Origin of the sequence: Pseudomonas sp. V98_8 (genome assembly GCF_029967975.1) — a bacterium.
GTDB lineage: Bacteria > Pseudomonadota > Gammaproteobacteria > Pseudomonadales > Pseudomonadaceae > Aquipseudomonas > Aquipseudomonas umsongensis.
In genome coordinates this window covers 1-56,532 of sequence record NZ_JASCAE010000046.1, presented here as the reverse complement: position 1 = coordinate 56,532, position 56,532 = coordinate 1, and the positions used below count along the sequence as shown (strand labels likewise).

Genomic DNA, 56,532 nt, shown 5'->3' with positions numbered 1-56,532 from the left:
GTCACCAGGATTACTGATTTGGCGCTCGATGCTGCACTGGCTCGGCGGAATTGGTTTTATCGGCATGGCCGTGGCGATCTTGCCTTTGTTGCGAGTCGGCGGCATGCGTTTGTTCCAGACAGAATCTTCAGACTGGTCAGAGAAAGTCACACCACGCTCTCACGTCGCGGCGAAATATATCCTGGTGCTCTACCTGGGGCTGACCGGGGCGTCCGCACTGGCGCTATGGGTCGCGGGAATGACACCTTTCGAAGCGATCAATCATGCGATGTCATTTATTTCAACGGGCGGCTTCTCAACCTCGGATGCCTCCCTGGCGCACTGGCCTCAACCGGCTATTCATTGGGTATCCGTGGTCGTCATGATCGTAGGCAGCCTGCCTTTCACCTTGTATGTCGCCACGCTACGGGGCAACAAAAGTGCATTATTTAAAGACCATCAGGTGCGAGGGTTCATTGGATTTCTGGTGATTACCTGGCTGCTATTTGGTACGTGGTTGTGCATTAACAGCGACTACAGCTGGTGGGAAGCGTTTCGTATCGTGGCCGTCAATGTAACCTCGGTGGTCACGACCACGGGTTTAGCCCTCGGGGATTACACCTTGTGGGGCAGCTTTTCTGTCTTGCTGTTTTTCTATTTGACCTTCGTCGGCGGATGCTCCGGGTCTACGGCGGGAGGGCTTAAAATATTCCGCTTTCAGGTTGCCTCCTCCTTGCTGATGGGCAGCCTGAAACAACTGATTCATCCTCGTGCGGTGATTCGAAAAAAATACAACGGCCATCCCATTGACGAAGACATCGCACGTTCGCTGTTGACCTTTTCATTCTTTTTCACCATCACCATCGGTGGCATTGCCCTGGGATTGGCGCTGATCGGTCTTGATTGGACGACAGCCTTAAGCGGTGCTGCCACCGCAGTGTGCAACGTGGGTCCCGGCCTGGGGACGATCATCGGTCCAGCAGGCAACTTCTCGACCTTGCCGGATGCGGCAAAATGGCTGCTGACGGTCGGCATGCTCTTGGGAAGGCTGGAAATTCTGACGGTGCTGGTGCTGCTCACACCAGTCTTTTGGAGGTACTGATCAAGTCGATAACGACGGCCTGGCAGCCCGGGTTCAGAATCAAATCAGAGCCAACAACTTGGCGTTACTGGCTCATCAAGTACTTGGCAACGGCATCATGGGCCGGCAAGGAAGCCGCATCGTTAGCCACGTTGGCGGCGGCGGGATGGCTGGCGAACCGCGTTATCACGACCTCGGCCTTCGGCTCAACATACAGTGCCTGGCCATAGACTCCTCGGGCCATGAAGGCACGATGCTCATTATGGGTTTGCCACCACCTGTCGTGGTAGCTCCAGCCAGCCAAAGACCTGTCGTTCGCTCAGATTACGGAAGGTACCGGCCCAACCTATGGCCTGATAAACATTCCACGATATCTGAAATTCAGGAGAACATAACAGATCATGGTGGCTGTCAGGCCGACCAATATGTACTGGACGCGGGGCAGGAATATAACCAACCCACCCAAAGACAATACGATCAAGGTGTTTTGTATTATGTATTTCCTTATTTTGGGCACGGCTACGAAATAGCCATATTGCTTGCCCAGGAAAAACAAGGCCATGCCGATGATTGACATAATCTGGAAATCGCGTATCGCAATGTCATTCAGGATCGCATGCCTGATCAAATTGGCGAGGAGTGCTAGCCCCATAAACAGAAAAAGGTGCGAGTAGATCAGGGAGTGCCCACTCATACTGCTTTCTTTGTTGCTCAGCAGGTAAAAGCTTTCAAAATAGATCCACCAGATACTGCAAACCATGATAAATCCGGTGATTGCCGTCATTACGGTATAACGATCCCATTCAATGTTGGATAACCCTGCAGAAAGGCTAATGACTGACTCGCCCAATAAGATGAGGGTGAGCAAGCCCAGTCGTTCAACCAAGTGTTCTGTATGTGTTGGCAATGGCTTTAGGTTGCTTCCGACAATTACAGGCAAGAGAATGTCAAGAAAAATTCCAAGGTAAGCAACAAGGTAACGCATGGGTGGGTCAAAAAGAATGGATGAAAGACTAATAACTGCGCTGACTAGCAGGGCGAAGCCAAGCCTGGCGGAGAATTTGCCACGGTCATCGTGTTTTCTTCTGGACGATATGTACATAATGCTGATGATGACACGTATACCAAAATAACAGGCCATAACAAGCGGATAGTTTACTTCCGGTATTTTCTCAATCAGTGCAGAGAGCACAATGAGCAGCAACATCATAAACAATGTTGCCAGGCGGTGAGGGTTACTGTCTGTATCAAACCTGTTGGCGTAAATCGTGTGACTAGACCAGATCCACCATAATGGAACAAAAAGCAGTAAAAACGTCCATACTTGCTCAGGCTCAAAGTGCCCGTGATGAACATGACCGAGAATGTGCGTAACCTTGCCAATTGCCACAACAAAAATCAGGTCAAAAAACAACTCTAACCATGTGGCGTGTCGATTTTTGTCATAGTACTTCAAGGACTTCATTCGCTGCTGGCTCCGTGTGCACCTCTTTAATGTAGAAGGAAACTAACGGATAAGCGAACGGGTGGCCGGGAATAGCTAGCGATTGTTACGATAGCGTTCGGTCAAGGACTGCACGAGGGTGACGTAGGATTGCGTCTCGGCGTAGGGAGGCACCCCGTTGTGCTCGACCACGGACGCTTCGCCAGCGTTGTAACCGGCCAACGCCAGCATCTGGTTGCCGTTGAAACGCTTGAGCAGCCAGGCCAGGTAGCGCACGCCGCCACGAATGTTCTGCCGGGCGTCGAATGGATCGTCCACGGCGAAGCGCTCGGCGGTGGCGGGCATCAATTGCATCAGCCCCTGGGCGCCTGCTTCGGAAATGGCGTTGGGGCGAAACGCCGATTCGGCATGTATCACCGCGCGGACCAGCGCTCTGTCGACCCCATATTGACCCGAAGCGGCTTCGATTTCCCGCCGATAGGAACGGGTGTCCAGGCGCAGTGAGGCGACCTTGAAATCCTTCGGCGCCCTGCACAGATAGCAACCCTTGATGTAATAGACTTCAAGGACATCGACCCGCGCGGAAATGCCTACCGGGCGCCGGCTCACATATTGACGAACACCCTTGTGGAGGAAAGTGAAGACCCGAATCCGCATCGCGCCGGAGTCGTTGTCTTGCACAAGCCGTGGCAGGGCCATGGGCTTGGCGCCGGCAGCGCCAGCCATGCCATTCACGCGAGTGCAGCGGGCGCTGGCGATGGCTTGACTGGTGTAGCTGATGGCTCCATCCCCGGCTTGGCACTTGAACATGGCGCTGGCGCACAGTGGCGTGACCAGCAAGGCCAGCTCGATGCCGCCAATAAGGCTCTTGCGAGCCCATCGCCATGCCCTGGAATACATCACATCGCTCCGCGCCGCAGGCGCCGATCAGGGGCGCCTGACCCGAATGTTGCCTTTGGAGGGCCTGGGGTGACCCGCCTGCCGTCCTGACAGTTATACCCCTTGTAGCCGGCGTTGGGACTTGCGTTGACGTACGGGCTGGAACCAGCCCCTCAGCAACCCCACCAATGTAATTCCAAACACACCATCAACTTTATGTTGCTACTAAAAAGTTATTAGCTAATAACAAGAGGCTTATAGCTTTTATCTGGATTTAATAACGGGACAGGTATATCGGGCTTAATCTATCTTTAGAATAATTTGTGATTAGTCATCGCTGTTTTTATGACTTTATGATCTGTCCCACAACAACTCGTGAGACAGGAGGTAGCTCGATGACTATTCAAATCAAACCGGTCGCCGGTCGAATTGGGGCACAACTGGAAGGCGTGAAGTTGGGGGGAGGCATCAGCGCCGAGGCATTCGAATTCATTAATCAGGCACTGTTGAAATATAAAGTGCTGTTCTTTCGCGACCAACATCTGGATGACGCCGAGCACGAGGCTTTTTCCCGCCGCTTCGGCGATCAGGTCCCGCACCCGACCGTGCGTTCCGCTGAGCAAGGCGCTGCGATCCTGCATTTGGACGCCAAGGAAACCCGCGCCAATTCCTGGCACACCGATGTGACCTTCGTGGCCAACTACCCGAAGATTTCCATCTTGCGTGGTGTCGTAATTCCGCCCTTTGGCGGTGATACGGTATGGGCCAATACTGCAGCAGCCTATGCTGATTTACCCGACCCGTTAAAACAATTGGCCGATAATCTTCGCGCATTGCACACCAACGTGTATGACTACGCGGCGCCGCGTAATACCGACGAGTCGGGACTCAAGCGTTATCGTGAACAGTTCACTGCTGAAGTCTACGAAACCGAACATCCGTTAGTGCGAGTCCATCCGGAGTCGGGTGAAAGAAGTTTGTTGTTGGGGCACTTTGTTAAACAAATTCAAGGTGTCAGTAGCAACGACTCCAAACAACTGATTCGCCTGTTCCACGACCGTATCACCCATGTCGACAACACCGTTCGCTGGCGCTGGCAGGAGGGCGATGTGGTGATCTGGGACAACCGCGCCACCCAGCACATCGCGATCAACGATTACGGCGACGCCCCGCGCATCGTGCGCCGCACGACCATCGACGGTGATGTGCCGGTCGGGGTGGATGGTCGCTTGAGCCAGGCGCTCAAGCCGAGCCCCGAGGCGCGTTCGCCGAAAACCGAAGCCGACAAAAAACACCTCGCCGCCTGACGAGCGACTCTCATTGGTACAAGGAAGGCTGACATGAAGCTCAATGGCATTCGCCTGTTTAAAAAAGGCAGCATCGCTGCAGCGCTGGCTGCGGTTCTTGCGGTATCCGGGGCCGAGGCCGATGTCTTGCGCATCGGTGTCGCCACGGCCGGTGGCGGTGACCCGGTGACCTTCAGCGGCTCGCCTCTGGGCATCGTGCGCAATCAGCAATTGCTGGAAAAAGCCTTCGCCGGAACCGGGACCGAAGTGCAGTGGTTCTTCTTCAAGGGGGCAGGGCCGGCGGTCAACGAAGCCTTCTCCAACCAGCAACTGGACTTCGCCTACCAGGGCGATCTGCCTGCAGTCGTCGGGCGCTCCAACGGACTGGACACCAAGTTGCTGGCGGCGTTGGGTGTGCGCGCCAACCTCTACCTGGCGGTGCCCAAGGGCTCCCCCCTCAAGACCATCGAGGACCTCAAAGGCAAGAAGGTCGCGATCTTCCGCGGTACCAACGGTCATCTGGTGATGATCAATCTGCTGGCGGAGCACGGGCTGACCGAGCGCGATATCAAGGCCATCAACCTCGATACCGGCAGCTCTCAGGCCGCATTGATTTCCAATGGCGTGGATGCCGCATTCGGTGGGCGTGAGTTGTTCAAGCTGCGTGACAAGGGCCTGATCGACATCATTTACGACAATCCTCAGCAGGACGTGCGCTACACCCGGCAGACGGCGCTGGTGGTTCGCGGTGAATATGAAAAAGAGCATCCGGACAAGGTGCAAAAGGTCGTCGACACGCTGGTGGACGCGGCGAAGTGGACATCGGACGAGAGCCATCGCGATGACGTCTTCGCTGAATGGGCCAAGAGCAATGATCCCGCCGATTCACTGCGTGCCGACTTCACCGGGGTTCCTCTCAGGGACCGGGCCTCGCCTCTGGTCGACAATTTTCTGATCAGCCGCTATCAGGCCGTGGCGGATCAGGCCAAGGAAGAAAAACTCATCCGTCGCCCGGTCAGTATCGATGGCTGGTTCGAAAGCAGCTATCTGCAGAAAGCCCTCAAGGCCAAGGGACTGGAAAACTACTGGACGCCCTACGGCCCGGATGGCAAGCAACCGGCGGGTAACGCGGTAGCGGCCACCACGACCAGCAAGCAAGGGAGCTAGGGAAATGGCCAGGGCACAGACCGCAAGACTCGAGAAGTATGGGGCGCCGGCATTGCCGAGCGACAACGTCAAACGTCTTCCACCGTCGCCCGCTCGCCCGGTCCGCAAGGTCGAGGTACCGCGCACCTCAGCCTGGTCCGTGAACCTGGGTGACAAGGCCTTGCCCTGGCTGTTGCCGTTGCTGTTGCTGGGTTTGTGGTACCTGGGGGTGGAACGCGGCTGGCTTTCGGAGCAGGTGCTGCCACCGCCAGCCTACGTTTACCAGGCGCTGTCGGACCTGGTTGTCAGCGGGGATCTGTGGCTCAACGCAGCGGCCAGCCTGCAGCGGGTTGTCGTCGGGTTCAGCCTCGGCGCCTTGCTCGGAGTGGCGCTGGGCCTGGCCATGGGACTGTCCCGGACGCTGGAGGATTACCTGCTGCCGACTTTCAACGCACTGGTGCAAATTCCGGTATTGGGCTGGCTGCCGTTCGCCTTGTTGCTGTTCGGCATAGGCGAGACGCTCAAGTATGTGCTGATTGCCAAGGCCGCCCTGGTGCCAATCACCCTGTGTACCTTGCAGGCGTTCCGCCAGGCGCCCAAGGGCTTGTTGGAAGTCGGCCGGACCTACGGCTTCAGCCGTCGGCAAAGCGTCACCTCCATTGTCCTGCCGGCGGCAATCCCGACACTGTTTACCGGGTTCCGCCTGGGCTTCACCAAAGCCTGGCTATCGCTGGTGGTGGTCGAATTGGTGGCCTCGAGTGAAGGGCTGGGCTACCTGATCGTCTATGGGCGCCAGCTGTTTCAACTGGACCTGGTGATGGCGGCCGTCGTGATAGTGGGGGCGCTCGGCCTGCTGATCGATCGCAGTTTCGATTACGCGCAGAAACGCCTCGATCACGGTCGGCCAACGGTTGGAGGGCGCCAGTCATGAGTGCGACGTTGTCATCAGGTAGCGGTAGCCACCGGTATCGCGGTTGGGTCTTGCCAATCTCGGTGATTGCCCTGTGGTGGTTGGTTTCGAACCAGGGCTGGAGTGAATCGGGGCTGTTCGTTTCGCCGGAAAAAGTCGCGGCGACAGCCTGGGATCAAATCACCTCGGACAAATTCTGGCGGGCGATTTCGGCGAGCCTTGCGCGCAACCTCAGTGGCTTTTTCATCGGCACCGCGCTGGGCCTGGTACTGGGTTGCCTGCTGGGTCTTTCGCGGCATGTCGAACGCTTGGTGGGGCCAAGCTTCAACACCTTCAAGCAAATCTCCCTGTTCGCCTGGATCCCGCTGATCTCGGTGTGGTTCGGCCTGGGCGATGTGGCCAAGGTGGTGTTCCTGTCACTGGCCGCACTGGTGCCGGTGGTGGTCAACACGTGCGACGGGCTGCGCAACGTCCCGCCCAACTTGTTGGAAGTGGCGCGGGTGTACGGCTTCACCCGTTGGCAAACCATTATCGGGGTGATGCTGCCTGCTGCCTTGCCGTCGATTTTCACCGGGCTCTACCTGGCGCTGGTCTACAGCTGGCTGGCAACCATCGGCGCCGAATACCTGCTGGTATCGGGGGAGGGGATCGGCAACACGCTGATCGATGGCAGCGAGCATTTCATGATGGACCTGGTGCTGTTTGGAATGGTGGTTATCGGCCTGGTGGGATGGGGCCTCAACGCCCTGGCCCGGACACTTGAGCGGCGGATGCAGCGCCTGTATGGCATCACGACTAACTGATTGCCACATTGAAAAGGATCGCAACATGAGCAACGGCCTGACCCTGGAACACATCAGCAAGCGGTTCATCTCCAAACCTGGCAGTTCGACGCAATTGCAGGTGCTCGACAACATTCACCTCGACATCGCCCCTGGCGAATTCATCAGCATCGTCGGCGCCAGCGGTTGTGGCAAATCCACGCTGCTGCGGCTGATCCTCGGCCTGGACGAGGAATTCGACGGGCGCATCCTGCTCGATGGCACACCCATCAAGGGCACGGGCCTGGAACGCGGCATCGTGTTTCAGGACCACCGATTGTTTCCTTGGCTCAACGTCGAGCAGAACGTCGCCGTGGGCCTCAAGAATTCACCCCTGAGTGCCGGGCAGAAGCGCGACACCGTGCGCGAGCACATCGAACTGGTCGGCCTGCAAGACTTCATCGAGTCCTACCCGCATCAGATTTCCGGCGGCATGGCCCAGCGCGTGGCCATCGCCCGCGGCTTGGTCAATCGTCCGAGCGTGCTGCTGCTGGATGAACCACTGGGTGCCCTCGACGCCTTGACCCGCGCTCGGTTGCAGGGCGAGCTGCAGAACATCTGGGCCAAGGAAAAAATCACCATGATCCTGGTCACCCACGATGTGGACGAGGCGGTATTCCTCGGCGACCGGGTGGTCGTGATGCAGCCCAACCCGGGGCGCATCCGGCGCATCGTCGACGTCGCTCTGCCGCGTCCACGCAATCGCAGTGACAGCCGTTTCATCGCCCTGCGCGATGACGTGTTGAGCGACTTTGCGGAGTTGCATTGAGTCGCGTGTTGTCCTGTTTTTTCAGATTCATCTACTCAGGCTTTTCATAGTAGGAAAAAGGAAATGTCCGAACGTCAGCTCAGCCTCAACCTCTTCATCTACCCCAATGGTCATCACGAAGCCGCCTGGCGTCACCCACAGTCGGTGCCGGAAGCGTCCATGGACATCGCTCACTACCAACAGCTTGCACTGAGGGCGGAACGGGAAAAGCTCGATGCGATCTTCTTTGCCGATTCGCCATCCCTGGCCGAAAGCGATCGCGAAGGTGTGCGCATACGTTTCGAACCAGTGACCTGGCTGGCGGCCATCGCGGCGGTGACCCAACGCATCGGCCTGATCGCCACGGCCAGCACCACCTACAGCGAGCCTTACAACCTGGCGCGTTCGTTCAGTGCGCTGGACCACCTGAGCAAGGGCCGCGCCGGCTGGAACATTGTTACCACGTCCCTGGCGGCCGCCGCCGCCAATTTCGGCCTGGACCAGCATCCGTCGGCCCATGACCGCTATGCCAAGGCCGAAGAATTCGTGCAGGTGGTGGGTGACCTGTGGGACAGCTGGGAGGACGATGCGCTGGTGCTGGACAAGGCCACCGGGGTATTCGCCAACGGTGCGAAAGTGCACTCGATCAACCACGTGGGGACGCACTACCAGGTCAAGGGCCCATTTAACTCACCACGCTCTCCGCAAGGACGGCCGGTGCAAGTGCAGGCCGGCTCGTCCGAGGATGGCCGTGATTTCGCATCAAGGCATGCCGAAGCGATCTTCACCGCGCACCAGACCCTGCAAAGCGCGACCGAATTCGCCAACGATATCCGCGCGCGGGCGAGGGCAGTGGGGCGCGACCCGCGCCAGCTGAAAATTCTCCCGGGTATCAGCCCCTACATCGGCAGCACCGAAGCGGAAGCCCGGCGCAAGTTCGATGAACTCAACGACCTGGTACTGCCGCACGTTGCCCTGGGCCAGCTGCGCCGATTGCTGGGTGTCGACCTGTCCGGTCAGGATCTGGATGCGCCTTTCCCTCGTCATTTGGTCAATTTTGAAGGCAGTGAGAGCCAGGCCAGTCGCTTCAAGCTGGTCATCGATATAGTCGACCGCGAGCAACCGACCTTGCGCCAACTGATCAACCGCCTGGCCGGTGCTCGCGGGCATTGGGTGCCGGTGGGCACGCCGGTGCAAATCGCCGACCTGATCGAACAGTGGTTCCGCAGCGGCGCCGCCGATGGTTTCAACGTGATGCCGCCGGCATTTCCCGAGGGCTTTGAAGTGTTTCTCGATGAAGTGTTGCCGATCCTGCGCAAGCGCAGGCTGTTTCGCGAGGACTATACGGGTACCACGCTACGCGAGCATTACGGTCTGAGTCGCCCGGTTTCGCGGTTTGCGTTGAAGTCTGCCTGAGGGCGCGCAGCGATCGGGGGATTGTCTGGATGTCCGCGTTGTGATCGTTCCCACGCAGAGCATGGGAACGATCACAACGCGGACAGGCCGCCACGCTCTGCTTTTGATCGCGAGACCCCATTAACCACGATTGCCGAACGCAGGCATTGTGCAGTGGTCTGATAAAACCGCACACGCATTTAGCCGAGTTGCTCCGCAAGCCCGACGATGATGCCCTCAGGCCCGCGAACATAGGCGAGCCGGTACGATGTTTCGTACTGCATCTGGCCAATCAATTCGGCGCCATGGGCCTGCATTCGTGCCACGAGCGCATCGATGTCATCGACGGCAAACATGATGCGACGAAGACCCAGGGCGTTCATTGGCGTGTCCACGGGGCCGTACCGCACGGCGTCCGGGGTGTGGAACTTGTCCAGTTCAATGCCCTGTCCGTCGGGGGTGCGCAGCATCGCGAGGGTGGCTCGCACGTTGGCCAGCCCAATGAGGCTGCCGACAGCAGCCCCTTCAACGGTGGTTTGGCCTTCGAGCGTGAGACCCAACGCGATAAAGAATGCCTTCACCGCTTCGAGATCGTCGACAACGATCAGGACGTTGTCCATGCGCTTGATGGTCATGTCCTTCGCTCCCTGTTGTTAAACGAAGTCGCGTAGCCTGGCGCTAGCGACGATAGTAGCGGCGATCGTCGTCGTAGCGGTACCGTGCGTCCCGGTCGCGGTGGCGCTCCCAGTAGCGGTGGCGTTCAGCTTCCCGGCGGGCTTGCTCTCTGCGCCACTGGGCTCTGCGCCATTCGTCTCGACGCCATTCGTCCCGGCGATCGTGCCAACGACCGTCGTGCCAGTATCGATCGTCATGGGCAAGCAACGGCCCTGACTGCTTGGTGGCCGTACTGGCCAAGGTCGGCCAGGGGTTGTCGGCGGCCCGCACGGGCGCCTGGACGGCTATGGCTGGGGGGGCGGAAACAGGGGTTGAAGTCTTCATCTGTGTTGCTGATGCCGAGCTCATTGCCGCGAACGCGAACAGGCCGAGGAGCACCATCCGTGGGACATGGAATTTCATGAGCGAAGACAACCTCTGATTGGCAATTGGACGTGTGGCCATCTGGCTGCGCGAAGCCTGCGGGTTCGCGCCTACCGAGCGGATGAGCCTATCCAAATAGACCGACAATCAAGGAAAAGTTCTAGGCAGGCGTTGCAATTAGTGCAACGCCTGCCAGAGCGCCATGGCGTCGCTCAATCGTCAGAACTGTTCAGCGCGCAGGCCATACAACGAGTCGCTACCGGCAAGAATGGATTGCTCAAGGCTCAAGGTGCGTGGAAGCAAGCGCTGGAAGTAAAAGTCGGCGGTGGCGATTTTCGCGGCGTAGAAATCTTCGTCTTCGCTGCGTTTTTGCCGCGCAACCTGAGCCATGCGCGACCAGAGCCAGGCGTAGGCGACGTAACCGAACAGGTGCAAATACTCCACCGACGCCGCGCCGACTTCGTTGCGGTTGCTTGCCGCTCTGTCGTGGAGCCAGTCGCTGATGTCCTCCAGCCGCTGCACGACATCCAGCAGTTGCGTGGCATAGGGGGCGTCAGGCTGTGCCGCGAAGCGGCGGATCTCGCCGGTGAACTGGCGCAGTGCGTGGCCTTTGTCGGCGAGCACTTTGCGCCCGAGCAGATCCAGTGCCTGGATGCCATTGGTGCCTTCGTAGATTTGCGCAATGCGCACATCACGGACCAATTGTTCCTGGCCCCATTCGCGAACGTAGCCGTGGCCGCCGAAAACCTGCTGGCCATTGATGCAGCTCTCCAGGCCGCTGTCGGTAAAAAATGCCTTGGCCACGGGCGTCAGCAGCGCGACCAGGACCTGCGCACTGTCGCGCTCGCCGGCATCAGCGGAAAACTTCGCCAGGTCCAGTTGTTGCCCGACATAGCTGGCGAACGCGCGGCCGCCTTCGGTCATGGCTTTCATGCCCAGCAGCATGCGCCGCACATCCGGGTGAACGATGATCGGGTCGGCCGGTTTGTCCGCCGCCACGGCGCCCGTGGGGGCTCGACTCTGAAGGCGTTCGCGCGCGTAGGCGACGGCACTCTGGTAGGACGCCTCGGCGCAGCCGATGCCCTGAATGCCGATGGACAGGCGTTCGTAATTCATCATGGTGAACATCGCCGCCAGGCCTTTGTTCTCTTCACCGATCAACCAGCCACTGGCACCGTCGAAGTTCATCACGCAGGTGGCTGAGGCCTTGATGCCCATCTTGTGTTCGATCGAACCGCAACTCACGGCGTTGGCAGCGCCAAGCGAGCCGTCGGCATTGACCAACACTTTAGGCACGACGAACAGTGAAATGCCTTTCGGACCCGCCGGTGCATTCGGCAGTTTGGCCAGTACCAGATGAACGATGTTTTCGGTCAGGTCCTGGTCGCCCCCGGTGATGAAGATCTTGCTGCCGGTGATCTTGTAGCTGCCGTCAGCCTCAGGTTCGGCGCGGGTGCGGATGAGCCCAAGGTCGGTGCCGGCATGGGCTTCGGTCAGGCACATGGAGCCGGCCCAGCGGCCTTCGTACATCGGTGGCAGATAGAGATTTTTCAGGGTGTCGCTGGCGTGGGCATCCAGTGCCAGGCAGGCGCCGGCGCTCAAGGCCGAATACAGCGCAAAACTTGAGTTGGCACCGTAGAGCATCTCTTCGAATTGCACGGCCAGCATTTTTGGCATGCCCATGCCACCGAACTCGGCGTTGCCGGACAGTCCCACCCAGCCGCCTTTGATGTAGGTTGCGTAAGCCTGTTTGAAACCGCTGGGGGTGCTGACTCGACCCTCATGCCACTGTGCGCCTTCTTCGTCGCCGCTACGATTGAGGGGCGCAATCAGGTGCGCGGTGACTTTTGCCGCCTCCTCAAGAATGGCATCCGCGGTGTCCGCGTCGATGCTGTCGGCCAAGGCGGGCAGGCGCGCCCACAGGGCCGGTGCCTCGAACACTTCGTGCAGCACAAAGCGCAGGTCACGCAGGGGGGCTTTGAATTCTGGCATAACGTAAACCTCGTTGGGACGGTTGTATTACGGGCACAGCCGAAGGTGGCCTGAACGACCATCAAGCAGCAGGCGCATGACCTTCTGCTTGATGCAAGCAGGGTAGAAGGGATTAGAGCGCCTTGGCCCGGTCGCGCAGCACGTACTTCTGGATCTTGCCAGTGGACGTCTTGGGCAAGAGCGTGAAGATCACGGTGCGCGGGACCTTGAACCCGGCCAGATGCTCACGGCAGAAAGCGATGATGTCAGCCTCTCGAACGTCCTGGTGATCCGCCTTCAAGGTGATGAAGGCGCAGGGCGTTTCGCCCCATTTCTCATCGGGACGGGCGACCACGGCGGCTTCCATCACAGCCGGATGGCGATAGAGCACGCCTTCGAGCTCGATGGTGGAAATGTTCTCGCCACCGGAAATAATGATGTCCTTGAGTCGGTCCTTGATTTCGACGTACCCGTCGGGATGCCAGACCGCCAGGTCACCGGTGTGGAACCAGCCGCCTTCGAACGCTTCGGCAGTGGCGGTCGGGTTCTTCAGGTAGCCTTTCATCACCGTGTTGCCGCGCAGGAAAATCTCACCGATCGTCTGGCCATCGCGCGGGGTTGGTTCCAGCGTTGTGCAGTCGCCGACCATCACGCCTTCCAGCGTCGGGAAGCGCACACCCTGTCGCGACTTGATTTGCGCCCGCTGCTCCAGGGGTAACTCATCCCATTCGGCGTGCCAGGCGCAGACCGTCACTGGGCCATAGGTTTCGGTCAGGCCGAACACGTGCGTGACCTTGATGCCCATCTCTTCGACGGCACCGATCACCTTGGCCGGTGGCGCAGCGCCCGCGACCAAGGCGTTGACCGGGTGATCGATGGCCGCTTTCGCCGACTCCGGCATGTTGACCAATGCATTGAGCACGATCGGCGCACCGCACAGGTGAGTGACCTGATGCTCGCGGATCAACGTGAGGATTCTCTGCGGGTCGACCCGGCGCAGGAACACGTGCACGCCTGCCAGGGCCGTGATGGTCCACGGGTAGCACCAGCCGTTGCAATGGAACATCGGCAACGTCCAGAGGTACACCGGATGATTGCCGATGGCCCAGGTCATCTGGTTGCCCAGCGCGCTCAGGTAAGCGCCGCGATGGTGGTAGACCACCCCCTTGGGATTACCGGTGGTGCCTGACGTGTAGTTCAGCGAAATGGCCTGCCACTCGTCGAGCGGCCATTTCCAGTCAAACGCCGGGTCGCCTTCGGCCAACAGCGCTTCGTAATCCAGGTCGCTTGCGGCCTGGCCTTCGCCGTATTCCGGGTCATTGACGTCGATCACCAGGGGTGGGTGATCGAGCATGCCAAGCGCCGCCTTGATCACGTCATGGAACTCGCGGTCGGTGATCAGCACTTTGGCTTCGCCATGCTGGAGCATGAATGCGATCGCTTCGGCATCCAGCCGGACGTTGAGCGGGTTGAGCACGGCACCGATCATCGGCACGCCGAAATGCACTTCCAGCATCTCGGGAATATTGGGCAGCATCACCGCCACCGTGTCGTCCTTGCCGATGCCGCGACCGGCCAGCGCCGAGGCCAGGCGGCGGCAACGGGTGTAGGTCTGGGCCCAGGTACGGCGAATCGAACCGTGGATAACGGCGGGGTGGTTCGGGTAGGTACTGGCGGTGCGCTCGATGAAACTGAGCGGCGAGAGGGCAATGTGATTGACAGCCGAAGGGGCCAGGCCCTGGTCATAGATAGACATGTACGGGTACTCGTTGGCTGATTGTTAGCTCTATGGCTGACCGGGCGGCGTAGTCGCCGAGGTCACCTTCTAAGTCCGGATGACGTTATATAATATTTCGCCGGTTATATGGAAGTACAACCTAAGCACTATAGTATATATACTATATGTGGTTCTTCTGATTCTGAGTCGACGCCACTGACCTTCCAAGTTGGTATAGGCTTGGTTTCCCTGACAAAGTGGGCGCGTAATGACCGTGACTCCTGTTCGATTGCACAGTTGGTTGCGCCTGCAGCGCGAGAGTGTGTCCCTGGCCGCCCGGGCTGATGCGTTGTGTCTGGCGCTGCAGGAGTGTCCCGAAGTGCAGCGGGCGGTGTACCTGAGTTGGCAGCCCCCTTCGCGAATCTACCGCCATGAGGGCACGGCCCAGCATTTTCCGCCGGGACTTGGCGACCCTGCGCTGGCCAGCGACCAGGTGCTCTTCGATCTTCTGGCAGACACAGGGCGCCTGGCCCTGGCTGATGTGCGTCGACTCGATTGCTGGTTGTCCGGCCGGTTGCGCCGGGCCGGGATCAGCCATGGCCAGGTGTTCGACCTGGCCTTGACGCCCGGGCAGCCGGGCTTGTTGCTGGTGCAAGTGCGCGAGGGCGTGAGTCTCGATTGGCTGGGATGGGTCCAGGATTTGCTGACGACGCTGCTGAGCAGTGTCAACGGCATGCTGCGTGGTTCGCCTCTGCTGGGCCTCGACCCGCAACCGAGCCTGTTGCTCGACGCGCAAGGTCGACCGCTGGAGTTCAACGCGGCACTGATGGCGCTGCTCGCGGAAAAATCGCTGGGCGATGTGCTGGGTTTTTTACCGGTCAATCACCGAGAGCTGGTGCGTGCCTGCCTGACCCAGCAACGGGCTGTCGAAGGCGTCGAGGCTCAGTTTGAGTCACAGGTCCTGATCTGGACGTTTATCCCCGACCCCCAGGAAAACCGGGTGCTCGCCCGTTGCCGCGACGCCACGGCGCAGGTGCTGGCAGAGCGTGAGGCGGCCACTGCACGACGGCTTTACCGGCTGATCATCGAAAACACCACCGACCTGATTTCCCGCCACACACCGGATGGGCGTGTGATCGATGCGTCACCGGCCTCCTGGACCTTGCTCGGCTATTGGCCCGAAGCACTGCGCGGGCAAATGGCCCAGGGCCTGTTCCATGGCCAGGACCTGGCCGGCCTCGTGCAGCGTGCACGCGATGCGCTGGAGCAGGATGGTTATCACACCATGACGTACCGCATCCGCCATCGCGACGGCCATTACCTGTGGTTCGAAACGGCCAGCCGGGCAATCCGGGAAACCTACACCGGCGCGGTGGTTGAAATCGTCTGCGTGTCCCGGGACGTTACGGCCCGCGTGCAGGCCGAGGAGAACAAGCGACGCCTGGCCGAAGTGGTCGAGGCCAACATCGATCCGGTGTTGTTCATCGCTCCCGGGGGCCTGGTCACTTACCTCAATCCAGCCGCGCGCCGCATCCTCGGGATTGATGAGCAACAACCCATGCCGGCCCTGGCTACGTTGTTCGCCAGTGCTGACCTTGCGCGCCTGCAGCGCGACGGTTGGCGCAGCGCCGAGCGCGACGGTGTCTGGAGCACCGATGCGCGCCTGCAACCACCGGACGGCGGCACATCGGTGCCGGTGTCGCTGGTGTTGCTGGCGCACCGTTCGGCCAGCGGCGAGCGTTATTACTCACTGGTCGCGCGTGACATGACCGAGCGCGAACTGCGCGAAGCGCAACAGCGGCGTCATCAGGACGAACTGGCGCACACCGCACGCCTGGTCACCCTGGGTGAACTGGCTTCGGGAATCGCCCACGAAATCAACCAGCCGCTGGCGGCCGTGGTCAATTATGCGAACGCGAGCCAGCGCTACCTGCAGACGCTGGACTCCAATCCTCAAGCGGCAGCGAGAGTGACCCAGGGCCTGGAGCGCATTACCCATCACGCCACCCACGCCTCCGAAGTGATTCGGCGGCTACGCGCCTTTTTACGCAAGGGACAACGTCGCATGCAGGCGCTGAACCTGACTGACGTGGCCCGCGAAGCCGTGCGTTTATGTGCCTGGGAGGCGAGCAATTGCCAAGTGACAATCGAGGATCGACTGCCGGATAATCTGCCGCCCGTTTATGCCGACCGCGTGTTGCTGGAACAGGTGCTGCTCAACCTGTTGCGTAACGCCATCGACGCCAACCGTGAGCAACATCCCGGGCAGCCTTCGGTGATCGTGATGGCCGTGGGGCAGGGCGGTGGCACGTGCGTGGAGATCCATGTGCAAGATCAGGGGCCGGGCGTCAGCGAACCACAACTTCAGCAGATCTTTACCCCCTTCTACACCAGCAAGGCCGATGGCCTGGGGCTCGGTCTGTCCATGAGCCGCAGCATCATCGAAGGTTTCGGTGGCGAATTGAATGCCCGGCGCCAGCCTGTCGGGCTGCTGATGTGTTGCCGCTTGCCGCTGGCCGGCCCAACAAAACAACAATAGGAATCAGGTAATGGCAGGTGTAACGGAGCAGGTGGTGTACGTGGTCGATGATGACCAGGGCATGCTCGAGTCGACGGTCTGGCTCCTGGAGTCGGTCGGGCTCAAGGCCCTGCCGTTCACCAGTGGTGTCGCGTTCCTCGATGCCTGTGATGCGAGCCTTGACGCCTGCGTGCTGCTGGATGTGCGCATGCCCGGTATGGGCGGCTTGAACGTGCAGGAAGAAATGCGCGTGCGCCAACTGAACCTGCCGATCATCTTTGTCAGCGGGCACGCGGATGTGCCGATCGTGGTGCGCGCGTTCAAGGCCGGTGCCCATGACTTTATCGAGAAGCCTTACAACGAACAGCTGTTGCTGGACAGCGTGCAACAGGCGCTCAGCAACTGTGCCACCCACCGTTCGGGTAACCAGGGCCACGAAGCCTTGCAGGCGCGCTTGCTGACCTTGACCCCGCGCGAGCGCGATATCCTGTTGCCGCTGGTGCAGGGTTACACCACCCGCGAAATCGCCGAGCAACTGGGCGTGAGTGCAAAAACCGTCGATCTGTATCGCGCGCGCGTCATGAAACGCATGCAGGCCAATACGTTGCCGGACTTGGTGGGCATGGCCATCGCGGCGCAGATGGTCGATCCGCTGAAGTTGCGTTGAGCCCTCGCCCTGGCCGGCATCTGCTTGATGTTGCACTCATCGACACGCCGCTGAGCCTGCCAGTGTTCTTCCTGCAATGTAGCCGAACGTCATGCCCGGCCCGAGGGTAATGCCGCCGCTGGGGTAATGACCGTTCATGATGCTGTTCATGTCATTGCCCACGGCGAACAGTCCTGGAATCGGCGCTTGATTGTCGTCCAGTACCCGGGCACAGGCGTCGGTGTGCAGCCCGGCGAAGGTGCCGAGGCTGCCAGGCACCAGCTTCACGGCGTAGAAGGGGGCTTGGCGCAGGCTGCCAAGGGACGGGTTGGGACCGTGGAGGATTTCCCCCTGGTTTTTGTTGTACAGCGACTCACCGCGACGAAACTGCGGATCGCAGCCTTTCTCGGCAAACTGATTGAACGTGTCGACCGTGGCCTGCAGTTGTTGCGCATCGATCCCACACTGGCGTGCCAGTCCTGCCAGGGTCGAGTCCTTGAACAGATAGCCCATGCGCACATAGGACGCTGTCGGGAAGGGAAAGGGCCTGGACCAGCCCAAACCGTAGCGCCGCTGGGCGCGATGGTCGCAGATCAACCAGGACACCGGGGTTTCTCCCGGTCCGCAGGCGTCGAACAGTGCGCACATGTAGTCATGGTAGGAGTCTGCTTCGTTGACGAAGCGTCGACCATCCCGGCGCACGGCGAGAAAACCCGGTTTCGCCCGATCCATCAAATGTGGAAAGCCACTGAAGCCGCCGTCCTCGCGCGGCACGCGAGACACCGGTGCCCACGCAGCGGCCTGCGCCAGGTCGCAGGCGACGCGAGCGCCGACGCTTTCAGCCAGGCGCAAGCCATCGCCGGTATTGCCCTTGGGGGCAGCGCTCAAGTGTGCGCTGCCATCAGGGGCGTGGGCGAACTGCTGGGCAATACGTTGCCGGTCGTGGGGGAAGCCGCCGCAGGCCATCACCACTCCCCGTCGTGCACGGATCTCGAGCAGGCCTGCGCCGCGGTCGATACGCGCGCCGACCACACGTTGGTCCTCGCGCAGCAGCTCACCTACCTGTGTATCGGTCAGCAGGCGGACGTTGCGATCCAGGGCGCTTTTCAACAGCCGCGCGACCAAGGCATTGCCGTTCACCAGGTGCATGCCCCGGCCGTGGCACATCAGGTCCCGGGCATGGCGCAACAGGCGTTTGCCGACATACAGCAGTGAACTTGCCGAGCGGGTTGCGTTGAGGAAGTGGTTGAGATCGGCGCCGCCGGCAATGCCCATTCCGGCAAGGCTGATGAGGTCCAGCGGACGCCGAAGCTTGTCGATCCACGGACCCAGTCGACGACCATCGAATGGCAGCGCGCAGAGCGAGCGGCCGCCTCGGGCATGACCTTCGCTGGCATGAAAGTCTGGCATCTTGCTGCCGGAGAAAAACTGCACTTCGGTATGGCGCTGAAAAAATTCGACCATCTTCGGGCCCTGCTCGAGGAACATCTCCATGCGCGGGTCGAGCACATCGCTGTGCAGCTCGTTGCGCAGGTAGATTCGCGCCTGTTCGAGCTCTTCCACGACGCCTTCGGCGACTGCCAACGGGTTGCGTGGGACCCACAGCCAGCCGCCCGACCAGGCACTCGTGCCGCCGAGCACCGGCTCTTTTTCCACCACGATGACGTCGAGGCCGAGCTCAGCACAGGTGACGGCAGTCGCCAGGCCCGAGGCGCCGGAACCGATGACCAGGACATCACAGATAAGGTCGTCGACATTCATCGACGGCAAGACGCTCATGGCGACCTCCATATTTGGGCTTTGCACTGTAGGAGCATGCTCGCTCCTACAAGGACGGTTATTGCAACGGTGAAAAGTCGGTCGGGCGCAGCAGGCGCGACTCCAGCGTCACCACGGCGTCGAGCGCCTTGTTCTGCCTGGCGAAGTCCTGCCAGCGCGGATCGGCGGCCATGGCGTTGCGGCGGTTCATGCGATCGTCGAGGCTGGTATAGGCCCAGATGTGCACCACCTGGTTGACCTCGCCGATTTCGGTGGTGAAGAAACCGACCAGGTTGCCCAGGTGCTCTTGTTGCACGGCCAGTGCCGCGGTTTTGTACAGGGCCAGCCAGTCGCCAAGGCGGGTCGGTTTAATCGTGTAGGTGCGCAGTTCGTAGTACATGCGGTGCTCCGGTTTGGGCGTGTGGGTGTGTGTTGTGCTCAAGACGGGCGGCGATATCACTGGCGGCGAGGTAGCCGAAGGTGATGCCCGGGCCGAGGGTGATGCCAGGGCCTGGGTAGGTGCCGTCCATGATCGAATTCATTTCATTGCCGGCGGCGTACAGGCCGGGGATCGGTGCACCGCTGCGGTCGAGCACGTTGGCCTGGCCGTTGGTGACCAGTCCGCGGGCGGAGCCGAGGTCGCCGGTAAACAGGCGAATGGCGTAGAACGGCGCCTTGTGCAGCGGCTTCAGGCACGGGTTGGGTCCATGGAGCGGATCGCCCATGTAGCGGTTGTAGGCGCTGCTGCCTTTGCCGAACTGCCGGTCGACGCCAAGCACTGCATCGGCGTTGAACTGCGTCAGGGTCTGCTCCAGGGCCGTGGCATCGATGCCCGCGATAAGGGCCAGTTCGGCGAGGCTGTCTGCGCGCAGCAGGTAACCGGCTTCGATCAATGCGCTGTTGTCGACCGGCCGCGGACGGGCCAGGCCCATGCCGTATCGGTTCAAGGCTTCGCTGTCACAGATCAGCCAGCAGGGCGCATTCGCGCCGCCGTTGGCGAACATGCCTTGGACGAAGCAGTGATAGGAGTCCGACTCGTTGACGAAACGTCGTCCGGCGCGGTTGACTGCGATCACACCGGGTTTGGCCCGATCGGTCACCAGGTGGGGAAAACGCTCGAGGCTGCCGTCGGCCTTGCGCAGGACCGAAACCGGCGCCCAGAAGAAGTTTGCCGACAGGTTGTCGCCAATGGCCGCGTTGACCGCAGCGGCCAGTCGTTGTCCGTCCCCCACATTGGCCGCAGGGGACATGCTCCAGTGTTCCGAGTCGGTCGCTGGCCGCTGCCCCGCGGCTTGGGCGCCGGCGGCAAATCCACCCATGGCCAGTACCACACCGCCCTTGGCCAATACCTTGCGGGTTTGTCCGCGCCAGGTGATCTGCACGCCCTCCACGCGTCCCTGTTCGATCAGCAGCGCGTCGGGCGTCGCCTCGAGCCACAAGTCGACGCCGTTGGAGAAGGCGGTGGTCGCCAGCCTGGCGATCAAGGCATTGCCTACGGTCAGGCGCGTTCCGCGTGGATGGCTGAGACGATCGATAGCATATCGGCCCATCAGTTTCAGGCAGTGCCAGAGCGATTGCGGCGAGCGCTTGAAGCTGAGGAAGTGCTGGATGTCGACACGATTGACCATCATGCCGCCGAACAGCAGCATGCCGTCCGGTGGCCGCTTCAGGTCCTTGAAGTGCTCACCGAGCTTGCGCCCGTCGTACTCGTCGATTTCCAGGGCGCGACCGGTTTGCGTGCCACCGGGCAAGTCCGGGTAATAGTCGGGCGACAGTGGCCGCAGGCTGTATTTGAGTTCGCTGTTGGCCTGCAGAAAACTCAAGGCTTCGCGGCCATTGTCGATGAAGGCGTCGATCAGCGCCGGGTTGTAGCCAGCCCCGATCACCTCCTTGAGGTAGCGGCGCATTTCGTCGGCGCCCAGGTGATGCCCGGCGGCCCGGGCCTGATCGGTGTCGTGCAGCCAGACCGCGCCACCGGAGATCGCCGAGGTGCCGCCGAAGGTTTCGGTCTTTTCCACCAGCAAGACCTTGAGGCCGCGGCAACTGGCGGTCACTGCCGCGGCGAAACCGGCGGCGCCGCTGCCCAGGACAATCACGTCGTAGACCCGGTCGGCAACGGCAGGGAGCTGGGTAGTCGTCATGTTCATTGTCTATCGCCTGTTAAGGACACGGCCGCAGATCAGATCTGCAGCGGTGTCACGCCCATGAAGTGGCCGAGGTTGCCCAGTTGCGCCAGGGCCATTTGCGGGCCGGTCTGGATCGGGCAACCGCGGCTTCGGGCGAAGGCGAGAAACGGCGTCACCGCTGGCGAAGTCACGACATCGGCAACCAGCGTCGACGCTTGCAAGCTTTGCATCAGGCCTTGAGGCAATGGCAGCGGACCTTCATCGCTGGTGGCGTCCATGCCGACCGGCGAAGCGTTGACCACCAGATCGAAGTGCTCAAGCGAGGAGGGATTGGCGCTGATCACTGTCTCGGGAAACGTGTCGCGCAACAGTTCGCCGAGCATCTCGACGCGCTCCGCGCTCAAGTCGCTGATGACCAGATGACGGATCCCGCCCTGGCACAGTGAATAAGCAATCGCACTGCCGACACCGCCGGTGCCGATCACCAGCGCCTGTTTGTCTTGCGGATTGAAACCCTGCTGGCGCGCCGCACTGAGAAAACCTTCGCCGTCGACGATATCGCCCACCAGCCGGCCGTCGGCCTCGCGCCGGATCACGTTGACCGAACCCAGCGCCGCCGAGCGCGCACTGACGCTGTCCAGGCGGCCGGCCAGTAGCTGTTTGTAGGGTACGGTGACCACGCAGCCGCGCAGGTTCTGCCAGCCACGCAAGGTCTCGACGAAGTTCTGCAGGGCGCTCGGCGCAAGGTCGATGGCCAGCATGGCAACGTTTTGCCGGTGCCCAGCGAACCAGTGGTTGAAGTTTTCCGGCGATTTGACCTGTGTCACAGGCGAGCCGACGATGGCGACCAGTTCAGTCGAACCCTGAATCATTTGATGTACCCGCTTATTGGCTGTGTTGTGGGGCCGATAGTGCGAGCGGGGAGGGGAGCGGACAATCAGGCTGCCAGGCGTTTAAGTTGATAATCGCAGCATCAGTGCGATAATCGCATTATCTGCCTGAATTAGAGTCGTCGCGATGAAGCAGCCCACCATCCATCAACGGGACCTGATCGTCGGCCTGCAAAAAGGCCTGGCGTTGTTGCAACTGTTTTCCCAAGAACATCCGCGCCTGAGTGTGCCGGAGGTGGCGCGCATGGCCGACATGACGCAGAGCGCTGCCCGGCGTTTTTTGCTGACGCTGGTGCATGACGACTTCGCGCAGACCGATGGTCGTTTCTATTGGCTGACCGCCAAGACCCTGCGCATTGGCCAGGCCTATGTCGATTCGGCCGTGCTGCCGCGCATGCTGCGGCCGATCGTCGAACAGGTGGCGCGAACCACCCAGGAGCATGTGTCGGTGGGCATTCGCGACGGGGATGACATCGTGCATGTGGTGCGCAGCCGCTACAGCCACATCACCTCGATGTCGATCCGGCCTGGCTCACGGGTGCCCATGTATTGCACCGGCAGTGGCCGGCTCTGGCTGGCGAGTTTGTCTGGCGAAGCGCTGGACGGGTATTTCGCACGCAACCCGCCCCAGGCGATCACCCCCTACACGCTCACCGATGAAAAACAGATCCGCGCCGAAATCGCCGTGGCGGCGCAGCGTGGCTACGTTCTTGTGGATCAGGAATACGAAGTGGGCATGCGGGTGCTGAGCGTGCCGTTGATTGATCGCGAAGGGCAGTTGCAGGCCACCTTGACGCTCACCACCCATGCGTCGCGAATGACCGTGGAGCAAATGCGCGAGCGTTATCTGTCCGCCTTGTATGAAGGCCAGGCCTTGTTGCGGCCGATCATGACGCTGTAGGGCGATGGTGTTGCCTGTGGGGAAGGTTGCGATTGATCCGACGTGGACGGATGCCAAGGGCAGCTATCGGCCAAAGCGGACGGTTGGAGTGAAGAAATAAATCCGCCCCTTTCGGTCCCCTTTTCGCGCCCGGAGGCACTTCAGTAAGAGTTGTTCAACTGCTGAAGCTCAAGTTGCTTGGCAGCACTGGCCTCGAGGTTTGCACGCTCTTCATCCAGATACCGATAAATGCTTTGGAGGTTGGCGATTTTCTGTTTGATTTCCGCCATCTTCTTTTCAATTAGCTTAGCGCCATCAGCACAATCGATCAGCTGGTTGCGCTGCGCATCCAGAATCTCGCCTATTTCTCCCAGGGAAAACCCCATGCTTTGCGCGCGCTGGATAAAATCCAGATCCTGAAGCGTTTGCGCTGTGTAAACGCGATAATTGTTGGTTTGCCGCAGCGGTGAGATCAGGCCGATTTGCTCGTAGTAACGCAGCGTATGACGGCTGGCACCGCTGCGGGCCTCGAGCTCGCCGATTTTCATGGAAACACCGCTTGACTGTAGAGTTGGGTCGATAGTTTACGCTTGGTTTCTCACCTTAAACAAGGAACAGGGAAATGAGCGTGGAGTGCTTTGTCACGGGGGGTACTGGCTTCATCGGTCAACATTTGGTGGCGCACCTGAGTGCAAAAGGTCACACCATTCGGGTGTTAATGCGTCGCCCAGGGCGACTCGCTGCACTGCGGGAGCAAGTCGACAATTTGGGAGGATGCGCGACCCGGGTATTTGCCGTAGCTGGCGATCTGGAACGGGACAACCTCGGGTTGAGTCTTGCCGACCGAGAAGTGCTAAGGCGCGCCAATGTCATATTCCACCTGGGCGCCCACTTCGCATGGGGGCTTTCAGTGGCGCATTCTCGTGCGGTGAACGTGGAAGGGGCAAAGCGCGTGGCGCTGTTGGCGGCTGAGCAAAAAAGCCGGTTAGTGATGATCGGCGGCTACATGCTGAAAAATCATGAACATCTGCAACGCATCGGAATTGATCCTCGTCATCCGCAGCTGACGAATTGGCCTGCCGTCTACCGACATGTCGGTGGTTACGAGGGGAGCAAGCTGGAGGCGCATTTTGCGACCCTGGAGGTCATGTCCGCCAAGGGCGGGGAGATTACCGTTGTCCACCCTGCGACGGTTTGTGGTCACAGCCGCACGGGGCATATCCTGGACGGTCAGCCGCTGGTAGAGCTGATACGCAACCTTGTGCAGGGAAAGCTGACGGCAGTGCCCGGTACGGCCGAGCACTGGCTGCCACTGGTCACCGTCGATTACCTGGTTGAGCTGGTGGCGGTTTGTGCTTTTGATCCTGCCATGGTGGGCCAGGAACTGCTGGCGCTCGATGGCCAAACGCCCAACTTGCGAGAACTCCTGGTACAGGTGGCACAACCTTTGGCTTTAAAGTCTCCCAAGCACTACGTTTCACTCCGATTGCTGAAGTGGCTACTGAGTATTCCTCCGGTCGCGCGGTTTTTGAATACAAAACCCGAAGCCTTGGACTTTATCCAGACCACTCGTTTTGATACTGCGCCGGTCGAGCAATTTGCCAACAGGCATGGAATAGCCAAACCGGATATACGTCAGTCTTTGCAGCACACTGCAATGTTCGTCAACTCATATTGCATAGCCAAGGGCCAGGCCCTCTGACTTCTACCTTGGGGGGCGACAAAGCCGTTAGCCCCGCCATTCCATCCAACGACAATTCAGCGACAGGGATCGTCATCAATGCAATCTACTTTCAGCAAAGGCCTCATATTTGCACTCTGCGCTGCGGCGCTGAACGCAACGATCGGTGTACTCAGCAAAGTACTCATGAGTAATGGTTTCACCGCGAGCAGTGTCGCTGTCATCAAGACCGTACTGGGTTGCGTGCTTCTCTCGATCTTACTGTTTTTCCTCAAGCGCCCGGCGGCGTCGACCAAATGGACTCAGGCGGCTATCTGCGCATTCCTTGGCATCTTCGTGCTGTTCCATTTCGAAACGTCCGCCTATCGACACTACGCTGCGGCGGGTGTGGTGGTGGTGCTGATGGCCAGCGCCTCAATTTCCTCGATCATTCTGGCGCGCATTTTCCTCAAGGATGCCATCACCGCGAACGCTACCGTTGGCGCCGCACTTGCCATCGCCGGGATCTCGGTGATCTTCGGCGGTGACCTGCAGCAGGGCTTTACCCTGCAAGGTGCTGCGCTCGCCTGTATGGCCGGCTCCGGCTATGGAGCCTTTTCGGTTGCCATGAAGCGTATGGGAGTGTCGGGTGGGCTGCATTTCACCCGGCAATTGTTGTTCTTTGGCAGCCTGTACCTGCTGATGCCGGCTGCGGCCGATGGTTTCGCGATCGGCGAGTTGTCGCCGTTGGCGATCGCCGCGCTGCTGGCGCTGGCCACGCTGCCGACAATCCTGGGCTTCTTCTGCACCACCAAGGCCATCGAGTACCTCAAGCCATCCCAAGTGCAAGCGCTGGAGCTGACCGAGCCATTGTTCGCCGCGCTGCTGGCGTTTGTGGCGCTCAATGAAGTACCGCGCGAAAGCCTGTACGCGGGAGCGGCACTGATCATCGTCGGCCTGTGTTTCTCCAATGAACTCATTCGCTTGGGCAGCAAAGCATCCGTCCCTTCGACCGAGTGAGCTATTTTCGGATTCTGTTTACTTTGGCAATCAGCGGTTTTCGCTGGTAGTCGCAGATCATCCCGTTAGAGATGATCTGCGCGCATTCCTAGTCTTTGTTGCCGACCTTGTTCTGAGCTACTTCCTTGCTCGTGGCATTCAACTGTGCAGGCTCGAGCTTGACTGTAAGTCTGTGCAGTGTGCCGGTGAACGCAAACGGCACTTGGTAATCCTTGTCATCCACGGGGGTGCCGGTATCGGAGCCGACATCGAAGCTTTCATCGACACCGAAGACGAATGGGACGCTGTGCGGAATCGTATGACTGACCAGTTGCTTGCCATCCACTGAGAGTACGCCGGTGCCGCCTTTGCCGAATCCCGGCCCGGCATATTTGAAGTCAAAGCTGATGCTGTGCTTGCCGGGAGTAAGTGCCTCGGTCCCTTCCCAGCGGAAGCGCGCAACGCCTTCAAGGTTGTAATTGAAAATCGGCTTGCCTTTTAGAAGGTAGAGGGCGTAACCACCGAAGCGGCCACCATCGGTCACCAGCGCACCGTCGCCGCCATTTTCCGGAACAGTAATGTCAGCCGTAATGACGTAGGACTTGTTCAAGATGCTGGGTTCGTTGCCGGGAAGAATGCCGGTCACTGGCGACAGATAATCGAATTCGCTCCGTCCGGCCACGATGCTCGGCCTCTGTGCAAGGAGGCGCGCCGAGCCGGAAGCGTCGAGCGGCAACACTTGGTACTTGTTTGCTTCCACCCAGAACAAGTCCTGTAGCTCCTTGAGTTTTGCGGGATTGGTGGCTGCAATATCGTCGTTTTGTGTCCAGTCCTTGGTGATGTCGTACAGTTCCCAATTGACGCCATTGACGATGTCCTTGGGTGGCTGAGCGGTGAGGTCCCAAGGTGCGCGGAAGGGTGTCGTTGAAGCCATCCAGCCCTCGTGATAAAGCGCACGCAAACCAAACATCTCGAAATACTGGGTGGTGCGTGTAGAAGGCTTTTCGGCACTCTGTTTGTCGAAGAGGTAAGCCATGCTCGTGCCTTCGATAGGTTTTTGCGCAATGCCGTCAACTTGCAGCGGCGCATCAATGCCTGTGGCTTCCAGGATCGTCGGTTCGATGTCAATGACGTGGTGGAACTGGTTACGGATCCCGCCGGCATCCTTGATCCGGTTCGGCCAGGAGATGGCCATGCCTTGGCGAGTGCCGCCAAAATGCGATGCAATTTGCTTGGTCCACTTGAAGGGGGTATCCATGGCCCAGGTCCAGCCCACGGCCATGTGCGGATACGTCTGGTCCGACCCCCAAGCGTCTAGATACTTCAACTGGTCGGCAACCGATACGTCGATTCCGTTGAAGGTGGTCATTTCGTTTGGCGTGCCGTTAGGGGTGCCTTCGGCACTGCCGCCGTTGTCGCCACTGATGTAGATAATCAGCGTGTTATCGAGTTTGCCCATGTCATCGATTGCCTGGATCACCCGGCCAATTTCGTTATCGGTGTACGCGAGATAGGCTGCGTAGACCTCCATCTGGTGGGCATACAATTTTTTCTCGTCCGCCGACAGTTCATCCCATTTCTTCAGGGAGTCAGGCCACGGCGTGAGTTTGGCTTGCGCCGGGATCACGCCAAGGCGCTTCTGATTGGCGAAAATCTGGTCGCGCGCGGCATTCCAACCCATGTCAAATTTGCCCTTGAATTTGTCAATCCATTCGGGGGGCGGATGATGTGGCGCGTGAGTACCGCCAGGGGCGTAATAAAGAAAGAAAGGCTTCTTCGGATCGAGCGCGTTCAACTCATGGACGTAGCTGACCGCGTCATCCGCCATCGCGGTGATGAGGTTCCACCCCGGTTTGCCGACGTAAGGATGGATCGGCGTGGTGTTGCGAACCAGATTGCCCGGCTGCCACTGGCTGGTTTCTCCACCCATGAAACCGTAAAAATAATCAAAGCCCATCCCAATGGGCCATTGATCAAACGGACCGGCCTGACTGGCCTGGAATGACGGCGTGTTGTGGTTTTTGCCAAACCACGACGTTGCATAGCCATTGTCCTTGAGGATTCTGCCAATGGTCACCTTGTCCTTGGTGATGACGCTGTTGTAGCCGGGATATCCGGTTGATGTTTCCGTGACCATGCCGAAGCCGACGGAATGGTGATTGCGCCCGGTAATCAAGGCCGCGCGTGTCGGTGAGCACAGTGCCGTCGAATTGAATTGCGTGAAGCGTAATCCGGCTGCCGCGACGCGATCCAGGGCGGGCGTGGGGATAAGGCCGCCGAATGTACTGGGCGCGCCAAAACCGACGTCGTCGGTGATGATCAACACTACATTGGGCGCGTCTTTAGGCGGGACGACGGTCGGTGTCCAGTAGGGCGTGGAGTTCGCGGCGTCGAGGTTGATAACGCCGCCGAATGCCGCTGGAGGGTTAGGGAGGTATCGTCCATCGATGGTCGTGGTCGCGCTGGGAGAGCCGGGCGTGCCGTTGACTTCTTGTGTCGTTGCATTGGCACAAGAGAACGCAAGCAAGGTAACGGCCAGTCCTGAACAGATGCGCTGGCTCAGCCATAACGGTTTATTCCAGTGTGCAATGGCCATGGCCAGCTCCTGTAAACCCCCGAACCCCAGACTCGGAGTGTAGAACCGTTTTTTTCTCTCGCCAGTCCATCTCAACATTGATCCGAGTGGCCGTTGACTTTGGAGGAGTGCTGTCTATACCTGATCTTGATATCAGGCAGGTTCAGCATCGGCCGCAGACTGTATGCGAGAGGGGCGCAAATGCTTATCAGGAAACCGCATTTTGCTACCGCCATCGTCTGTGCCGGGATCGTGTCGATTTGCCTGGCGTTTGCGGTATCTCAGCACATTCGCGGCCCTAAGCCTTTGACGCTGGGTGATGGGAAAAATGGCCCGCGGGAAATGGTCTGGCTTCCTGCGGGCGAATTTTTGATGGGGAGCGATCATAAGCTGGCTCGTCACAATGAGGGGCCGGCGCACAAGGTCCGACTTGAAGGGTATTGGATCGACCGTTACGACGTCACCAACGCCAATTTCGCCCGTTTCATTTCTGAAACTCATTACGTCACCACCGCCGAACGCAAACCCGAATGGGAAGACCTTAAAGTCCAGCTGCCACCAGGGACGCCTGAGCCCAATGACAGCGAACTGGTGCCTGGCGCAATGGTTTTTGTCGGCACGGACAGACCTATCCCGCTCAATGACTTCAGCCAGTGGTGGGCGTTTGTCCCGGGGGCTGACTGGCGTCACCCGCTGGGCCCGGACAGTACCATTGAGGGCAAGGAAAACCATCCGGTCGTGCAAGTTTCACATGAAGATGCAGAGGCGTACGCAAAGTGGGCGCATAAACGTCTGCTGACCGAGGCTGAATGGGAGTACGCCGCAAGAGGTGGTCTTGAACAGGCGAATTATGCGTGGGGGAGTGACTTCTCACCCGGTGGGGAAAAGATGGCGAATACCTGGGATGAGATACAGCCGTTTCCAGTGACCGGAGCCAGTAATAAATTCAAGGTTGGCACCAAGCCGGTAGGCAGTTACCAACCTAACGGCTACGGACTCTACGATATGTCCGGGAATGTTTGGCAATGGGTCGCCGATTGGTATCGTGCCGATGCATTTAGAGTTGGCCTCAAACGTCAACCAGCGGGTGAAGCAGTGGTAAACCCAGTGGGGCCCTCCGACAGCTATGACCCTGAACTTGGGGTGACGGCCAATGCACCGCAACGTGTAATCCGAGGCGGATCTTTTCTTTGTAGCGACAGCTACTGCACAAGTTTTCGCACCAGCGCCAGGCAGGGTGCTGATCCTATGAATTCCATGTCGCATCTCGGCTTTCGTTTGGCAATGAGTAATGACCAATGGGAAAAGAACCGTTGAATACAAAATGCGCTTGGGTGTGAAAGCACGAAAGACTGCCCTTGGCCGATTCTGTTGAAAAAGTAACTCCCCTGTCTGGCCTGCGGCAAAATCTCTGCATTCATGTTGAACGTGGGCTACTGCTAAGGTATTCGCTCCGAGCGGCGGTCGTGCGAAGAGACCCATTTAAACCTGGCGTATCGCTGGTTCTGCCGGTTAAGCCTTAGGATGAAATCCCCTAATCACTCGGCCTTTTCCAAAAAATCGACACGGCCGTTTTCGGGGCAGCGGTCTGTTTCGCTGGCTGTTCAATGAAGTGCTGCGTCGTTGCATGGACGCAGGTGATCTGCAAATCCGACTTTTTCAACAGAATCGGCCGGTTGCTGCCTGCCGTGAAGCATTACCAGCGATCAGCCTTTTTCAACTTTTTTGATCCAGGTCTCAAGCTCCATCACCATCCTGTTGACCTCGCTGTCCTGCCGTTCAGAGGGGCGAACGATGGCGTTCCAGGCAATGTCCAGGCCGTCGTTCAGTGCCGCCCACGCAAGCTCTCCGCGCTCGAGGCTGGGGCTCACCAGGTCCCGTTGCAGGATGCTGATGCCGTAGCCTGAGCGAACCAGTTCAACGATGGCTTCGATCAGCTCCACGGTGATCATGCGGCGCGGCAAGATGCTGGCAGGGGCGAAGAAGCGGTCGTATTCCCAGCCGCTGGCGCGATCGGTTGAGTAGGTCACCAGGTTGTAGGTCTTGAAGTCCTGCGCGTAGATATTTTTCCTGTCCGCCAGGGGGTGGTCGGTGGCCATGATCGCGATCAGGTCGTCGCGAAACAGCGGCAGCTTGGCGACACCGCTGGGCACCATGCCGTCATCGATGATGGACACATCGATCCGGCCTTGCATCAGGCTGGCGTACACGTCGTTGCGGGGCACGGTCACCAGGGTGATTTCGATGTCCGGGCGCAGGCTCGAGTAGTGCTTGATGAACTTTGGAATCCAGCGAAACGGGCCATAGGAGGTGACCCCCATGCGCACGAACGCGGTGACGCCGCCGGCCATCGACCGGGCTTCGGACTCGGCCTCGTTCAGTATCGCGATGATGTCCTTGGCGGCCCGTTCCAGGCGCACGCCGGCAGGGCTGAGCCGCAGCTTGCCGCCTGATCTTTCGGTCAGGCCCACACCCAGTCGCCGTTCGGCTTCGCGCAGGCGGTGGCTGACCGCCGAGGGCGTCAGCCATAAGCGCTCGGCAACGGCCGTGACCGAGTCGACCTGCGCCAGGGTTTGCAACATCACAAGGTGATCGAGGGTAAGTCTCATGGCGAGCGACCTGAAAATAATTCACAAAATTGCGTAAAATTATGAGCGTGACTTGTTTTTGGTGGCGATGCAATCTGAATCCAGCAGAGCCCACCGGAGACCACAACAATGACCAACCTGCCCACCACTGCTGCACACACCCTTGGCGATATCATCGACCTCGAGCGTTACCCCATCACCGATCGCGCCAGTTCCTCATACCGGGCACTGGTTGCGCAAAGCCAGTCGCTGCTCGGCGAAGAGGGCGTGGCGATCTTCCCGGGTTTTGTCCGCGAGCCATCGGTTGTCGCCATGGCGCAGCAGACCCTTGCACTGCACTCGCGCATGTTTCGTTTCAGGGAGAATCACACGGTTTATTTCAAACCCCAGGACGAAAGCGTCGATCCGCAACATCCGCTGCGCCGCTTGATGACCACGGCCAAAGACACCGTTGCCTACGCCGATATTCCGCTCGACCATGCGATCCGGTCGATCTATGAAGCGGATGAAGTCCTGGCGTTCATCAAGGATGTATTGAACCTGGAAACGCTCTATCGCCACGCCGATCCACTGGCCGCCCTCAACCTGCAGGGCTTCACGGCAGGGCAGGAATTGGGGTGGCATTTTGATCGTTCCGACTTCAGCGTCACGCTGTCACTGCAGGCGGCGAACGCGGGCGGGGATTTCGAGTATGTGCGCATGCTGCGCAATGAACACGACGATTGTCATGAGGCGGTGAGGCAATTCCTCGATGACCCGAAAACACAGCAGGTAGAGGTGCTGCCTCAGGTGCCCGGCACCCTGACACTGTTCCGTGGCCGCTATTCATTGCACCGGGTCACGCCGGTGGCAGGCGACAGGTTGAGGCTCAACGCGGTGTTGGCGTATGTGGACCAACCCAATGTCGAATTCAGCGCCTATGCACGCCAGTTGTTCTACGGACGTACCACCGTTGATCCATTGGTTTGAGTGTCGCCCATAACCATAAAGGCAACTGATTCACTTCTTCGCTTCACATGTTTGCGCGCGCACCTGGCCATGTTAAATCTCATGGGCCCGTTTGTTCCTGTGTCGCCCACAACAGTTCGCTGCCCCCAATAATAATGATTCGGAGCGTCTGATCATGAAAAACAGGAAGAGTTTGCTGGCTTCTTTACTCACCCTTGGCTTGCTCGTCGGCAGTGCTTCAAGCCAGGCTTCGGGCTGGTGTGATTCGGGCAAGCCGGTGAAATTTGCCGGCTTGAACTGGGAGAGCGGGATGCTCCTCACCGACATCATGATGGTGGTGCTCAAGGAGGGTTATGGCTGTGCCACGGATCAGCTGGTGGGCAATACCATCATTCTTGAGACCGCGTTGGCCGGCAACGACATCCAGGTGTTTGGCGAGGAGTGGATGGAGCGCAGCGAGGTCTGGAAAAAGGCCGCGGCGGCCGGCAAGGTCGTCGGGGTGGGCGCGCCGATCATCGGGGCGACCCAGGGCTGGTATGTGCCGCGTTATGTCGTGGAGGGAGACACCAAGCGCAATCGACCGGCGCAGGCGCCCGAGCTGAAGACGGTCGCCGATCTGAGCAAGTACCCGGCGGTGTTCAAGGATCCGGAGGAGCCGTCCAAAGGCCGTTTCTACAACTGCCCTGCGGGCTGGATCTGCGAACAGGACAATACCGAGATGTTGAAAGCCTATGGGCTGGAAAACACCTTCACCAACTTCCGCCCAGGGACAGGAGCGGCATTGGATGCCGCCGTGCTCTCCAGTTATAAACGCGGTGAACCGGTGCTGTTCTACTACTGGTCACCGACGCCGTTGATGGGGCAGATCGATGCGATAAGACTGGAAGAAACCGGGGCCAACAAAGACGTCGTCACCATGGTCGGGCTCTCCAGGACTTTCCATGAGCAGGCACCCGAACTGGTCGCTGTGCTGGAGAAGGTCAACATTCCCATCGATCTGTTGAACCAGAACCTGGCACGGATGACCCGGGAACGCATCGAATCGCCGAAGCTGGCGAGGATGTTCCTCAAGGAGCACCCGGAAGTCTGGCACGCCTGGGTCGATGAAACCGCGGCAAAAAAGATCGAGGCGTCGCTCTAACCAGTCACGAGGGCACGGATGCCCGCCCTGCGTAACACTCTTCTACTACTGATTTTTACCGTTTCTGCACAGCGGCGACGCCTCTGTGCGCCCAGGAAAAACACCATGATCAAATCACGAGCCGCTGTCGCCTTCGCGGCGAACCAGCCTCTTCAAATCGTCGAAATCGATGTGGCACCCCCACAGGCCGGGGAGGTGCTGGTGCGAATCATCGCCACCGGCGTCTGCCATACCGATGCGTTTACCCTGTCCGGCGCGGATCCGGAAGGCCTCTTTCCAGTCGTCCTCGGGCATGAAGGCGGCGGCATCGTCGAGGCCATCGGCGAAGGCGTGACCTCGGTGGCGGTGGGGGATCACGTGATCCCGCTGTACACACCGGAATGTGGCGACTGCAAGTTCTGCATGTCCGGCAAGACCAACCTCTGCCAGAAAATTCGTGCGACCCAGGGCAAGGGCCTGATGCCGGACGGCACCAGCCGTTTTTCCTATCAGGGCCGACCCATTTTCCACTACATGGGCACTTCGACCTTTTCCGAATACACCGTGCTGCCGGAAATCTCCCTGGCGAAAATCCCCAGGGAAGCGCCACTGGACAAGGTCTGTCTGCTCGGTTGCGGCGTGACCACCGGCATCGGTGCTGTGCTCAACACCGCCAAGGTGGAAGAGGGCGCCAGCGTGGCGATCTTCGGCCTGGGCGGTATCGGCCTGGCGGCGATCATCGGCGCCACCATGGCCAAGGCCGGTCGCATCATCGCCATCGATATCAACCCGGCCAAGTTCGAGATCGCCAGGCAACTGGGCGCCACCGATTTCATCAACCCCAAGGATCACGACAGACCGATCCAGGACGTGATCGTCGAAATGACCGAGGGCGGCGTCGATTATTCCTTCGAGTGCATCGGCAATGTCCAGCTGATGCGTGCAGCGCTTGAGTGCTGTCACAAGGGCTGGGGCGAGTCGGTGATCATTGGCGTCGCCGGCGCCGGTCAGGAAATCAGTACTCGCCCGTTCCAGTTGGTGACCGGTCGTGTCTGGCGCGGTTCGGCATTTGGCGGCGTAAAAGGCCGCAGCGAACTGCCCACTTACGTCGAAAAGGCCCAGGCCGGTGACATTCCGCTGGATACCTTCATCACCCACACCATGGGGCTCGAGGACATCAACAAGGCCTTCGACTTGATGCATGAAGGCAAGAGCATTCGCACCGTCATCCATTTCGATCGCTGATTCAAGCGCCCTGGCGTCGAGCGCGCACGGGCCCCATACAGCCTGTTTTTCATAGAGAGAGCATCAAGATGAGCATCTTCACCCACGTCACCGTTGGTACCAACAACTTGCAGCAGGCCCGCCGTTTCTACGACACCGTGCTCGCCACACTCGGCCAGAAACGCATCGCCGATCTGGATGACAATGGCTCGATCTGGGGTGAAAACGCCCCGTCGTTCTTCGTGCTCAAACCCGCCAATGGCGCGCCTGCCAGCGTCGGCAATGGTGTCACTGTCAGCTTTGAAGCAGCAGATCGCGCCGCTATCGACGCCTTCCACGCGGCAGCCCTGGCCAGCGGTGGCACCGACGAAGGCGCACCGGGTCCGCGAGGCTGGGCACCCAACGCCTATGCGGCTTACGCACGGGACCTGGACGGTAACAAGCTGGCTGCATACTGCTTCAAGGCGGCGTAAGTCATAGGCGCTGCGCTTGACCGGCATCGCCCATGGGAACCGGGTCACTTCACGAGTTTGCCAGTGACCCTGTTCCCGCTTTGTGCAGCGGGCAGCCGGTTGAATCCACAGTCCACGGGAGACGTTCATGCCAGGGTGCGCCTGCACCAGGTGATTGCTCGTGAAGCTAAATTGTTGCCGCTGACCGCAAACTGACCCAGGTGTTCAACTGCTTCTGCTCACTTTTCGAGCAGGAGAACACAGGGTGATGCAACAGAAAACGCAGCGGCCAGCGCAGTTCGAGATTACTGAACAAACACGGTCATCAATGATCACGACTGGCCAGCCGTGCAACCCATGGATTGGCACTCAGGCCGTGTAATAGCACACTGAGTAAAACGGTACAGACAGCAGTAGCCACCAAGGTACGGCTTGCTTGCAGGGGGTAGGCCAATATCATGACGGCAAAGACAATACTGGCCAGGCCTCGCGGGCCGAACCAACCGATGAAGAGGCGAGTTTCGAAATCGAAGCGGGTTCCGACCAGGCTGATCAGCACGGGCAGTATGCGAATCATGGTCAGGCTGAGCACCGAGTAAAGCCAGATGTTCAGGGTGAGGCTGCTCCAGGCCCACGGGATCACCAGTGCGCCAAATACGACCCAGGTAATGACCGATAACAGACTGGCGAACTCTTCGCTGGCCTTGAGCATCTGGTGCTTTTGCTCGGTAAACAGAAAGCTTGCAAGCAACCCACCGACGAACGCGGCGATAAATCCGCTACCGCCTAGTGTTTGCGCTGTGGCAAAGCACAGGATGGCGAGCCCGGGCAGGGTCAACTGTGACCACACTGGCGTTTGCCACTGGTGTTTTACGGAGTAGCGCTGCAACCGCCAGGCGATGAGCGTCAGGGTAATACCGATCAGTGCACCGATGCCCAGTTCCTCGATCACTAACTCTAATGCCAGTGAGATAGGGGACCGTGTCTGTTCTTCGACCAGCAATGCCAAAAACATAAGCAACACTGGAACGCAGATTCCATCATTCAACCCGCTCTCAACGTTTAACCCTTCACGCACGGACGCGGGAACCTGAGGGTTGCTCACAACCGCCTTGCCGAGCGCAGCATCGGTGGGCGCCAGAAGCGTCGCCAATATTGCCAGCTCCAACGGTGGGACCTGTGGGAACAGCCAGACGCCGACTAGCCAACCACCCGCTATGGTCAGCGGTAGCCCTATCATCAGCAAGCGCAGTGGAAGCCCTTCATTGGCCCGAAGGACCTTCAAATCGGCGTTGGCCGCATCGCTGAACAGAACAATCGCCAGCGTCAGCTCAGCCAGGAACTTGAGGCCCTCCCTGTCAATCCGGAGTTGCAGAACGCCCAGAAATGCCGGGCCGAGCAGCAGGCCGGCAAGCATGAACATAAGCGGGCCATTAAGCAGGCGTGACTCGAAGCGCCCCGCAAATAGGCTGTAGGTAAGGAGGAAGGCGGCAAGCAGCGCTAGGTTCTGATACATCGACGACCTGCCTGTTAAGGGTGGGCAGATGTAACACGCGACCTTGAGGTAAACACTTTCAGGGTAGCCCCATTTGCAGTTTCGTGGAGAACACCGGACCTATCGCAATGGTTCAGATACCGACCCCGGACGGGGCTATCGGCGATTCGGGCCAGGCACTGATTGAAGGAATGCCTGGCAGCGGTGCGCCAAAGGGAGGGCCTACCAGGACGCTCTCCAAAGAAACGACTTGGAGTCGATGATTCAGACGTTCAAATCGGCACTGCTAAAACCGTTGCGCTGATAAAAGCGCTCCAGCTCACGGGCTTCCGGCTCCCTGCCGGTGAAAATCTTCAGGTACTCGGGGATGTAGCGCATGCGCTGGGCCAGGGGCTCCCGGGTTTTCATGCTGATGTAGCCGATTTGCGTGAGGTAGATCGAACGGGCGCGGGTTATCGCCGCATCGTGTTCAAAGCCGAAACGGTCGAACATCTGCCGCAATGCCTCGACGCGCTGCTCGTCAGCCTGGCCGATTTCCTGCGCCACTTCCGGTGATTGCAGCGCCCAACTGCGCATGGCGAACTCGAACTGCGAGTCGAACAAATCGCTGTTCAGCCAGCAGTCGAAGACGTTGAGGATCGCCTCGGTGATGGACTCGGCATAGGCCTGGGATTTGGTCACCAGGTTGAAGGTGTTCTTGTTTTTCCATTGCTCGATCAAGGCGATGAGCAAGGCATCGCGGTCTTCGAAAAACCAGTAGAAGCTGGTGCGCGACAAATTCAGTTTTTTCGCCAGCGGCATCACTCGCACGGCATCGACGCCTGACTCGGTCAGGCTCTCGTAGGCCGCATTGAGCCAGGCTTCCAGTGAGCCTCGGCCTGCCGGTTCCGCCGTTGAGGTGGTTGCTTTCATGGGCATTTCTTCCCTGTTGAAATGTGCTTTTCGTGGTCAACTGTACACCAGCGTCAAGAGTATTGACACCTGTGTACACAGGGGCATATTGTCGGCGTGCCTGATGACCTGTTTGCGAGACCGATATGAAAAACGATCCGCTACTTCAGCCTTATCGCCTCAAGCATTTGACCTTGCGCAACCGCATCATGACCACCTCCCATGAACCGGCTTACCCGGAAGACGGGATGCCGAAAAAGCTCTACCGGGCCTATCACGTCGAACGTGCCAAAGCCGGTGTAGCCATGACCATGACCGCAGGCTCCGCCGCGATCTCCCGTGACAGCCCACCCGTGTTCAACAACATTCTGGCCTACAAGGACGAAGTGGTCGGCTGGATGAAAGACTTGACCGACGAGTGCCATGAACATGGTGCGGCGGTGATGATCCAGCTCACTCACCTGGGCCGGCGTACCCGCTGGGACAAAGGCGACTGGCTACCGGTGGTGTCGCCCTCCCACAATCAGGAACCCGCACACCGCGCCTTCCCCAAGCAGCTCGAACAGTGGGACATCGACCGCATCATTCGCGACTACGCCGATGCCGCCGAACGCATGAAAGCCGCCGGCCTGGACGGCATCGAGCTGCAAGCCTACGGTCACTTGATGGACCAGTTCTGGTCGCCGCTGACCAACGAACTGGAAGGGCCGTATGGCGGCTCGCTGCAAAACCGCCTGCGCTTTACCTTCGATGTGCTCACGGCCATTCGCAAACGCGTGGGCCCGGAATTTATCGTCGGCATTCGCTACACCGGGGACGAAGTGCTCGCCGGCGGCCTGCAAAAAGAGGAGGGCTTGCAGATCTCCCAACTGTTGAAAGACAGTGGCATGATCGACTTCCTCAATGTGATCCGCGGCAACATCGCCACCGACGCCGGGCTGACCGACATCATCCCGATCCAGGGCATGCGCAATGCCCCGCACCTGGATTTTGCCGGCGAAATCAAGGCGCTGACCGGCTTCCCGACCTTCCATGCAGCGAAAATTCCCGACGTGGCCACGGCGCGTCATGCCATTGCCTCGGGGCTGGTGGACATGGTCGGCATGACCCGCGCGCACATGACCGACCCGCACATCGTGCGCAAGATCATCGAAGGCCGTGAAGACGATATCCGCCCTTGCGTGGGCGCCAACTATTGCCTGGACCGCATTTACAACGCTGGCGCTGCCTACTGCATCCACAACGCCGCGACCGGGCGTGAAACCACCATGCCTCATGAAATACCCAAGGCTGCGCACAAGCGCAAAGTGGTGATTGTCGGCGCCGGCCCTGGTGGCCTGGAAGCGGCACGGGTGGCAGGAGAGCGCGGCCACGAGGTGGTGGTGTATGAGCTGGCGGACAAACCCGGCGGACAGATTCGCCTGACCGCGCAGTCCGAGCGGCGCAAGGAAATGATCAGCATCATCGATTGGCGCATGGCGCAATGCGAGCGCCTTGGCGTGACGTTTCACTTCAACACCTGGGCAGACACCGCGATTGTTCTCGATGAAAATGCCGACGTGGTGATCGTGGCGACCGGGGGCCTGCCGCACACGGAAGTGCTGGAACGCGGCAATCAATTCCTGGTTTCAAGCTGGGACATTATTTCCGGTGACGTGAAGCCTGGGCGCAATGTGCTGGTGTACGACGATGCGGGCGACCACGCCGGCCTGCAAGCCGCCGAATTCATCGCCCGCAGTGGCGCCAAGACTGAAATCATGACCCCCGACCGCTCGTTCGCGCCGGAAGTCATGGGCATGAACCTGGTGCCCTACATGCGCTCGTTGCAGCAACTGGACACCACCTTTACCGTCACCTACCGGCTCAAGGCTGTGGAGAAACAAGGCGACCAGTTTCTGGCTACGATCGGCACCGATTACAGTGACCTGACTAAAACACGCCGGGTGGATCAGGTGGTGGTCAACCACGGCACCCGGCCGCTGGATGAACTGTATTTCGAACTCAAGCCCCTGGCCAGCAACGAGGGCGCCGTGGAGTACATGGACCTGATTGTCGGCAAGCCGCAAACCGTTGCGAGCAACCCCGAAGGGCGCTTCCAGTTGTTCCGCATTGGTGATGCCGTGGCGTCGCGCAATACCCATGCGGCCATCTACGATGCCCTGCGGCTGGTCAAGGACCTCTAGCTACCGTGTGTCGCCCACCACGATAAAGACAGCCGTCACCTGATTTAGAAGCCTTTAGTTACTGCCCCAACAGTTGGACTGATTGAATTTGATGAACATCAAACTCTTCCCAGCGGAGGTTGTTGCATGCATACGGGTTCTGATTCCATTGAGCTGCTCACGGCGTTAACCGAACGCGACCTGCGCTTTCGCAGCGATGCCAAGGTCACTGAACATGCGCTGGCGCCGGTCGACACGGCGTTACTCGATGCGTATTGCGCCATCGACCGCAAAGCCCTGCGTCATTACCGCCTGGAGCGCATTCGCGAGCAACTGCGGGTCCAGGATTACGCCGGCATTCTGTTGGCCGATCCGATCAATATTCGCTATGCCACCGACACCAACAACCTCGGTTTGTGGGTGATGCACTCGCCCAGCCGCTATGTGTTCGTAGCCACCGACGGCCCGGTGGTGCTGTTCGAGTTCACCAGCAGCCGGCACAACAGCGAGCACGTGGAAACCATCGATGAAATTCGCCCGGCGATTCCCTGGCTGTATTTTCTGGCCGGCCCCCGCGTGCAGGAAAAAGCCGAGCGCTGGGCCGAGGAAGTGGCGGACCTGATGGCCCGCCACGGTGGTGGCAATCGCCGCCTGGCAGTGGACCGTTGTGACCCTTGGGGCGCGCAGCGCCTGACGCATAAGGGCATTGAGCTGTTCGATGCGCAGCCGTTGATGGAGCAGGCACGCCTGATCAAATCGGCGGAAGAGGTCGCCAGCCACCGGGTCTCCATGGGCGTGTGCGACCTGGCCATTGCCCGGATGCGCACAAGCCTGGTGCCGGGGGTCACTGAAAACCAGCTGTGGAGCATCATGCACGGGACTAATGTCGCGCACGGCGGGGAATGGGCCGAAAGCCGCTTGCTCAGCTCCGGGCCGCGCACCAATCCGTGGTTCCAGGACGCCACCGACAAGGTCATCAAGGCCGGTGAGATGGTCTGTTTTGACACCGACATGGTCGGGCCCGGTGGTTACCTTTCGGACATCTCTCGCAGCTTCGTCTGCCCCGGCAAGGCGCCGACAGCGGCCCAGCGCGACTTGCTGGAAATCGCCTCGCAGCAGATCAACCACAACGTCGAACTGCTGCGCCCGGGCCTGTCCTTTCGCGAGTTTGCCGAACACTGTTGGCCTGTGCCCAAGCGCTTTGAGCACAACCGCTACATGATGATGCTGCACGGCGTCGGCCTGGTGGACGAGTACCCCAGCGTCGCCTACGCCGTGGATTTCGCCGAGTGGGGTTACGACGGCCTGTTCGAGGAAAACATGGTGGTGTCGGTGGAAAGTTACATCGGAGAACAAGGCGGTGGGGAAGGGGTGAAGCTCGAAGAACAGGTCCTGATCAGCGCCAACGGGCCGATAAAACTTTCGCGCACGCCCTTAGTCGACGGCGATCGATAGCTGGAGCAAAAACATGAGCAGTATGACCGTGATCGAATCCGCGCCCTCCTTGGCACCGCGCCCGGTGGCCAGCGCCGAACCGTTCTTGCGCCTGGAGGGAATTCATAAGCAGTTTGGCCCCTATCCCGTCCTGCACGACGTGTGTTTTGAAATGAGCAAGGGCGAGGTGGTGGCCATTATCGGGCCCAGTGGTTCGGGCAAGAGTACCTTGCTGCGCTGTATCAATCAGTTGGAGCCGCCGACACAGGGCCGGGTCAGTATGGATGGCGTGCACATCGAAGCTGGCAAGGCGTTACCCCGTACGGAGCTGCTCAAGCTACGCCGGCGCATTGGCATGGTGTTCCAGTCGTTTAATCTTTTTCCGCACCTGACGGTACTGCGCAATGTCAGCCTGGCGCAAATCCGTACCTTGGGCCGCAGCGCCAAAGAGGCCGACGCCCGTTCCATGCAACTGCTCGAACGCGTGGGGTTGGCCGACAAGGCCCGGCACTATCCGGCGCGCTGCTCCGGTGGCCAGCAACAACGGATCGCCATCGCCCGCGCCCTGGCACTGGACCCTGAATTGATGCTGTTCGATGAGCCGACCTCGGCGCTGGACCCCGAGCTAGGCCTGGAGGTGCTGGCGGTGATGAAAGAGCTCGCCTGCGAAGGCATGTCGATGATCGTCGTGACCCACGAAATGCACTTCGCCGAAACCGTGTCCGACCGCGTGGTGGTGATGGCCGAGGGGCGAATCATCGAGCAGGGGCCGAGCCAGCAAGTGATGCGCCAGCCCGAGCATGAACGGGTGATCCAGTTCCTCCAGGCCGTGAGGAATCGCTGATGCAAGACATCCTGATGATGCTGTTGAACGGTGTGCCGTGGACCATTGCGGTCACCATGCTTGCCTTCTGCGTCGGTGTGGTGCTGGGGTTTCCGATCTGTGCCCTGCGCCTGTCCAGGGTCAAGCCCCTGCGTTTTCTGGCGGCCATGCTGGTGCTGACCCTGCGCTCCATTCCGCCGATTGTCTGGCTGTTTTTCATCTTCTTTGGCATTGGTGGCGGCTATATCAGCCTGTCGCCGTTTACCGCGGCAGTCGTCGGCCTGGGGCTGATTACGGCGGCGCACATGTCCGAGGTGTACCGCGGTGCTTTCGCGGCCATTCCCACCGGGCAATTCGAAGCCGCCTATGTGCTTAACCTGTCGGCATCGCAACGGTTTTTCGATGTGGTGTTACCGCAGTTGGTGCGCATCGCCATTCCCACCTCGGCCACCTACGCCATTGGCCTGCTCAAGGATTCGGCGGTGGCCTCGACCATTGGCGTCGGCGATATCAGCTTCCAGGCTTATCAAGTTTCACAACAAACCTTTCAGGGCCTGAGCGTCTACAGCGCGGCGGCGGTGGTTTACCTGGTGCTCAGCGTGCCGGTGGCCTTGTTCTCCCGTTGGCTCTCGGCCTCGTTGAAACAGAGGATTGCCCGATGAGCGAACTGCTGACGATGTGGGCCCAATGGCTGCCGGAGTTGTGGAAGGGCTTTGTGTTGTCGATGCAGGTCACGGCGGTGAGCCTGGGCCTGGGTATTGTCCTGGGGCTGGTGCTGGCACTCGGTGTCTCGGCCCCGAGCCGCTGGTTGCGTTACCCGTCTTTGGTCATCGTGGAGTTTGGGCGCGGTGCGCCAGCGTTGATCCTGCTGCAGTATTTTTACTTTGGCCTGCCCAGCGTCAACCTGACCTTGACCTCGTTCTGGGCTGCCGCGCTGGCCATGGCGTACTGCACGGCGGCCTACACCAGTGAAATCATTCGCGGTGGCATCGAGGCGGTGGCCCCAGGGCAAACCGAGGCCGCTGAGGTGATCGGCCTCAACCGGTTCGACGCCCTGCGCTTTGTGATCCTGCCTCAGGCCTTGCGGGTAGCGCTGCCATCGTTGCTGGGGTTTTCGATCATGATGTTCCAGGCCTCGTCGCTGTGTTTCACCATCGCCCTGCCAGAAATTGTCAGCCGGGCGTCCTCCATAGGTTCCTCCACGTTCGAGTACATGCCGGTGCTGATCCTGGCCGGTTTGATGTATGCCGCTGTCTGTGCTCCGGCAACCCTGGGCGTGGCGGCGCTGGAAAAAAGACTGGCACCCAGCCAGCCATAACAACAAATGCCACTCCCGCCGTTTTCGGCTGCTGCTCTCTTATTGCAAAGGTGACGTCATGACTCGCTCATTCAAACATTTTACCCGTTGGATGTTCTTGTGTTCGACCCTGGCTGGCGCGCCGTACGCCCTGGCCGAATGCACCCCGGCAAACCAGTTTGAAACCATTACGCCGGGTGTGCTGACCGTGGCGGCGTATGTCTTCCCGCCTTACTCGATACCGGGGCCGAACAACCAGTTGAGCGGCGTGGATGGCGAGATCATCAAGCGCATCGCCGAGCGCGAATGCCTGAAGGTCAAGACCATGGTGGTGGACACCGCAGCGGTGGTGCAGGCGGTGGTGGCAAAGCGCGCCGATGTCGGCATCGGTGACTGGTACCGCACGGCAGAGCGCAGCAAGGCGTTGGGGTTGTCGGCACCGTTGTACCTGGACGTGATGGGCATTATTTCGGATGAGGGCTACACGAAGATTTCCGAACTGGACGGCAAGCGCATCGGCACCGTGCAGGGCTACCTCTGGGTGGACGATTTGAAGAAAGCCTTTGGCGACAATCTGGTGCTCTACCCGAACCCGGTGGCCATGGCCCAGGACCTGGCGTCCAAGCGCATCCAGGTCGGCGCCGACAGCTTCGCGGTGGGGGTCTCTTCGCAGCAGAAGGGCGCGTACCCCGGCAAGAGCATCAAGGTGTCCGAGCCCGATCAACGGGTCAAGGCCACGCTTGAGCCTGGGCAGAGCGCCTTCCCGTACACCAAGTCCAACGCAGCCTTGGGCGAGGCGCTGGGCAAGAACATCCAGGCCTTGCATGCCTCGGGCGAAATCGCTGAAATCCTCGCCTCGTTTGGCCTGGACCGCGAGGCTGCGAAGGTGGGTGAGCCAAGGATGATCCAGTAAAGATAATCAACTGAACGACTCAAATCTTGCAGGAGCGGCTAAAGCCGCTCCTGCAGGTTCTCAAGCTGCGGCACACCTACAATCCGAGAATACTGAAGCCACCATGGACGACGACAAAACCGAGAAACGCCTGTCTCTGGCCGATGCCACCACCTTCGCACAACAGCTCTGCCTGGCCCACGGCACCAGCCACGCCGTGGCCTCGGCGCTCGCCAATGCCACGGTATCAGCCCAGGCCCATGGCCAACACGAGGTCGGTTTCGGTCATTTGCCTGACTACCTCAGCGGCTTTGCCACCGGCCGAATCGCCAGGGCTGCCGAGCCCATCGTGACCCAGGTCGCGCCAGCCATGATCCGCTGCGACGCGGCCCAAGGCATCGCGCAACTGGGGTTCGATCGCGCTTTCCCGGCGCTGTGCAGCAATGCGCATCAACTGGGGATCGCCCTGTTTGCGCAGTTCAACGCTTTCACCTGTGGCGAGTTGGGCTATTACACCCGTCGCCTAGCGCACGAGGGGCTGGTCGCGTTGGCGTTCACCAATGGCTCACCGCTGCTCACCGTGGCGGGCCAGAGCCGGCCGCTGTACTCCACCAACCCCATCGCATTGGCCGCCGCCAGTGCTGCAGGTCGTTTACTGGCGATTGACCAAGCCAGCAGCGCCACGGCCTACGTCAACCTGCTTCGGGCCGCTGAAACGGGGGAGGCGATACCGCCAGGCTGGGCGGTTGATGCACAAGGCAATGAAACGCGCAGCGCGCGGGAGGCATTGCACGGGACGTTGCTGGCATTCGGGGGCGGTCGCGGCGCCAACATCGCATTGATGGTCGAGGTGCTCGCGGCGGGTTTGACGGGGGCCAACTGGTCGTTGGATGCAGCAGATTTCCGTTCCGGCAGCGAATCCCCAGGGTCAGGCATGCTGGTGATTGGCATTGCACCCAGGTTGCTGGACGAGTGCTTTGCCTCACGACTGGGCGAGCAGATGACGCGGCTTGAAACCTTGGGCGTTTACCTGCCGGGCAAGGCCAAAGAGCAAGCTTATGCCCGTGCGGTCCGCGAGGGCATCAGCCTGCCGTTATCGGTGTACGACGCGTTCAAGGCGCAGGTGGAATAGCGTTACTCACGACAGGTGTGCTTGGCACAGTGTTGTTTGCAGCTTGTGCTGATACGGCCGATGCGATGCTGAACACCAGCAGGGCCAGTTTGACAGTGTTCATTCGATATTCTCCTTGGCAGGTAGGTGGGCGGCTTAAGACGCCGCCCACATGAGCAATCAGATCTGCTGCTGTCCGCCGTCGACGAACAGTTCGATGCCGTTGACGAAGCTGGCGTCATCCGATGCCAGGAACAGTGCCGCGCTGGCGATTTCCTCGGCTTCGCCGACGCGGCCCATGGGGATGAGTGAGGCCAGGTAATCCAGCAACCCTTGTTGCTGGGCGGCATCCGGGCCGGCCAGATCGACCAGGCCTGGGGTGCGGGTTGCGCCGGGGCTGATGGTGTTGATCCGTACCTGGCGGTCCTTGAGATCGAGAATCCAGTTACGAGCAAAGGAGCGCACGGCTGCCTTGGACGCGGCATAGACACTGAAAGCGGCGGTGCCTGCACTGCCGGCGGTGGAGCCCGTGAGGATCACCGAAGACTTTTGAGCCAACAGCGGCAGGGCTTTTTGTACGGTGAACAGAACGCCCTTGACGTTGCGGTCGAAGGTGTCGTCGTAGTGCTGTTCGCTTATTTCGCCTAGCGCAACCATCGAGCCGCCACCGGCATTGGCGAAGAGCACGTCGATGCGACCGTGGGCAGCGCCTATCTGGCTATACAGTTCGTCGAGCTGATCAAGCTTTGTGGAGTCGACCTGAACGCCGGTGGCGTTGCCGACTGTTGCTACGGCCGCGTCGAGTTCAGCCCGGCGTCGGCCAGTGATGTAGACATGAGCACCTTCCTCGGCGAAGCGTTTGGCGGTGGCCAGGCCGATGCCAGTGGTACCGCCGGTGACCAGTGCGATTTTGCCTTCGAGTTTGTTAGCCATGATGTTTCTCCCAGGTTTTGATTGAAGCGGTGCGAGTGATTGAGTTGCGGTGTGGGAGAAGCTTATCGACGGCAGGTTATTTACAAAATAGAATTGTCTGCAATCAATCGTTGCAGAAATGAAATGAGCAGACTTCCGGATTTCGAAGGGTTGGCGATGTTTGCCAAGGTGGCAGAAGAAGGTTCGTTCGCCGCTGCTTCGCGGGTCATGGGGGTCTCTGTGCCCACCGTGTCTCGTGCAGTCGCTCGACTGGAAGAGCGCCTGGGCGGCCGACTGTTCAACCGCACCTCCAGGCAGTTGGCGCTGACCGAGTTTGGCGCGAGCATGGTCGCCAAGGCGGGTGAAATCTATCGGCAAGCCGAAGAGGTGGAGAGCGAAGCTCAGGAGTTATCTGTAGAACCCCGAGGCCAGGTGCGCCTGGCGGTGCCGATGTCTTTCGGCCTGCGTTGGGTCGCGCCGCTGATGCCGCAATTGATGCGTCAGTATCCCGAGTTGTCGATAGACCTTCACCTGTCCGATGCCTCGGTGGACCTTATTGCAGAAGGTTTCGACGCAGCATTGCGGATTGCGGTATTGCCTGACTCGTCACTGGTTGCTCGCCGGATATGCGCGGTCACCCAATACCTTGTTGCCTCTCCTGGCTACCTGGAGGAGCACGGACATCCCACCCATCCTCGTGAGCTGGCAGCCCGCAGTTGCCTCAGCTATGCGTATCGATCGCGTAGTCAGGTTTGGCGCTTTACCCATGACGACGGCACTGAAGAAGACGTCGTCCCCAAAGGCCCTCTGCGTGTGACCAACGCTGACGCCCTGTTACCGGCCTTGCTGGATGGGTTGGCCATTGCCGAACTTCCCGAATTCATTGCCAGTGAATACCTGGCGGATGGGCGGCTGGTCGCCGTGTTGCCGGAGTGGCACATGATGCGTGGCGGGCTTTATTTCGTGACACCGTCGGCACGCACGCGGCCCGTGAAGATCAAGGCGCTGTCTGATTTCTTTGCCAGGCACCTGTCAGAACCGCGATGGCGCTGGCCATGACAAGGTGATTGCGTTTGCGCAATACAGCGTTGAAGCGCTGGTGCCTGCTACCGGACGAGTTTATCGGCAGATGTATGCCGTTCGCCTGGTGGCCAAGAATGGCAAGATCCAATGGCTTCGCGAGTCATTGGACACCGTCGCTGCGGCTAAAGCATTTGCGCCTGTTGATCCTGCTTAAGCACAGCACAGATCGCCACCCTTGGACGTTCGCTATTGGCCGATGGTGGGCCGGCGAGCCAGTCTGCGAAGGCTGGGCATTGCTACGGCCCCATCAATGCCCTGAGCCTGTCCGTCAACCTGCAACGCCCCTTGCAGGGCACCCATGACCATGTCATGCAGCAACTTGCGCCGTGATCCCTTGCCGGCCGGCGACTCTGCAATCCAGGCCGGCAGTTGGTTGAGCAGGGACACGATGCCGCTCAAGGTAGAGCGCAGGGTGACGCTCGCCGGTACACCGGTGAGCTGTTCAATCGTGGTCACCAGGTGTTCCTCGTAGCGCCTGCGCAACGCCAGGATCGAGCCAAGCTGTTCGCTGTCCAGGCAATGGAGGTCATGCTCGGCCAGGCGAAAATGCGCGCCCATGCGCTCATGCAACAGCAAGTGCGTTTCAAGCAACGCGTGCAGTCGTACCGCGGGGCTGGATTTGCGCCGGCTCACCAGGCGGGCACCCTGCAGCAACTGTTCGTAGAGCTCCTCGATCAACTCGAACAGCAGTGCCTCCTTGCTGTCGATGTGGTTGTAGATGGAGCCGACCTTGATCCCCAGATAAGCCGCGAGGTCGCGCATGCTGACCCGGCTGAAACCACATCGGGCGAACAGCTCGAGGGCTTTTTGCCGGGTTTCCAGGTAGCGGGAGTGGTGCACCTGGTCGATGGCCCCCGCAAACGAAGAGCCGGGGCGGGAGGCAATTGGTTGCGAGGCTGTCATCTAGGCGATACCTCCATCGTTGCTGATCCATTTCAAAGGCGAAACTGCCCCAATAGCCGATTGAGATGGCCCGCCAGTTGACCCAGGTTCTGGCTGGCCTCGTTGGACTGGTCCGCCGCCAGGGCATTCTCGTGGGCCAGCGAGGCGGCGTGGGTGACATTCTGGTTGATGTCCTCGACCACGTGGGATTGCTCCAGGGTGGCGCTGGCAATCGAGGCGTTCAGTTCAGTGAGATTGCGCAGCGCGGTGATGACCAGGTGCAGGCTTTCACCGGTTTCGCGGGCCTGTACCACGGTTTGGCGAGCGGCCTGGCTGCTGGCATTGATGACATCGACCGCCGCTTCGGAGTTGCCCTGCAGGCGTTCGATCATGCCCTGGATCTGCGCGGTGGACTGCTGGGTGCGCTGCGCCAGCAGGCGCACTTCGTCTGCCACCACGGCGAAGCCACGACCCTGTTCACCCGCGCGCGCGGCCTCGATGGCGGCGTTCAGCGCCAGCAGGTTGGTCTGCTCGGCGATGGCGCGGATCACCTCCAGCACGCTGCCGATCTGCGTGCTTTCCTGGGCCAGGCTCTGGATCACTTCGACAGCCTGGCCGATGGTCTCGGACAACTGGTCGATCTGGCGCAGGCTGCTGTCGATGTTGTGCTGGCCCTGGCGTGCCTGCTCATCGGCCTGGCGTACTTCATTGGCCGCGTGTTCGGCGTTCTTCGCCACGTCCTGCACGGCATAGGACACTTCGTGGATGGCGGCGGCCACCAGTTCCATTTGCTGGGATTGCTGTTGGCTGTGGCGCTGGCTGTTGCTGGCAATCTCGCCAAGCGATTGCGAGGCCTGGTCGAGGTTGCCGGCGGTCTGCATGGACTGGCCGATCACGGCGCGCAGCTTGTGGGTGAACGCGTTGAAGTGGCTGCTCAGGGCGGTCAGCTCATCGCGCCAGCGACTGTCCAGGTTGTGGGTCAGGTCGGCTTCGCCGCTGGCGATGTTCTCCATGGCATTGACCACCTGCGCCAGGGGCAAGGCGATGCTGCGGGCGATCAGCAGGATCAGCGCGCTGAGCAGCAGGGCGATGGTCAGTACGATGACGAAAGCCTGTATCAGCTGGCGGCGGAACTCCACTTGTACGTCGTCGACGTAGATGCCCGAGCCGACGATCCAGCCCCAGGGCTTGAACAGTTCGACATAGGAAACCTTCTCCACCGGCGCGTCGGAGCCCGGCTTTGGCCAGCGGTAGTGCACCAGGCCGGAGCCGTCGCGGTTTGCCACGGCGACCATCTCGTCGAACAGTGCCTTGCCGTCAGGGTCGAGGGTGCCCGCCATGCGCTTGCCCTCGAGCTTGGCGTTGGGGTGCATGACCATGCGTGTGTCGAGGTCTTCGATCCAGAAGTAGTCGTCGTGGCCGTAGCGCAGGTTGCGTATGACCGCGCTGGCCTGTTGCTGCGCTTGTCCACGCTCGAGACCCTGGCCTTCCAGGGCCTGGAAATGACGCAGGACGCCGCTGACGGTCTCGACCACGTGACGGGTTTTCAGGGCCTTGGCCGCATAGAGATCGTCATGGTTCTGCTTGAGCATCAGGCCGGCGAGAATCAGCAGCATCAGGATGGACGTCAGCAAGATCAACCACAGGCGGCGGCTGATGGAAAAATTACGCAGGCCGAGCATGGGCAACTCCAGAAGGGGCAGGCAAGGGGGCAGCCGGCGCGCAGGGCGCGTCCGGCCAAGGGCTCAGAGCGCGTAGTGGGCCAGCTCGCGGGCGATCAGCAGGCGCTGCACCTCGCTGGTGCCTTCGTAGATCTGGGTGATGCGCGCATCGCGGTAGTAGCGCTCCACGGGGTAATCCTCCAGGTAGCCATAACCACCATGGATCTGCAGGGCGCTGGAGCACACGCGCTCAGCCATTTCCGAGGCGAACAGCTTGGCCTGGGACGCTTCTGACAAGCACGGTTGCCCGGCGCTTTTCAGGCGCGCGGCATGCAGCACCAGCAGGCGGGCAGCATTGAGCCGGGTGTGCATATCGGCGAGCAGGTTGGACACGCTCTGGTGTTCGATGATCGGCTTGGCAAACTGGATGCGTTCGCGGGCATACCCCAGCGCAGCCTCGAAGGCGGCGCGGGCGATGCCCAGGGACTGGGCGGCGATGCCGATGCGACCGCCTTCAAGGTTGGACAGGGCAATGGCCAGGCCCTTGCCGCGCTCGCCGAGCAAATGGTCCTGGGGGATCGTGCAGTTATCCAGCGTCACCGCGCAGGTATCGGAGGCCTTGATCCCCATCTTGTGTTCGCTGCGATCGACCACGAAGCCGGGATTGTCGGTGGGCACCAGGAACGCCGACAGGCCCTTCTTGCCCAGTTCCGGATCGGTGACGGCAAAGACAATGGCCAGCTTGGCGCGCTTGCCGTTGCTGACGAATTGCTTGGCACCGTTGAGTACCCACTGGCCGTCGCGCAGTTCGGCGCGCGTGCGCAAGTTGTGCGCTTCGGTGCCCGCCTGTGGCTCGGTCAGGCAGAAGCAGCCAATGGCCTGGCCGCTGGCCAGGAGTGGCAGCCAGGTGTCTTGCTGGGAAGGGCTGCCATATTTGAGCAGCGGGCCGCAGCCCACTGAGTTGTGGATGCTCATCAAGGCGCCGAGGGCGCCGTCGCCGGCCGAGATTTCCTCCACGGCCAGGGCGTAGGCCACATAGTCGGTGTAACTGCCACCCCAGGTGTCCGGCACCACCATGCCCAGCAGCCCCAGTTCACCCATCTGCGCCACCACGGCATCATCGATCCAGCCAGCCTTTTCCCAGGCCTGGGCCTGCGGGCCGACTTCACTGCGGGCGAAGTCGCGTGCCATGTCGCGGATCATGCGTTGTTCTTCGGTCAATTCGATATCGTGCATTGCGAGTCTCCTGCCGTTCAGGCGGTACGAAGGGGTTTGCCAGAGGCCGGGCGAAAGTCGCTGAAGAAAGCCTGCACCCGCGCAGGCACCAGTTCCGCCAGGGTTGGCGGGTTCCAGCGTGGGGTCTTGTCCTTGTCGATGATCAGTGCGCGCACACCTTCCATCAGGTCGCCCTTGTCGAACCACTGGTAGTCCAGGTGCAGCTCCAGGGCAAAACAGTCGGCCAGGCTCAGGTATCGACCGCGGCGCAACAGTTCCAGGGTCGTAGCCATTGCCAGTGGCGAGCGGCTGTCGAGCAGCGCGACTGTCTGTTCGGCCCAGTCGCGCAGCTCGGGACGTTGCTCGCGCTGCAGCGCATTGCGAATCGCCGACACATCAGGCAGGGAGAAATAGTCATCGATCACCTGGCGGTAAGCCTTGAGTTCCGATCCGGCAATACGCTCGGCGGCCAGCCCCGCCAGCAGGTCTTGCAAGTCTTCTGCGGGCGCACGGGTCCAGTTCAAGTGATCCAGGGCGGCATCCAGTTCGACCAGGCGCTCGCTGGGCAGGTAGTAGTCGGCGAGGTCGGCATAGAGCGCATCGGCGGCCCGTACCTGGCAGCCGGTGACGCCCAGGTAGATACCCAGCTCACCGGGAAGCCGCGGCAGGAAATAGCTGCCACCGACATCGGGGAAAAAACCGATGCCGACTTCCGGCATGCCCATGCGCGTGCGCTCGGTGATCACCCGCAGCGAGGCCGCCTGCGCCAGGCCCATGCCACCGCCCAGGACGAACCCGTCCAGCAGCGCCAGCACCGGTTTGGAGTAGCCATGCAGGTATTCGTCCAGGGCGTATTCCTCCTCGAGGAACAGCTCGTGCAGGTTGTCCCCGGCCTGGTGACTGTCGTACAGCATGCGGATGTCGCCACCGGCGCAGAACGCTTTTTCCCCGGCGCCACGGACAGTGACGGCGACGATGTCCGGGTCCTGCTCCCAGGCCCGCAGGTGCCGCCAAAGCAGCGTCACCATGGGCAGGTCCAGGGTGTTCAGCGCGCTGGGCCGGTTCAGCGTGAGGTGGCCAATGCGGTTACGCACGCTGGCCAATACCGGGACTGCCTGCCCGCTCATGCCTGAACTTCCCCTTGGAACAGTTTGATGATGGCGGAGAAGTCCAGGCCGCCATGACCTTGCAGGCTGAAGGTCTGGTACAGCTGCTGCGCGGCAGCACCGAGCACCACCGGCTGGCGCGCGTGTTTCGCCGCTTCGGTAGCGAGGCTGAGATCCTTGAGCATCAGGTCGGTGCCGAAGCCGCCACTGTAACCGCGCGAGGCCGGCGCATTTTCCAGCACGCCCGGGAACGGATTATTGATCTCCGAACTCCAGCAGCGACCGGTGGAGGTGCCGATGACACCGGCCAGCACCTTGGCGTCCATGCCCAGGGCCACACCCAGGGCCATGGCCTCGGCGACGCCGACCATGGAGATGCCGAGCAGCATGTTGTTGGCGATCTTGGCCACCTGGCCGTTACCGGCTTCGCCGCAGCGCACGATGTTCCTGCCCATGGCCGAGAGGATCGGCAAGGCCTGGTCGAATACGCTGACGGGGCCGCCGACCATGAATGTCAGGGTGCCCGCCGTCGCACCGCCGGTGCCGCCGGAGACCGGCGCGTCGAGCATCGGGTTGCCTTGGGCAAGGGCGATTTTGGAAACTTCGCGCGCACTCAGCGGGTCGATGGTCGAACTGTCTATCAACAGCACACCTGGGCCGATGTTGGCCAACAGGCCGTCCTTGGCGCCATAGACCTGCTTCACGTGGTGTGCGGTTGGCAGCATGGTGATGATCACTTCCACCCCGGCCTTGGCCACGCCTGCGGGCGAGTCGGCGGCGCTGGCGCCGGCCTCCACCAACGCGGCGACTGCCTGCGCGAAGGGATCGAAGACGGTCAGGCTGTGGCCTGCCTTGAGCAGGTTGCGGGCCATCGGGCCGCCCATGTTGCCGAGGCCGAGAAATCCGATATGCATGATGACTACCTTTTGCGTGTGGTGGCGAGGGGATGAATCCCCTCGCCACAGATCATTTGAGGGTGATAGTGGTGTTCACCGCGCCCACGACGTCGTCTTCGTCGAACCAGCGCTGGGTGATCGTCTTGGTCTGGGTGTAGAAGGTCACCACTTGCTTGCCGTAAGGGCCCAGGTCGCCGAGCTTGGAGGCGCGCGAACCAGAGAAGGAGAACAGCGGGACCGGTACCGGGATCGGCACGTTGATGCCCACCTGGCCAACGTCGATTTCTTCCTGGAAGTGACGGGCCGCCGCGCCCGAGCGGGTGAACAGGGCGGTACCGTTGCCATTGGGGTTGGCGTTGATGATCTCGATCGCCTCGCTCAGGCTGGCGGCCTGCATGACGCACAGCACCGGGCCGAAGATTTCTTCGCGGTACACGGACATTTGCGCGGTGACGTTGGAGAAGATGGTCGGGCCGACGAAGTTGCCGTCCTGGTAGCCAGGCACGCTCGGGTTGCGGCCATCCAGTTCGAGCTTGGCGCCTTCTTCGATGCCACTGGCGATCAGGCTGTTGACGCGATCCAGGGCAGCGCAGGAAATGACCGGGCCGATGTCGGTGCCAGGTTCGGTGCCGCCATTGATCTTGAGGGTTTTGGTCCGTTCGATCAGGTCCGGCAACCAGGTCTGCGCTTCACCTACCAGAATCACTACCGGCAGGGCCATGCAGCGCTGGCCAGCGGCGCCGAAGGAGGCGCCCAGCAGGTTGTTCAAGGTCTGCTGCTTGTTGGCATCGGGCAGGACGATGGCATGGTTCTTCGCGCCCATCATGCACTGTGCGCGTTTGCCGTTCTGCGTGGCGCGGTTGTAGACGTGAGTGCCGACCTTGGTCGAACCCACGAAGGACACGGCCTTGATGTCCGGATGATCACAAATCAGGTTCACCGCATCGACGCCGCCGTGGATGACGTTGAGTACGCCCTTGGGTACACCGGCCTCCAGCGCCAGTTCGACCAGGCGCATGGTCACCAGCGGGTCTTGTTCGGACGGCTTGAGGACGAAGGTGTTGCCGGTGGCGATGGCCATCGGGAACATCCACAACGGGATCATCGCCGGGAAGTTGAACGGGGTGATGCCGGCGCACACGCCCAGCGGCTGCATCAAGGTGTAGGTGTCGACGCCGTTGGCGACGTTGTTGGCCAACTCGCCCATCTGCAGGTTACCGATGGAGGTGGCGTGCTCGACCACTTCCAGGCCGCGGAACACATCACCTTCGGCATCCGGCAGGGTCTTGCCCTGTTCGGCGGTGAGCAGGGCGGCGAGTTCCTTGATGTTCTCGCGGATCAGCTGCTGGTACTTGAAGAAGATCCGCGAGCGGGCGCCGATTGGCGTCTTGCGCCAGGTCTTGAAGGCTTCCTTGGCGCTGGCCACGGCGGCATCCATTTCCTCGGCGGTGGCGAATGGCACACGAGCGAGGATTTCCTGGGTGGCCGGGTTGACCACGTTGCGCCACTCGGTGCTGCGCGATTCGACGAACTCGCCGTTGATGAGGAGCTTGACGCTTGGAACGCTGGATGAGGTCATTTTCGGGTCCTGTCTGCTTTCTTTGAGTCGAGTGAGGCCCCTCGGCCTGGTTGGCCGAGTGGTCGGATGTGAGTTCAGGAGGGCCGGCGCACCGGCCCGGGTTCAGCCCTTGAGCTGAGGGAAGTCTTCTTCGAAGTACTCTTGTGCGCCGCGCGCGTCACTCTGCCGACGCTGCACTTCCATCTGGCGCAGCTCCACCCGACGGATTTTCCCGGAGATGGTCTTGGGCAGCTCGGTGACGAACTCGATGCGTCGCACTCGCTTGTACGGCGCCAGGTGCTCGCGGGCGAAGGCGAGGATATTGCCGGCGAGCTCGGCGCTGCCGGGTTCGTCATGGGCCAGGATCAGGAACGCCTTGGGCACGGCCAGGCGCAGCGGGTCGGGGCTGGGGACCACGGCGCATTCCATCACCGCCGGGTGCTCGATCAGAGCGCTCTCCAGTTCGAAGGGGCTGATGCGGTAGTCGGAGGCCTTGAACACGTCGTCGGCGCGACCGACAAAGGTGACGTAGCCATCATCGTCGATCTGCGCGGTGTCGCCGGTGCGGTAGTAACCGTCGCGCATCACCTCGGCGGTTTTTTCCGGGCTGTCCTCATAGCACAGCATCAGGCCAAGTGGCCGCACGTCCAGCGGCAAGGCGACTTCGCCCTCATTGCCAGGGGCCCCGTCGGGGTCGAGCATGGTCACTCGGTAGCCCGGCAGCGGACGACCCATGGAACCGGGCTTGAGCAACTGGCCGGGCGTATTGCCGACCAGGGCGGTGGTTTCCGACTGGCCGAAACCGTCGCGCAATGGCAAGTCCCAGGCATGCAGGATCTGCTCGATGATTTCCGGGTTGAGCGGCTCACCGGCGCCCACCAGTTCGCGCAGGCACAGGCGCTCCTTGTAACTGGCCAGGTCCTCCTGGATCAGCATGCGCCAGACCGTGGGCGGGGCGCACAGGCTGGTGACGCCATAGCGCTCCAGGGCACCCAGCAGGGCAGGGGCGCTGAAGCGCGCGACGTTATGGATGAAGATGCAGGCGCCGGCGTTCCAGGGGGCAAAGAGGCAACTCCAGGCGTGCTTGGCCCAGCCCGGTGACGAGATGTTCAAGTGCAGGTCGCCTGGCTGCAGGCCGATCCAGTACATGGTCGACAAGTGGCCGACCGGATAGCTCTGGTGGCTGTGCAACACCATCTTCGGCTTGGAGGTGGTGCCGGAGGTGAAGTACAGCAGCATCGGGTCGGTGGCCAGGGTGCGACCCTCGCTTTCGAACTGCTCGGAGTATTCGCTGGCGGCGCTGTGGGGTGTCCAGCCGGCGGGGGCCGGGCCGACGCAGACGCGGCTGCAGCCTTCACCCAGGCCGTCGAACTTGTCGACATGGGCGGCACCGACCACCAGATGGCGAACCTGGCCACGTTCGATGCGGTCGGCCAGGTCATCGCAAGTCAGCAGTGCGGTGGCAGGGATGACCACGGCGCCCAGCTTGAAGGCGGCCAGCATGGTTTCCCACAGGGCGACGTCGTTGCCGAGCATCAGCAGGATGCGCTCGCCACGGCGCACACCAAGGGCACGCAGGTGGTTGGCCACCTGGTTGGAACGCGCGGCCAGTTGCTGGAAGCTGTAGCGCTGTTCGCTGCCGTCTTCTTCGACGATCCACAGGGCGTTGGCCTGGTTGCCCTCGGCCATGGCATCGAAGTAATCCAGCGCCCAGTTGAATTCGTTCAGTTGCGGCCAACGGAAGTCCCGCGTGGCAGTGGCGTAGTCGGTACGATGGGCCAGCAGGAAATCACGAGCTTTGATGAAGGGTTGGCAGTTGCTGTTCATTGGAGTCTCCATCGATCGCGGGGGCGATCGGCGCGGTAACGGGTACGGGAGGGTCAGGCGGCGAGGGGCGCTTCGCTGCGGGCGGCGATGCGTACATGACGCGTGCGGGTACCTGGGAGCGGGGAGACGATGGCAAGCATGGATGTCTTCACGGTGTATGCCCTTGTTTGTTTTTGTTGGGTCTGGCCCGGATCATGACCGGTGCTTGAGTCCAGTATATGCATGCAAAAATGAATTAAAAATGCTCATAAAAGCCGGTGCGTTGTGCAGAAAAGTCATAGCTGTGGCGCGCTGGGTGGCAGGCCGATCGCACTGTCAGGTCATGCGGGGCGCCCTTACTGTAGGCGCCAGGCTTGCCGGCGAAGGCGTCCAGGCGGCCAATGGGGATTTTGTGACTGAGTACATATCCATTTCTGCGGTAACGGCCACTTATGGTTTCGCCCTTACGGCGAGTCACTTGGAAGAGCCCCAAGTAACCAAGGGCTCTT

Annotated in this window: 51 protein-coding genes and 1 pseudogene (1 of these 52 only partly in view); 27 read left to right on the top strand and 25 right to left on the bottom strand. The window is 60.5% G+C overall.

Features of this window, described 5'->3' with window-relative positions:
- Positions 1-1,081 carry the 3' portion of a TrkH family potassium uptake protein gene (locus QLG10_RS14860; protein WP_282487615.1) on the top strand. The gene continues 374 nt to the left of window position 1, outside the view, so only the last 1,081 of its 1,455 coding nucleotides appear in the window; its start codon lies beyond the left edge, outside the window; it ends in the stop codon at positions 1,079-1,081.
- A 64-nt stretch (positions 1,082-1,145) separates the two neighbouring features.
- On the opposite strand, the gene QLG10_RS14855 is transcribed toward QLG10_RS14860, so the two are convergent.
- The 3 genes from QLG10_RS14855 to QLG10_RS14845 form a co-directional block, all read right to left on the bottom strand.
- Complete coding sequence (locus QLG10_RS14855; RefSeq protein WP_282487614.1) at positions 1,146-1,304, bottom strand: hypothetical protein; 159 nt, start codon at positions 1,302-1,304, stop codon at positions 1,146-1,148.
- A 102-nt stretch (positions 1,305-1,406) separates the two neighbouring features.
- Positions 1,407-2,525 carry a low temperature requirement protein A gene (locus QLG10_RS14850; RefSeq protein ID WP_282487613.1) on the bottom strand — a complete coding sequence of 373 codons (1,119 nt, stop codon included), beginning with the start codon at positions 2,523-2,525 and terminating at the stop codon, positions 1,407-1,409.
- A gap of 75 nt (positions 2,526-2,600) precedes the next feature.
- Positions 2,601-3,404, bottom strand: a complete 804-nt coding sequence (locus QLG10_RS14845; protein ID WP_110752378.1) for a lytic transglycosylase domain-containing protein — start codon at positions 3,402-3,404, stop codon at positions 2,601-2,603.
- A 374-nt stretch (positions 3,405-3,778) separates the two neighbouring features.
- Here QLG10_RS14845 and QLG10_RS14840 point away from each other — a divergent pair, with 374 nt between their 5' ends.
- The 6 genes from QLG10_RS14840 (at position 3,779) to QLG10_RS14815 (ending at position 9,710) form a co-directional block, all read left to right on the top strand.
- On the top strand, positions 3,779-4,690 hold the full coding sequence (locus tag QLG10_RS14840) for a TauD/TfdA family dioxygenase (protein WP_033044872.1): 912 nt from the start codon (positions 3,779-3,781) through the stop codon (positions 4,688-4,690).
- A 33-nt stretch (positions 4,691-4,723) separates the two neighbouring features.
- Positions 4,724-5,836, top strand: a complete 1,113-nt coding sequence (locus QLG10_RS14835; protein WP_282487612.1) for an ABC transporter substrate-binding protein — start codon at positions 4,724-4,726, stop codon at positions 5,834-5,836.
- Between the two features lie 4 nt (positions 5,837-5,840).
- On the top strand, positions 5,841-6,746 hold the full coding sequence (locus tag QLG10_RS14830) for an ABC transporter permease (protein ID WP_282487611.1): 906 nt from the start codon (positions 5,841-5,843) through the stop codon (positions 6,744-6,746).
- A complete protein-coding gene (locus QLG10_RS14825) occupies positions 6,743-7,528 on the top strand; it encodes an ABC transporter permease (protein WP_282487610.1) in 786 nt (261 codons plus the stop codon). Before QLG10_RS14830 ends, QLG10_RS14825 begins: the two co-directional genes overlap by 4 nt.
- Before the next feature lie 25 nt (positions 7,529-7,553).
- Complete coding sequence (locus QLG10_RS14820) at positions 7,554-8,315, top strand: ABC transporter ATP-binding protein (protein ID WP_110752386.1); 762 nt, start codon at positions 7,554-7,556, stop codon at positions 8,313-8,315.
- Between the two features lie 63 nt (positions 8,316-8,378).
- Complete coding sequence (locus tag QLG10_RS14815) at positions 8,379-9,710, top strand: LLM class flavin-dependent oxidoreductase (protein ID WP_179057125.1); 1,332 nt, start codon at positions 8,379-8,381, stop codon at positions 9,708-9,710.
- Between the two features lie 179 nt (positions 9,711-9,889).
- On the opposite strand, the gene QLG10_RS14810 is transcribed toward QLG10_RS14815, so the two are convergent.
- From QLG10_RS14810 to QLG10_RS14795, 4 genes are all read right to left on the bottom strand, one after another.
- Positions 9,890-10,324 (bottom strand): VOC family protein, encoded by a 435-nt coding sequence (locus QLG10_RS14810; RefSeq protein ID WP_282487609.1) that lies wholly within the window; start codon positions 10,322-10,324, stop codon positions 9,890-9,892.
- Between the two features lie 43 nt (positions 10,325-10,367).
- Positions 10,368-10,766: a hypothetical protein gene (locus QLG10_RS14805; protein ID WP_282487608.1), complete on the bottom strand. Its 399-nt coding sequence runs from the start codon at positions 10,764-10,766 to the stop codon at positions 10,368-10,370.
- 180 nt (positions 10,767-10,946) lie between these two features.
- On the bottom strand, positions 10,947-12,719 hold the full coding sequence (locus QLG10_RS14800) for an acyl-CoA dehydrogenase C-terminal domain-containing protein (RefSeq protein ID WP_282487607.1): 1,773 nt from the start codon (positions 12,717-12,719) through the stop codon (positions 10,947-10,949).
- 112 nt (positions 12,720-12,831) lie between these two features.
- A complete protein-coding gene (locus QLG10_RS14795; protein WP_110752394.1) occupies positions 12,832-14,454 on the bottom strand; it encodes an acyl-CoA synthetase in 1,623 nt (540 codons plus the stop codon).
- 229 nt (positions 14,455-14,683) lie between these two features.
- On the opposite strand from QLG10_RS14795, the gene QLG10_RS14790 reads away from it, so the two are divergent.
- Together QLG10_RS14790 and QLG10_RS14785 are read left to right on the top strand one after the other, a co-directional pair.
- Complete coding sequence (locus QLG10_RS14790; RefSeq protein WP_282487606.1) at positions 14,684-16,954, top strand: PAS domain S-box protein; 2,271 nt, start codon at positions 14,684-14,686, stop codon at positions 16,952-16,954.
- Positions 16,955-16,964: 10 nt separating this feature from the next.
- Positions 16,965-17,600, top strand: coding sequence for a response regulator transcription factor (locus tag QLG10_RS14785; RefSeq protein WP_020800475.1), 636 nt, complete (start codon positions 16,965-16,967; stop codon positions 17,598-17,600).
- A 36-nt stretch (positions 17,601-17,636) separates the two neighbouring features.
- Here QLG10_RS14785 and QLG10_RS14780 read toward each other — a convergent pair whose 3' ends face one another.
- Genes QLG10_RS14780 through QLG10_RS14765 form a run of 4 tightly spaced genes read right to left on the bottom strand, consistent with a single transcriptional unit; the run spans position 17,637 to position 22,335 of the window.
- Positions 17,637-19,358 carry an FAD-dependent oxidoreductase gene (locus QLG10_RS14780; RefSeq protein WP_282487605.1) on the bottom strand — a complete coding sequence of 574 codons (1,722 nt, stop codon included), beginning with the start codon at positions 19,356-19,358 and terminating at the stop codon, positions 17,637-17,639.
- A gap of 58 nt (positions 19,359-19,416) precedes the next feature.
- Positions 19,417-19,737: an NIPSNAP family protein gene (locus QLG10_RS14775; protein ID WP_020800477.1), complete on the bottom strand. Its 321-nt coding sequence runs from the start codon at positions 19,735-19,737 to the stop codon at positions 19,417-19,419.
- Positions 19,706-21,484 carry an FAD-dependent oxidoreductase gene (locus tag QLG10_RS14770; RefSeq protein WP_282487604.1) on the bottom strand — a complete coding sequence of 593 codons (1,779 nt, stop codon included), beginning with the start codon at positions 21,482-21,484 and terminating at the stop codon, positions 19,706-19,708. Before QLG10_RS14770 ends, QLG10_RS14775 begins: the two co-directional genes overlap by 32 nt.
- A 32-nt stretch (positions 21,485-21,516) precedes the next feature.
- Positions 21,517-22,335 (bottom strand): shikimate dehydrogenase, encoded by an 819-nt coding sequence (locus QLG10_RS14765; protein ID WP_188263627.1) that lies wholly within the window; start codon positions 22,333-22,335, stop codon positions 21,517-21,519.
- A 145-nt stretch (positions 22,336-22,480) separates the two neighbouring features.
- Between QLG10_RS14765 and QLG10_RS14760 the strand changes: the two genes are divergently transcribed.
- Positions 22,481-23,254 (top strand): IclR family transcriptional regulator C-terminal domain-containing protein, encoded by a 774-nt coding sequence (locus QLG10_RS14760; RefSeq protein WP_110752403.1) that lies wholly within the window; start codon positions 22,481-22,483, stop codon positions 23,252-23,254.
- A 140-nt stretch (positions 23,255-23,394) separates the two neighbouring features.
- Here the strand turns inward: QLG10_RS14760 and QLG10_RS14755 are convergent, their stop codons facing one another.
- A complete protein-coding gene (locus QLG10_RS14755; protein WP_110752405.1) occupies positions 23,395-23,781 on the bottom strand; it encodes a MerR family transcriptional regulator in 387 nt (128 codons plus the stop codon).
- A 74-nt stretch (positions 23,782-23,855) separates the two neighbouring features.
- Here QLG10_RS14755 and QLG10_RS14750 point away from each other — a divergent pair, with 74 nt between their 5' ends.
- Positions 23,856-24,935 carry an SDR family oxidoreductase gene (locus QLG10_RS14750; RefSeq protein WP_282487603.1) on the top strand — a complete coding sequence of 360 codons (1,080 nt, stop codon included), beginning with the start codon at positions 23,856-23,858 and terminating at the stop codon, positions 24,933-24,935.
- 78 nt (positions 24,936-25,013) lie between these two features.
- Positions 25,014-25,913 carry an EamA family transporter gene (locus QLG10_RS14745; protein WP_282487602.1) on the top strand — a complete coding sequence of 300 codons (900 nt, stop codon included), beginning with the start codon at positions 25,014-25,016 and terminating at the stop codon, positions 25,911-25,913.
- Between the two features lie 88 nt (positions 25,914-26,001).
- Here QLG10_RS14745 and QLG10_RS14740 read toward each other — a convergent pair whose 3' ends face one another.
- Positions 26,002-28,488, bottom strand: a complete 2,487-nt coding sequence (locus QLG10_RS14740; RefSeq protein ID WP_282487601.1) for an arylsulfatase — start codon at positions 28,486-28,488, stop codon at positions 26,002-26,004.
- A 180-nt stretch (positions 28,489-28,668) separates the two neighbouring features.
- Between QLG10_RS14740 and QLG10_RS14735 the strand changes: the two genes are divergently transcribed.
- Together QLG10_RS14735 and QLG10_RS14730 are read left to right on the top strand one after the other, a co-directional pair.
- A complete protein-coding gene (locus tag QLG10_RS14735; RefSeq protein WP_188263622.1) occupies positions 28,669-29,784 on the top strand; it encodes a formylglycine-generating enzyme family protein in 1,116 nt (371 codons plus the stop codon).
- 102 nt (positions 29,785-29,886) lie between these two features.
- A pseudogene (locus tag QLG10_RS14730) lies at positions 29,887-30,106 on the top strand (transposase); the annotation flags it as partial.
- Positions 30,107-30,173: 67 nt separating this feature from the next.
- Here QLG10_RS14730 and QLG10_RS14725 read toward each other — a convergent pair.
- Positions 30,174-31,076 (bottom strand): LysR family transcriptional regulator, encoded by a 903-nt coding sequence (locus QLG10_RS14725; RefSeq protein ID WP_110752415.1) that lies wholly within the window; start codon positions 31,074-31,076, stop codon positions 30,174-30,176.
- Between the two features lie 108 nt (positions 31,077-31,184).
- Between QLG10_RS14725 and QLG10_RS14720 the strand changes: the two genes are divergently transcribed.
- The 4 genes from QLG10_RS14720 (at position 31,185) to QLG10_RS14705 (ending at position 34,820) form a co-directional block, all read left to right on the top strand.
- Complete coding sequence (locus QLG10_RS14720) at positions 31,185-32,024, top strand: hypothetical protein (RefSeq protein WP_110752417.1); 840 nt, start codon at positions 31,185-31,187, stop codon at positions 32,022-32,024.
- 154 nt (positions 32,025-32,178) lie between these two features.
- Positions 32,179-33,144 (top strand): ABC transporter substrate-binding protein, encoded by a 966-nt coding sequence (locus QLG10_RS14715; RefSeq protein WP_110752419.1) that lies wholly within the window; start codon positions 32,179-32,181, stop codon positions 33,142-33,144.
- A 105-nt stretch (positions 33,145-33,249) separates the two neighbouring features.
- The gene (locus QLG10_RS14710) at positions 33,250-34,368 is read left to right on the top strand and encodes an S-(hydroxymethyl)glutathione dehydrogenase/class III alcohol dehydrogenase (protein ID WP_110752421.1); all 1,119 of its coding nucleotides are present in this window, start codon (positions 33,250-33,252) and stop codon (positions 34,366-34,368) included.
- A 68-nt stretch (positions 34,369-34,436) separates the two neighbouring features.
- On the top strand, positions 34,437-34,820 hold the full coding sequence (locus QLG10_RS14705; protein WP_110752423.1) for a VOC family protein: 384 nt from the start codon (positions 34,437-34,439) through the stop codon (positions 34,818-34,820).
- Positions 34,821-35,124: 304 nt separating this feature from the next.
- Here the strand turns inward: QLG10_RS14705 and QLG10_RS14700 are convergent, their stop codons facing one another.
- Together QLG10_RS14700 and QLG10_RS14695 are read right to left on the bottom strand one after the other, a co-directional pair.
- Complete coding sequence (locus tag QLG10_RS14700; protein ID WP_042955806.1) at positions 35,125-36,315, bottom strand: cation:proton antiporter; 1,191 nt, start codon at positions 36,313-36,315, stop codon at positions 35,125-35,127.
- A gap of 243 nt (positions 36,316-36,558) precedes the next feature.
- On the bottom strand, positions 36,559-37,206 hold the full coding sequence (locus QLG10_RS14695) for a TetR/AcrR family transcriptional regulator (protein WP_282487600.1): 648 nt from the start codon (positions 37,204-37,206) through the stop codon (positions 36,559-36,561).
- 125 nt (positions 37,207-37,331) lie between these two features.
- Between QLG10_RS14695 and QLG10_RS14690 the strand changes: the two genes are divergently transcribed.
- From QLG10_RS14690 to QLG10_RS14660, 7 genes are all read left to right on the top strand, one after another.
- On the top strand, positions 37,332-39,368 hold the full coding sequence (locus tag QLG10_RS14690) for an NADH:flavin oxidoreductase (RefSeq protein ID WP_110752471.1): 2,037 nt from the start codon (positions 37,332-37,334) through the stop codon (positions 39,366-39,368).
- A gap of 126 nt (positions 39,369-39,494) precedes the next feature.
- Positions 39,495-40,802 carry a Xaa-Pro peptidase family protein gene (locus QLG10_RS14685; protein WP_282487599.1) on the top strand — a complete coding sequence of 436 codons (1,308 nt, stop codon included), beginning with the start codon at positions 39,495-39,497 and terminating at the stop codon, positions 40,800-40,802.
- A 13-nt stretch (positions 40,803-40,815) separates the two neighbouring features.
- A complete protein-coding gene (locus QLG10_RS14680; RefSeq protein ID WP_282487598.1) occupies positions 40,816-41,625 on the top strand; it encodes an amino acid ABC transporter ATP-binding protein in 810 nt (269 codons plus the stop codon).
- Positions 41,625-42,266, top strand: coding sequence for an amino acid ABC transporter permease (locus QLG10_RS14675; RefSeq protein WP_282487597.1), 642 nt, complete (start codon positions 41,625-41,627; stop codon positions 42,264-42,266). The genes QLG10_RS14680 and QLG10_RS14675 overlap by 1 nt, the downstream gene beginning before the upstream one ends.
- Complete coding sequence (locus QLG10_RS14670) at positions 42,263-42,922, top strand: amino acid ABC transporter permease (RefSeq protein ID WP_110752474.1); 660 nt, start codon at positions 42,263-42,265, stop codon at positions 42,920-42,922. Before QLG10_RS14675 ends, QLG10_RS14670 begins: the two co-directional genes overlap by 4 nt.
- 58 nt (positions 42,923-42,980) lie before the next feature.
- Entirely contained in the window at positions 42,981-43,814 is an 834-nt protein-coding gene (locus QLG10_RS14665; protein WP_179057148.1) for a transporter substrate-binding domain-containing protein, read from the top strand.
- A 103-nt stretch (positions 43,815-43,917) separates the two neighbouring features.
- On the top strand, positions 43,918-44,925 hold the full coding sequence (locus QLG10_RS14660; protein ID WP_282487596.1) for an Ldh family oxidoreductase: 1,008 nt from the start codon (positions 43,918-43,920) through the stop codon (positions 44,923-44,925).
- Here QLG10_RS14660 and QLG10_RS14655 read toward each other — a convergent pair.
- Together QLG10_RS14655 and QLG10_RS14650 are read right to left on the bottom strand one after the other, a co-directional pair.
- The gene (locus tag QLG10_RS14655; protein ID WP_282487595.1) at positions 44,906-45,028 is read right to left on the bottom strand and encodes a hypothetical protein; all 123 of its coding nucleotides are present in this window, start codon (positions 45,026-45,028) and stop codon (positions 44,906-44,908) included. The two genes, QLG10_RS14660 and QLG10_RS14655, sit on opposite strands and share 20 nt — an antisense overlap.
- A gap of 56 nt (positions 45,029-45,084) precedes the next feature.
- A complete protein-coding gene (locus QLG10_RS14650; RefSeq protein WP_110752480.1) occupies positions 45,085-45,837 on the bottom strand; it encodes an SDR family oxidoreductase in 753 nt (250 codons plus the stop codon).
- Between the two features lie 123 nt (positions 45,838-45,960).
- Between QLG10_RS14650 and QLG10_RS14645 the strand changes: the two genes are divergently transcribed.
- Complete coding sequence (locus QLG10_RS14645; protein WP_110752482.1) at positions 45,961-46,875, top strand: LysR family transcriptional regulator; 915 nt, start codon at positions 45,961-45,963, stop codon at positions 46,873-46,875.
- Positions 46,876-47,085: 210 nt separating this feature from the next.
- Here QLG10_RS14645 and QLG10_RS14640 read toward each other — a convergent pair whose 3' ends face one another.
- From QLG10_RS14640 to QLG10_RS14610, 7 genes are all read right to left on the bottom strand, one after another.
- Complete coding sequence (locus QLG10_RS14640) at positions 47,086-47,802, bottom strand: TetR/AcrR family transcriptional regulator (RefSeq protein ID WP_282487594.1); 717 nt, start codon at positions 47,800-47,802, stop codon at positions 47,086-47,088.
- 32 nt (positions 47,803-47,834) lie between these two features.
- A complete protein-coding gene (locus tag QLG10_RS14635; RefSeq protein WP_282487593.1) occupies positions 47,835-49,463 on the bottom strand; it encodes a methyl-accepting chemotaxis protein in 1,629 nt (542 codons plus the stop codon).
- A gap of 63 nt (positions 49,464-49,526) precedes the next feature.
- Positions 49,527-50,678, bottom strand: a complete 1,152-nt coding sequence (locus tag QLG10_RS14630; protein ID WP_020800496.1) for an acyl-CoA dehydrogenase family protein — start codon at positions 50,676-50,678, stop codon at positions 49,527-49,529.
- Between the two features lie 17 nt (positions 50,679-50,695).
- Positions 50,696-51,784: an enoyl-CoA hydratase/isomerase family protein gene (locus QLG10_RS14625; RefSeq protein ID WP_110752486.1), complete on the bottom strand. Its 1,089-nt coding sequence runs from the start codon at positions 51,782-51,784 to the stop codon at positions 50,696-50,698.
- Positions 51,781-52,677 (bottom strand): 3-hydroxyisobutyrate dehydrogenase, encoded by an 897-nt coding sequence (gene mmsB, locus QLG10_RS14620; RefSeq protein ID WP_110752488.1) that lies wholly within the window; start codon positions 52,675-52,677, stop codon positions 51,781-51,783. Before mmsB ends, QLG10_RS14625 begins: the two co-directional genes overlap by 4 nt.
- A 52-nt stretch (positions 52,678-52,729) precedes the next feature.
- Positions 52,730-54,238: a CoA-acylating methylmalonate-semialdehyde dehydrogenase gene (locus tag QLG10_RS14615; protein WP_188263616.1), complete on the bottom strand. Its 1,509-nt coding sequence runs from the start codon at positions 54,236-54,238 to the stop codon at positions 52,730-52,732.
- Positions 54,239-54,340: 102 nt separating this feature from the next.
- The gene (locus QLG10_RS14610) at positions 54,341-56,044 is read right to left on the bottom strand and encodes an AMP-binding protein (protein WP_282487592.1); all 1,704 of its coding nucleotides are present in this window, start codon (positions 56,042-56,044) and stop codon (positions 54,341-54,343) included.
- A 241-nt stretch (positions 56,045-56,285) separates the two neighbouring features.
- Between QLG10_RS14610 and QLG10_RS14605 the strand changes: the two genes are divergently transcribed.
- Positions 56,286-56,532, top strand: a 247-nt coding sequence (locus QLG10_RS14605; protein WP_282487591.1) for a hypothetical protein, incomplete at its 3' end; no start/stop codon positions are given.

What these genes read in the sequence shown, in the direction of transcription:
- QLG10_RS14855 (WP_282487614.1), bottom strand. Translation starts at nt 1,304, where the DNA reads ATGGCCCGAGGAGTCTATGGCCAGGCACTGTATGTTGAGCCGAAGGCC.
- QLG10_RS14850 (WP_282487613.1), bottom strand. Translation starts at nt 2,525, where the DNA reads ATGAAGTCCTTGAAGTACTATGACAAAAATCGACACGCCACATGGTTA.
- QLG10_RS14845 (WP_110752378.1), bottom strand. Translation starts at nt 3,404, where the DNA reads ATGTATTCCAGGGCATGGCGATGGGCTCGCAAGAGCCTTATTGGCGGC.
- QLG10_RS14840 (WP_033044872.1), top strand. Translation starts at nt 3,779, where the DNA reads ATGACTATTCAAATCAAACCGGTCGCCGGTCGAATTGGGGCACAACTG.
- QLG10_RS14835 (WP_282487612.1), top strand. Translation starts at nt 4,724, where the DNA reads ATGAAGCTCAATGGCATTCGCCTGTTTAAAAAAGGCAGCATCGCTGCA.
- QLG10_RS14830 (WP_282487611.1), top strand. Translation starts at nt 5,841, where the DNA reads ATGGCCAGGGCACAGACCGCAAGACTCGAGAAGTATGGGGCGCCGGCA.
- QLG10_RS14825 (WP_282487610.1), top strand. Translation starts at nt 6,743, where the DNA reads ATGAGTGCGACGTTGTCATCAGGTAGCGGTAGCCACCGGTATCGCGGT.
- QLG10_RS14820 (WP_110752386.1), top strand. Translation starts at nt 7,554, where the DNA reads ATGAGCAACGGCCTGACCCTGGAACACATCAGCAAGCGGTTCATCTCC.
- QLG10_RS14815 (WP_179057125.1), top strand. Translation starts at nt 8,379, where the DNA reads ATGTCCGAACGTCAGCTCAGCCTCAACCTCTTCATCTACCCCAATGGT.
- QLG10_RS14810 (WP_282487609.1), bottom strand. Translation starts at nt 10,324, where the DNA reads ATGACCATCAAGCGCATGGACAACGTCCTGATCGTTGTCGACGATCTC.
- QLG10_RS14805 (WP_282487608.1), bottom strand. Translation starts at nt 10,766, where the DNA reads ATGAAATTCCATGTCCCACGGATGGTGCTCCTCGGCCTGTTCGCGTTC.
- QLG10_RS14800 (WP_282487607.1), bottom strand. Translation starts at nt 12,719, where the DNA reads ATGCCAGAATTCAAAGCCCCCCTGCGTGACCTGCGCTTTGTGCTGCAC.
- QLG10_RS14795 (WP_110752394.1), bottom strand. Translation starts at nt 14,454, where the DNA reads ATGTCTATCTATGACCAGGGCCTGGCCCCTTCGGCTGTCAATCACATT.
- QLG10_RS14790 (WP_282487606.1), top strand. Translation starts at nt 14,684, where the DNA reads ATGACCGTGACTCCTGTTCGATTGCACAGTTGGTTGCGCCTGCAGCGC.
- QLG10_RS14785 (WP_020800475.1), top strand. Translation starts at nt 16,965, where the DNA reads ATGGCAGGTGTAACGGAGCAGGTGGTGTACGTGGTCGATGATGACCAG.
- QLG10_RS14780 (WP_282487605.1), bottom strand. Translation starts at nt 19,358, where the DNA reads ATGAGCGTCTTGCCGTCGATGAATGTCGACGACCTTATCTGTGATGTC.
- QLG10_RS14775 (WP_020800477.1), bottom strand. Translation starts at nt 19,737, where the DNA reads ATGTACTACGAACTGCGCACCTACACGATTAAACCGACCCGCCTTGGC.
- QLG10_RS14770 (WP_282487604.1), bottom strand. Translation starts at nt 21,484, where the DNA reads ATGAACATGACGACTACCCAGCTCCCTGCCGTTGCCGACCGGGTCTAC.
- QLG10_RS14765 (WP_188263627.1), bottom strand. Translation starts at nt 22,335, where the DNA reads ATGATTCAGGGTTCGACTGAACTGGTCGCCATCGTCGGCTCGCCTGTG.
- QLG10_RS14760 (WP_110752403.1), top strand. Translation starts at nt 22,481, where the DNA reads ATGAAGCAGCCCACCATCCATCAACGGGACCTGATCGTCGGCCTGCAA.
- QLG10_RS14755 (WP_110752405.1), bottom strand. Translation starts at nt 23,781, where the DNA reads ATGAAAATCGGCGAGCTCGAGGCCCGCAGCGGTGCCAGCCGTCATACG.
- QLG10_RS14750 (WP_282487603.1), top strand. Translation starts at nt 23,856, where the DNA reads ATGAGCGTGGAGTGCTTTGTCACGGGGGGTACTGGCTTCATCGGTCAA.
- QLG10_RS14745 (WP_282487602.1), top strand. Translation starts at nt 25,014, where the DNA reads ATGCAATCTACTTTCAGCAAAGGCCTCATATTTGCACTCTGCGCTGCG.
- QLG10_RS14740 (WP_282487601.1), bottom strand. Translation starts at nt 28,488, where the DNA reads ATGGCCATTGCACACTGGAATAAACCGTTATGGCTGAGCCAGCGCATC.
- QLG10_RS14735 (WP_188263622.1), top strand. Translation starts at nt 28,669, where the DNA reads ATGCTTATCAGGAAACCGCATTTTGCTACCGCCATCGTCTGTGCCGGG.
- QLG10_RS14725 (WP_110752415.1), bottom strand. Translation starts at nt 31,076, where the DNA reads ATGAGACTTACCCTCGATCACCTTGTGATGTTGCAAACCCTGGCGCAG.
- QLG10_RS14720 (WP_110752417.1), top strand. Translation starts at nt 31,185, where the DNA reads ATGACCAACCTGCCCACCACTGCTGCACACACCCTTGGCGATATCATC.
- QLG10_RS14715 (WP_110752419.1), top strand. Translation starts at nt 32,179, where the DNA reads ATGAAAAACAGGAAGAGTTTGCTGGCTTCTTTACTCACCCTTGGCTTG.
- QLG10_RS14710 (WP_110752421.1), top strand. Translation starts at nt 33,250, where the DNA reads ATGATCAAATCACGAGCCGCTGTCGCCTTCGCGGCGAACCAGCCTCTT.
- QLG10_RS14705 (WP_110752423.1), top strand. Translation starts at nt 34,437, where the DNA reads ATGAGCATCTTCACCCACGTCACCGTTGGTACCAACAACTTGCAGCAG.
- QLG10_RS14700 (WP_042955806.1), bottom strand. Translation starts at nt 36,315, where the DNA reads ATGTATCAGAACCTAGCGCTGCTTGCCGCCTTCCTCCTTACCTACAGC.
- QLG10_RS14695 (WP_282487600.1), bottom strand. Translation starts at nt 37,206, where the DNA reads ATGAAAGCAACCACCTCAACGGCGGAACCGGCAGGCCGAGGCTCACTG.
- QLG10_RS14690 (WP_110752471.1), top strand. Translation starts at nt 37,332, where the DNA reads ATGAAAAACGATCCGCTACTTCAGCCTTATCGCCTCAAGCATTTGACC.
- QLG10_RS14685 (WP_282487599.1), top strand. Translation starts at nt 39,495, where the DNA reads ATGCATACGGGTTCTGATTCCATTGAGCTGCTCACGGCGTTAACCGAA.
- QLG10_RS14680 (WP_282487598.1), top strand. Translation starts at nt 40,816, where the DNA reads ATGAGCAGTATGACCGTGATCGAATCCGCGCCCTCCTTGGCACCGCGC.
- QLG10_RS14675 (WP_282487597.1), top strand. Translation starts at nt 41,625, where the DNA reads ATGCAAGACATCCTGATGATGCTGTTGAACGGTGTGCCGTGGACCATT.
- QLG10_RS14670 (WP_110752474.1), top strand. Translation starts at nt 42,263, where the DNA reads ATGAGCGAACTGCTGACGATGTGGGCCCAATGGCTGCCGGAGTTGTGG.
- QLG10_RS14665 (WP_179057148.1), top strand. Translation starts at nt 42,981, where the DNA reads ATGACTCGCTCATTCAAACATTTTACCCGTTGGATGTTCTTGTGTTCG.
- QLG10_RS14660 (WP_282487596.1), top strand. Translation starts at nt 43,918, where the DNA reads ATGGACGACGACAAAACCGAGAAACGCCTGTCTCTGGCCGATGCCACC.
- QLG10_RS14655 (WP_282487595.1), bottom strand. Translation starts at nt 45,028, where the DNA reads ATGAACACTGTCAAACTGGCCCTGCTGGTGTTCAGCATCGCATCGGCC.
- QLG10_RS14650 (WP_110752480.1), bottom strand. Translation starts at nt 45,837, where the DNA reads ATGGCTAACAAACTCGAAGGCAAAATCGCACTGGTCACCGGCGGTACC.
- QLG10_RS14645 (WP_110752482.1), top strand. Translation starts at nt 45,961, where the DNA reads ATGAGCAGACTTCCGGATTTCGAAGGGTTGGCGATGTTTGCCAAGGTG.
- QLG10_RS14640 (WP_282487594.1), bottom strand. Translation starts at nt 47,802, where the DNA reads ATGACAGCCTCGCAACCAATTGCCTCCCGCCCCGGCTCTTCGTTTGCG.
- QLG10_RS14635 (WP_282487593.1), bottom strand. Translation starts at nt 49,463, where the DNA reads ATGCTCGGCCTGCGTAATTTTTCCATCAGCCGCCGCCTGTGGTTGATC.
- QLG10_RS14630 (WP_020800496.1), bottom strand. Translation starts at nt 50,678, where the DNA reads ATGCACGATATCGAATTGACCGAAGAACAACGCATGATCCGCGACATG.
- QLG10_RS14625 (WP_110752486.1), bottom strand. Translation starts at nt 51,784, where the DNA reads ATGAGCGGGCAGGCAGTCCCGGTATTGGCCAGCGTGCGTAACCGCATT.
- mmsB (WP_110752488.1), bottom strand. Translation starts at nt 52,677, where the DNA reads ATGCATATCGGATTTCTCGGCCTCGGCAACATGGGCGGCCCGATGGCC.
- QLG10_RS14615 (WP_188263616.1), bottom strand. Translation starts at nt 54,238, where the DNA reads ATGACCTCATCCAGCGTTCCAAGCGTCAAGCTCCTCATCAACGGCGAG.
- QLG10_RS14610 (WP_282487592.1), bottom strand. Translation starts at nt 56,044, where the DNA reads ATGAACAGCAACTGCCAACCCTTCATCAAAGCTCGTGATTTCCTGCTG.